We start from the raw sequence: 57671 nt of genomic DNA, 5'->3' as shown, positions 1-57671 counted from the left end.
TCAATCCTTGTACTAACCTTTCAATACCTTCTTTGACTGTATCTTTTTGCAAAGCACCGTAAGCAACCCGCAGATAACAACCATTTTCCATGCCAAAAGTTGTCCCCGGAATTACAGCCACTTTATATTCTTGAATTAGTTGTTTGACTAATGCAAAAGCATCTATCTGAGTATGCACTTTTAGAAAAACATAGAAAGCACCATCGGCGGGAGTAATATTACATAAGCCTTGCAGTTGCTTGAGGTAGTCGAATACTATTTGTCTGACTTGAGCGATGCCTACGGCAGGCTGCGCCAACGCTCCAATATGATCCTGTAAATACTCTGGTTTTGCTTGTAATGCTCCCAAAGCTGCATACTGAGAAACCACAGGCGGACAAATCAAAATTGTGTCTTGGACTTTTTTAATGGCGACAAGCAGATGTTTGGGAATTACCATATAACCAATTCGCCAACTGGCAAACCCATAAGCTTTAGAAAGACTATAAAGGGAAATTGTATACTCACTACTCCCTGCAAATGAGGCTGGAGAAACGTGTTTTACACCATCGTAAGTAAAGTATTCATAAGCCTCATCACTAATGTGATAGATGCCATAATTAGCGCAAATTTGATTTACATTACGTAACAAATCTTCGCAATAGACAACACCTGTAGGATTATTGGGGGAAATTGTGACCACCGCGCGAGTTTTTGGGGTAATAGCTTGAGCGATCGCCTCTGGACACAGTTGGTAATTTTCATCGGTTTCTACCAACACTGCACGACAACCAGCCATGGTGATCGCCATCTCGTGGTTGAAGTAGTAAGGCGTATTCAGAATAATCTCATCACCAGGAGAAGTAATCGCCAAAATAGCGTTCATAAACGCCATATTGCTTCCCGCCGTCACCACAATACAGTTATCTGTCGTGATTTCAATGTTGTTGAATGTAGACAATTTTTCTGTCAGCGCATTCAACAAAGGAGGAATACCCTCCACAGCTTTATATAAATTATTAGCAGGGTCAGCCAAAAATCTCGGCAAAAGCTCAATAGCTTCTGGTGGCGGACTATAAGAAACCACACCCTGTCCCAAAGAAATAGTCCCAGGTGAATTTTGAATTAATTCCCCAACTACAGGAATAATCGGTGATTGTACCGCCTGCATCCGAGAAGTGAAGTTAGTCATCAGCCATAGGTATTGCTTAATATCTAACTTTTAATATATTTGAACAGAGAGACGATCTGTTTATGGCGTTTGTGTCCTTGAAGCCACTGTTGACAAGCTTCGGTGACGAGCCGCTTCTCTTCTTCTGTCAATACCTCCTCCAGTTTCCCAGAGGCTAAAATCGTCGCCACTCTTGCAGCTTTTTCATATCTCACTCCATACTTGACTAACTGTGTATGAAACAGCTTCTCCTTTTCTTCCTGGGACATAAAAAACTTGCCTTGCATGAGCGTGAAGACTCTAAAGAGCTAATTTTGCAAATTTAGGTAGAAATCGGCTGATAACTTTTATTTTTGCAAATATTAAGATTATTTAACTTCCCTCAAAAGATATATGAGTACATATACTTAATGTTTTCTTTATAATTGAAATTTTGATAGTCACGAATCAGGGGTAGTACCTTCTTCAAAAGGACGAATAATGGCTGGTGCTGGTGTAACTTCTGGTTGAAAGATAGCCTGTAAAGCTTGTTCCAAAGTCTGTGCCATGACAATGCGGTTTTCGTAAGCTACGACTACCCGCACTAGAGTTGGTAAGCTATTTTGTGTTGCTTCCAGGTAAATTGGTTCCACGTAGAGCAGAGATTGTTCGATGGGAATTACTAACAAATTTCCTTGAATTGCCCTCGAACCCTGACGATTCCATAAGGAAATTTGCTGGGAAATCACTGGATCTTGGTTAATACGTGCTTCTATTTGCTCTGTTCCGTATACAAGGCGTTCCTTAGGAAAATTATACAGTAACAATTTACCGTAGTTCTCACCATCCGATCGCGCTGCTAACCAAGCAATCAAGTTAGTCCGTTGTTTGGGAGTGTAGGGTAACAGGAGGATAAATTCTTCAAAAGGAACCGTAGGTAAACTAGTAATCAAATAATAAGGTTCTACTGGACGGCTTTCACTGCCATAAATTTCATTGGGAATTTGCCATTGGTCTTCCCGGTTGTAAAATACTTGGGTATCAGTCATGTGATAGGTCATTAACCGCTCAGATTGAATGGCAAAGTAATCTAAGGGATAGCGGATATGGCTGCGGAGAGTAACTGGCATATCGCTGAGTGGCTGAAACATACCCGGAAATATAGCTGACCAAGTAGCAATAATGGGATCTGTGGGATCGGCAATGTAAAATTTAACACTGCCATTGTAAGCATCAATAACTATTTTGACAGAGTTACGAATGTAATTGATGCCGTTATTATCGGGGTCAGAGTAAGGATAGCGATCGCTCGTTGTATAAGCATCAACCATCCAATACAAGTAGTTATCTCGTCCAGAAAAGGCAGGACTACCATCAGCAGAAACTAAATAGGGGTCACTGTCAAATTTTAAAAAAGGTGCGATCGCCTGAATCCTGCTTTTGACATTGCGACGAAATAATACTTTTGTCTCTGGTAGAAAATCCCGTGTAAACAACATTTGCCAATCTTTTAAATACATGGCAAATAGTCCCTTTCGCCAACCAGAACCTATGACTATACCACCAAGACCACTATAGGAATTGTAAGCATTATCGCTACCACTGGGATAGTCCAACTCCCTCACCCTTGTACCAGTCATTACATAGGTATTAGTGATTTCACCGTAATAAATCCGGGGTTGCCCAATGGGAATACTGTCACGAACCGCTTCACTGGAAGTAGAGAGTGCGCCCTCATTACTACCAGCAATATCTTTTACAAAGTATTCTGGTAGTCCACCAGGCCCAACCGTATTGACCGGACTCATGGTAAACCCGTAACCGTGGGTATAAATTAAATGCTGGTTGATCCATGTTTGCGCCTGCTCTGGGACTGCACTGTAATCTAGTTCCCTGGCTGCAATTAATACCTGTCGCCGTTCCGTTGCTGCAATTTCTGCTGGTGCTGGCGACTGGTTAGCACTGGCTGGTCTATTTGCGGCTGCTTCCGCTTCTAAGGTGTAGCGGTCGATATCTGCGTCGGGAAAGCGATAGTAAGGGCGGAATTGTTGCAGTTGGCGGTTAGTTTCTAATAATGGTCGTTGATCCCACAGACGAATGTTGCGAATCGTTAAATCATTAGCTTGGATAGCGGCTGTAGTTAAATCTCCTTGGGGGTTGAAAGTTCTGGCATCAATTGTTTCTAAACCAAATGCTTGCCTAGTCAAGGCAATTGTACGTTGAATGTATGTTTGTTCCCGTTGTAATTCGTTAGGCTGGACAATCAAATACTGGACTATTGTAGGTAAGACAGAGCCTGCTGCCACAACCACAAACAAATAAGCACCCAATCCGTAAAAGACAAATTGGCGATACTGAGACTTAGCGCGCCAAAAAATTGTCCGCCACAACAGATAAAATGCGATCGCTAATCCGAGAACACATAAGATGTTATAGATTGGTAACTGTACGACCACATCTGTGTAACTAGCGCCATAACTCACCCCACGAGGCGAATAAACCAACTCATAACGACTCAGCTAATAGCTAAAAGCCACCATCAACATTAATAAACCACCCATACCGTAGAGATGGCGTTGCTGCTGGGGTGAAAAACCAGGGAAAATTCCTTGACTGAGACTGTCGGCTGAGAGGAGATAAGTCAGAGTCACAGCAATAAAGCCGTACAAAAACATCCCCATCAACCAGAGTTCTAACAGTTCCCACAATGGCAGGGAAAATATATAAAAGCTGATATCTTTCCCAAATAAAGGCTCAGTGCTGTTGAAGGGTGTAGGAAAGAAATACTGTAAAACCTTTGCCCAGTTGTAAAACAGAATTGTCCCAAACACAACACTGAGAACAACAGCGATCGCCCTGAGGAAAAATTGTGAGTAAATAAGAATAGCGATCGCTATTCCGACAATCAAACCTAGATATAAAACTTGGGAAAAAACTTGCCTGCCCAGTTCCCAGATAGTTTCTAAGCGAAATGGGGTAATTATCGGTAAACTATTTTTGTTAAAAGCCGGATACCAGTAAGCCAGAGCTATCTTTCCATAGTGAACTAAAATTAACCCTGCCAATAAACTGAAGACAAAAGCCAAGGGTAGCAGCCAACGCAATCTGAAAGGTTTTAAGTGTCCAGCATCATTAATCTTAGGCGCATTCAGCCGAGAATATTGAGGACTGAGAAAGTTTTTCAGTCCCACACTCAACTCTGCTTCTTCTCGCCTAACCTCCGCAATCTTCAAAGACCGGGGATACTTTAGCCGTTGCGCCAAAGCTAAATTTCCCCACAGATAAACAGCAGTTACACCCGCAGCAACCACCCATAAAACCCCTCGACTCACCAGCCGTAGGAGAAATACTTGCAGATAACCAACTTCTCGAAACCAAAAAACTTCTGCTCCCAAGCGGGAACTCAAATCCAAGAGTAGCCAAAGTCCTACAAAGACTATTGAGAGTCGAAAGCACCATTTCCAAAACATTCTTGGGCAGCTAAATTAATTACTCTGGGCATAGGTAATCAGGAATTTTTCCTTTACCTTCTTCTTTATTATGAATTTCCCTGGTAATTATGCTGCTGGCTTAAATGAATCTTTAGCTTATACTGGCTTGAAAAAGAGAGCGGGGGCAGGGGGCAGGGAGCAGAGGGGAACAAAGAAGAATAACCAATGACCATTAACTATGCTCAGTAGCGTTGACCGTTTATTATTTGTACGACGAGTCCCGATTTTTAAAGAATTGCGGGATGACTTTATTGTGCGGCTAACCTCAGTGATGCACGAATTGCAATTTCCCGCCAATCATACAATTTTTAGACAAGGGGAAGAGGGGCGATCGCTATATATTATTGTGTCTGGTAGAGTCAAAGTTCATATTGGCGATAAACAACTAGCAGAAGTAGACCAGGGAAAATACTTTGGGGAAATGGCAGTATTTGATACTCAACCCCGTTCCGCCTCTGTAACGACCATAGAACCCTGCGAATTTTTGGAATTAACCCAAGAGCAACTATATGATGCCATTGAAGAGACTCCCGAAATCGCTGTGAATATTATCCGTGAACTATCTCGCCTGATTCGCGGACTGAACGAAAACGTTAATATGTCTAAATTTAGTTCTTGAAGAGAAACATTGCAAAAGTAGAAAGTAAAAAGCCAAATTCCTCAACTCAATGTGAATTATGAAAATATTACAGTCAAGAAAAATAGTGTGGTGGACATTTCATGCTATTGTCTGACTTGTTTTATTTATAGGAAATTTCATATAAAATGGATGATGAGGATATTACGGAAATTCCTTTACGACCTCTCGTTTGGATGGGAGACTCTCTCAAAAATATCCGATCATTTCCTGAAGAGGTGCGTGCATCAGTAGGTTATGCTCTGCAATTGGTGCAAGCAGGAGAAACACCAATGGATGCCAAGCCTTTTAAAGGGGTTGGAAGTGGCGTGTATGAAATCGTCAAACGATACGATACAGATACTTACAGAGCAGTCTATGCAGTAAAGATTGGGGAGAAAATTTATGTCCTGCACGCTTTTCAAAAGAAATCAAAGCAGGGGATTAAAACTCCACTAGCTGATGTTGATCTGATCAAACAACGCTATAAAGACGCAGTGGCAAGAGAGAAGCAAGAATGACACAGGAACCAGTTTTTGAAGAAAGTAGTGGTAACGTATTCGCTGACCTCGGTTTGTCGAATGCTTCGGAACTTTTTACGCGGGGCAAAATAGGGATTCAGGTACTTCACCTCTTGAAACAACGCAATCTGAAACAGCGTGAAATTAGTGAACTTCTTGGCATTCCCCAGTCAGAAGTATCTCATCTAATGAAAGGAGAGTTTCAACGGTTCAGCGAGGGCAAACTTCTCATTTTCCTCAAGCGACTCGATACGGAAATCACATTACATCTTCGCCCTCGTCATGCACCAGACCAAGCGGCTGAAATCGTGATATCCCTATGAGTCAGGATAAAAGCCAATAAACTTGATTCAGAACTTTGCCATCCAGTACAGTAAATGAATTAAGGCTTTCTGAATTTTGAATATTGAATTAGTATCATCTTGCGTTTAGAAAAAGTTACAGAACAACACGCCGCAATCCTCTACCAGTACATCAGTGATCCACGGATGTATGAATATCTAGAGGAGCAAATTCCCACCCAGGTAGAAGTGCAGCACAATTTCCGGTTTGCTGCCTTAGAAAAATCGCCCGATAATGAAACCATGATTTGGCTGAAATGGGCGGCTGTAAACCCCCAAAATCAGTATGTAGGTCTTGTAGAAATAGGAATTTTTGATGATCTATATGCAGAAATTGGCTTTATGACCTTCGTAGATTTCCAGAGACAAGGATATGCTACCCTTTATTGTTTAGAGGCGATCGCTCAAACCCAAAAACGCTTTTCCCTTCCCTCACTACACGCATCAGTCAACGAATATAATATCGCCTCCCGTAAAGTCCTAGAAAAGCTTGGTTTTGAGTTGCAGAAAGTGAATAAAAACGCAGAGTTGCTCAAAGGAAAGCCAACTGATGAACTCATTTACTACCTAAACTTTTCTGTTTAGATACCCGGCTTTTTCAAAAAGTCGGGTATTTAGCAACCTATAAACAAAAAAAGATACCACAAAGCTCAAAGGCTTGTGGCTAGTCTAGAAATTCAAATTATATTACCAATACCAATTCGCCAACGCCCCAGGTAGCATTGGAAGTTACGAATTGGTACACTATCTTACCTCCTGGGAGTATTTAAACCACGGCGCTCAAGCATTTGCCGCACCTCTGGACTGGGGGAATAGTTATAACCGTAAGAAGAGTTTTGAGAGTCATCCATAACTTGAGGTGTCAGAAGTACAATTACCTCTCTACGCTCATTGGTTCTGTTTGTCTTTCTAAACAAAGAACCAATAAGCGGAATATCACCCAAGATAGGAATCTTAGATACACTTGTTCTGTCTTGGTCTTGAATGATGCCTGAAAGAATTAGCGTTTGGCCATCTCTGAGACGAATCATACCTGAATTAAGGGAGCGCTCAGACACCAAAAATATGGTTTGGCTATTACCTGAAACATTAATTACAGCTGAAGATTGGGGAGCTTTGACAACAGGAGCAACTGACAAGGAAACAAAACCATTGTCATCAATCCGATCAATTTTGACTGCTAAGGTTAAACCTACATCTGTTTTCTCTGCTGTCACAGTTTGTGTAGAAGCACCATCACCACGAGTTGTTTCGCTCGTTATGTTTCCCACCACTTCCTGCGTCAGTTTAACATTAGCTGTTTGACCTTCTTGCACAATTAAGGTTGGGTCAGTCAATATCTTCGCATTACCATTTGTAACTTGCGCTTGCAAGTTAGCGAGAAGACGTTTTGGGTACTGGAATAGGCTAGGTAGCGCAGCAGTTATAGATCCACGAGTTCCTTCGGTAACTGTTGTTGTTTCGGTTACTGCTCCTGTTGTTGGATCAGTAGTAGTAGTTCTTCTGATAATGTTTGGTGTTCCTTGAGTAACGGCGGTAATTCCAGTTTCAAATGGATCTCCTGAAATCCCTGCTCTTCTCTGTACAAAGTTTAGATCCTGACCCTGTGTCTCAGTAATAGAGCCTCCACCTGGATTGTTGATAGTGATATTTCTAGTGTCTACTCCCGTATCTGGAACCGGTCCAACAGATTGAGTCAAATCGAGGAAAGTATTACCACTACTATAAGGATTAGTCGTCACGGTTGGGTTGAGACTATTACGCACATTCCCAGCACTAGGTGGATTAAGACCACCAATATTTAGTGATGCCGCACCTCCATCGCTACTGAAGTAATTATTCCCAATGCCAAAAGAAAGGCTGGCATTATTGTCTTGGGTGTTACTCAGATTAACATCAATAATTTTGACGTTAACTACCACTTGACGACGGCGAATATCAAGCTGAGTGAGTTGATTCATTGCCATTTCAACTAGCTTGGGAGGGCCAATTAAGGTGAGAGAATTTGTCCGCTCGTCTCCCAATGCTTGTAAACCTCTCAGTAATGGATTAGAGTCTTGAAAATTAATTCTTTGTGTTTCGACTCTAGTTTCTGTGGTTGTTTGGGTTTGGGTGATAGGGGCAACTCCAGTCCCTACCGGTACAGCATTGACATTGGTAACTTGACGTTCACGGCTAACGGCAGTTTCAGCCCCTAAGCCAACCAAGAAATTTAAAGCAACTCCTACATTTACCTGATTGAGTCGCAGGTTACGCATCACCACATCACGGGTGGAGTTAGGTAATTTCGGCCCGACAAAAATTGTCCTATTACTGCGGTTAGCCTCTAAACCACTCAGACGCAAGACATAGTTAAACACATCTTGCACTGGCTCATTTTCTATATCTAGCGAGATTGTTTGCGAGATACCTTGACCTCCAGCCGCAGGTGTCCCACCAACTCCATCACTTATATAAGCCAAGTTTAAGTTAGCAGCACGAGCCAGCAATGATAAAACTTCTCTAACCGGTGCATCGCGCAACACCAGACGAGGTACACGTTCCTGAGTACCTAAATCTATAGTACTGGGAGAAGCATCAGTCGCAGAAATAGCAATATCCCCAACAGGAGGTGCAACGGCTCTAGGTAAGAACGGCGGCGCTTGACTTAATGGCTGTCCGGGGCCAGCAGGCTGGGCTGGTTTGCCATCAATTGTCACTTGTGGATTAGGTACAAGCACATTGGGGACTACACCTGTTTGTGCTGGGGTAGAAGCTGGTGGTGTTGTAGAAACTGGTGGTCTGGGGGTGACTGGTGCTGATGCTGTAGTGCCTGTTGATGGCGTTAAGCTGAGGGTGATGCCATCTTGTTGACGGATGACAGGTTGGCTAGTCGGTGCGTCGCTATCACCAGTGACGATGACGCGGATGCTATTAGCATCTAGTTGCACAACCTCAACGGAAGCAATTCCCGCAGCAGGCTTATCTTGCCGAAAGTTATTACCTTGTGGAAGTCTTAGTTGCGTATTAATAATATCTGCAACTAAAGCCTTGCCTCTTTTTGTTGTAAAAACTTGTGGACGAGAACCGGCAGAAGTTTTTAAAACAACGCTAAGTCCACCATTGCCTGGATTTAGCTTGACTTCTGTAATTTGTGTGGTTTGCGCCGACACGGGCTGTGCTGCCAAAAATACGAAAGCAGCAGCACCTAAAACTAAACCATTACCATGAACGTGTTTCACAGTTCATTCCTCACCTAATAAAGTCTTGTAACTAAAAATATCGAAGTAAAAACTGCTGAGTAGAGAGTATTGAATAAGATTTCTCCCCCTGCTCCCTGCCCCCTGCTCCCTACTTCTTAGGCGCAGCCTGAGCAGCCGCCGCGTCCTCAGGACTTAAGGGCATTAATGCTTGCAGTTGAAAAGATGTGGTGATTGGTGCTGGGCCTAACCTGCGTATGGGTTTGCCTGACCTATCAGTAGCCTGTACGTTAGCTAATGTTGATTGATAGTCTTTAACTATTAATAAAGGCTGTAAACGTTCTATATTACGAATAATCGATTGTGTTTGTTCATAAGTGCCGATAATTTCGATATTAACGCTAGAGCGTTTCAGCTTGCCGTCAACTGCTGGTCCTAGCGACCCATCAGTAACAGGCTCTGGTTTTTGGATAGCTGGCACAAATTTTTGTAGTTTAGCTCTCACCGCATTGAGAGGAGTTTTAGCATTCCCGCCTTCTACTAAACGATTCAGATCCAACAACATGGTATCTAAGGTTTTTTCATCAGCAAATAAAGCTAAAACCTGTTGTCTTTGCTGTTTGGCTTGGGCTAGTTCTTCCATAACTTGGCCCTTTTGTTTAACAGTGGCTTTTTTTTGCAATACTTGACCTTCTAATTCGGCACTTTGAGCTTGCTTCTGCTGATAGATATCCCAAGCTGGCATAACCATATTGAGGAGCATATACAAAGCGCCTGCTAGACCCAGTACACCTACGAGAATGCCAATGATTTTAGGTGTGAAACTAATACCAAAGACAACGGGATAATTTGATGCGGCTGCATCTACATCAGCAGCCTGTTCGGCAAAATTTAAATCTTCACTCAGCGTCATCTCGTAATGACTCCTGTTTGTTGCATAGCTCGAATCCGAGTCACCAGTCCGACAGTGCCTTTTTGTTCTAACTCCCGAATTAATTCAGAAGCTGGAACATCACTGAGGCTGGATTGAATAGTGTATTTAACTACTTGGGGTGGTTTAATTCCCGCACTGTTACCACTACCAGCTTGTACTGGCGCATCTGCTAGGCTGGCTGTAATAATTTTGGTGTCAGCAGACTTCAAAAAACGGGATTGTTGTAAGAGTAATAAGAAGTCATTGACATCATTAAAGGAACGAGCCAAGCCAGTAATTTCTATCCCACCAGCTGGATTACCAGGGGGCTGTCCTGCGGCTGGGGGTGTAGGTGGCGTTTGTCTAACAATTTCAATCTGCACACTTGCGGGAATGCGATCGCGCAAATCTTCTAACATTGCTGACCAAGGACGAATCTGGTCAAACACCATCACCAAACTCTGGGTGTCGGCTTTGACAGCACTAGTCTGTTCCTTGATTTTGGTAATGCTGGCGATTTCTGCATCCAGCTTCTTACTCTCTTCATCTAGTAAGGCGATCGCCTGCTCTAATTCCGCAGTTTTCGCCTGTAAAAATAACAACCCACCACCGACAAATATGGGGAAACAAAGACCTACGCCAACTCCCAAATACATTGGTATTAAGCTCCCAGATGGCAATTTAATACCCTGTTTTTTCTCGGACTTGTTATTAGACTGGTAAGCTGGGCGGTCTTTGAGAAAGTTAATATCTAATCCATACATTCTCTTATACCAATTCTCCAAAATAGGGAAACAGACTTAAAACCGGAAATCCCGATAAAAACTGACTTTTCTATAGGAATCCGATATAATTTTGAATTGGTATCATACCTCCCTCATTCCTAAACCAAGAACTATTCCTAAACCAGAACGTTGTGTAGAGGGATATTTTTCTTCATCAACTTGCAAGGACAAAGACCCTATAGGATCTATTTGACTGGTAGGAATACTTAAACGTTGAGTAAAAAACTCATGAAGTTGTTCTAGTCCACCACCAGGCCCACCCAATAAAATCTGGGCTATTTCTACGTTTTCACTCTGATTTAAGTAAAAATCAATAGAACGGCGCAGCTCATCTGTTAGTTCTCCCAAGATTCGCAATACGCCTGCCATACCAGGGTCAGTTTCCGTCATCCCCGTTTTATCGCTATCTACAGAATTTACAGGAATCACCAATCCCTGTAACATTTCCATATCTCTAGAAGTGGGCAAACTCATAGCTCTAGCAAATGCCATTTGCATTTGATAAGTTCCAATGGGAACAGTGCGGGAAAATTGTGGTACGCCGTTAATGATGATTGCAATTTCCGTACTGTCGAACTCTATATCAACTAGTACTGTTGCTTCTTCTGGCCCAAATTGCCGCAGTTGATCACGAATTGTCCGAATTAGTGCAAAACTGTTAATTTCTAAAACACCAATTTGTAAGCCTGCCTGCTCAAAAGTACTAATATATGTATCTGTTACCTCCTTGCGGGTAGCAACTAACAGAACCCGTACCTTTTCAATGCCATCCTCATCTACAAAGTACCCAAGTTTCTGATAATCTACATCAGCTTCCTCACGAGGATAGGGTAAATACAACCCGGCTTCGTGGTTTAACACCATATCCCGTAATTCTTTGTCATCCAACTCTGACGGTACAGGTATGATACGGACAATCGAGTCTCGTCCAGGTACACCAGTAGCCACACGAGATACTTTGATTTTGCTTTCAGCTAGCGCCTGCTGAATTAATTGAGCCATTGCTGGGGGATCGGTAATTTGACCATCAGCGACAATCCCCTCTGGAACTGGAACTGATGTTAAAGATTCAAGTTTCAAGCCTTGGCGCTGCTTGCGTATTTGAACTACATTCACCCGTTCTGGTGCAATTTCTACACCTACCCCTCTATGAGATTTGCCAAACAGACTACTGAAACTTTTCACCACATTTATGCCCGCCAAACTGCTAAAGTGAAAATTTAAAATTGACTTAAGTGGTCATTAGTTGTGAGTTTTTTGAGTATATATATTCCTTGAGGGCTAATGCCTAAGTTGATATGGTTTACTAATGACTAATGACTAACGACTTAATGACTCCGCAAAGCGGTTTAATTTAGCCTATAATCTCGACAATTCTGCATAAGCTTTCGTCCCTAATCAAGCGTAAAAATACTGGTAAGATGATTCAATTGCAAAAATTTCAAAAATTTATTGCTTGTGCAATGCTGGGTTTAATCACCAGTTGGATGGTCAGTTGCAGCACAGGAAACGTTAATACAAACACACAGCAAACTGCTTCGGGAACAGCAAATATTGAGTTTTGGACTATGCAACTCCAACCTCAATTTACTAACTACTTCCAAAGTCTGATTGCGAATTTTGAAACCCAAAATCCGGGTATAAAGGTGAACTGGGTAGATGTACCCTGGGCGGCAATGGAGAACAAAATTTTAACAGCTGTCTCCGCAAAAACGCCACCTGATGTTGTTAACCTCAATCCAGATTTTGCTTCTCAACTAGCAGGACGAAATGCCTGGTTAGATTTAGATACAAAAGTCCCGCAGGAAGCTCGTTCCTCCTATCTTCCGAACATTTGGAAAGCCAGTACTCTTAATGGCAAAAGTTTTGGCGTTCCTTGGTACCTCACAACGAGGCTAACCATTTATAACACTGATTTATTAAAACAGGCAGGTATCAGTAAACCACCTGCTACTTACGCAGAATTAGCACAAGCGGCGCAACAAATTAAAGATAAGACAGGGAAATACGCGTTTTTTGTCACGTTTGTACCGCAAGATTCCGGTGAAGTCTTACAGTCTTTTGTACAGATGGGAGCAACCCTAGTAGATACTGAAGGCAAAGCGGCTTTTAATTCACCCCAAGGAAAAGCTGCGTTTCAGTATTGGGTAGACCTTTACAAAAAAGGTTTATTACCTAAAGAAGCACTGACTCAAGGACATCGCCACGCAATTGATCTGTATCAATCTGGAGAAACAGCCTTTCTAGCTTCTGGGCCTGAATTTCTGAAAACGATCGCCACCAATGCGCCAAAAGTTGCTCAAGCTTCGGCGATTGCTCCTCAACTTACTGGCGACACGGGTAAGAAAAATGTAGCTGTGATGAATATCGTTGTTCCCCGCGATACAAAACAACCAGATGCGGCGGTGAAATTTGCTTTATTTGTCACCAATGACGAAAATCAATTAGCTTTTGCTAAAGCTGCAAATGTTTTACCATCAACAACCAAAGCGCTAGCTGATAGTTATTTTAAAGATATTCCGGCTGATGCTTCTACAGTAGAAAAAGCGCGAGTTGTCAGCGCACAACAACTACAACAAGCAGAAATTCTCACCCCTGCTTTAAAGGATATTAAGAAGCTACAAAAAGCGATTTATGACAACTTACAAGCTGCAATGTTGGGAGAAAAAACGGTAGATAAAGCTGTAGAAGATGCGGCACAGGAGTGGAATAGTCGATAGGTAATTGGTAATTGGATAATTTACTGTGATCTAGCCTTTAGAAGCTAAAAAATGACCAATTAAATATAAGGAACCACATAACACTACTAAGTTATCTGTTGAGTTGAATGCGGTTTCTATGGCTAATGGTAAATTTGAAAAAGTTTGACAAGTGCTTAATTTTGGACAAACATCACTAGCTAACTTGGATAAAACCTCTGGGTTAGCTGAATTATTATCTGGTACTGGAACTAAATATAATTGGTCGTTTGGTCTTAATAAAGCTTGAAAAATATCGGCGTGGTCTTTCGTAGATAACATTCCCATAACCCAAGTTACTGATTGATTATTTAGGGTATCTACATAGTTTCTGAGTACGTGAGCCGCCGCCGGATTATGAGCGCCATCAATTAATAATTTGTGGTTTTGCCAAGTAATCCATTGCATTCGCCCTGGCCATTTAGTTTTTGCCATGCCATTAATAATTTCTGCTTCAGAAATCTGCCAGCCTTTTTGTTGCAAAATTTCTAAAGCTGCTAGTGCCAAAGCAGAATTATTGAGTTGAATTTGTCCTTGTAAAGGTAGAGGATATTTAATTGTTTTTGTGTTTTGAATACTTTGATATTCTGCTAATTGGGGAGAGATTTGACGAGCAGGTTGAGGCAGAATTAAAGGACATTGTAATTCTTGAGCGCGCGATCGCACCACTTTTTCTGCATCCGATGGCAAAGTCCCAACCACAACCGGACAACCCGGTTTGAGAATCCCCGCTTTTTCCCCAGCAATATCAGCGACAGTCGGCCCCAATTGTTGCCAATGTTCCCGACTGATAGAAGTTATCACTGTCACCAAAGGATCAGCAATTACATTAGTAGCATCCAACCGTCCACCCAATCCTACTTCTACCACTGCCACATCGATTGTTTGCTGGGCAAAATATAACCAAGCGGCGGCGGTAATTACTTCAAATAAAGTCGGGTATTCATCATCAAAACAAATAGCTGCTTGGACTGTTAAAACTAATTGACACAATTCATCATGAGAAATCTGCTGTTCATTCAGGCAAATACGCTCTGGCCAATCGACTAAATGCGGCGAAGTGTAGCGCCCTGTACGATAACCAGCCTCAGTCAACACCGAGGAAAGATAAGCACAAACAGAACCTTTACCATTTGTGCCAGCTACATGAATTATGGGAACTCGCTCATGGGGATTGCCAAGGTTGTCCAGCAATTTGATAATCCGCGAAAGTCCGAGGTTAACGCCGAAATGGTGAAATGGTTGCAGTAGGGAATTGATATTCACGGAATGGGTAATTGGTAATGGGTAATTGGTAGTAAGGTTTTTGTTGATTTATTTCCTCATCTCCCCAACCCCAGATTAAAACCGACTGTCTCAGTAAAGAGAACAGTCGGTGCAAAGTTAAAATTTTTAACCGAGATTTAAGCTTCTCTGTTCAAAAAGTTTTGAACTTGTCTGATGGCAGCAGCACCAATATTAAAAGCAGCCCAGCCAGCAGCAACGGCAATTGGCGCTAAAACGATCGCTACACGAAAATCAATATCCATATCTAAACCCCTCTATCACGTAGAAATTAAATTTTTGTCAACTGTCCTCATTTTTATTTTTAGCTGAAGTGGGCAATTTTTCTACATAAATTTGTAAAGAAAGGTTAAATTTGTTCGTGGTCAGTTGTCAGTTATCCGTTGTCAGTTGTCCGTTGACATAGTTATTCTTCTTTGCTCCCCCTGCCCCCCTGCTTCCCATGCTTCCCCTGCTTCCCCTGCTTCACTCTTGCGGGTAAAAGCCAATATCACTACCCTTACCAGCATGGACTAATGCTAACTTTTTGTAACGTTCGGCGTGTTGAATCAGGTCTGCGGCTTCTTCTGGGGTGATGGGACGTAAAACTTTACCGGGAACTCCTACAACTAGAGATAACGGGGGTATATTTTTAGTTACTATCGATCCAGCACCTATGATGCTACCAGCACCTACGCGGACTCCATCTAAAATTACTGCGCCAATGCCAATCAAACTGCCACGTTCAATGTGGGCAGAATGAATGACCGCGCGATGTCCGACGGTCACATGGTCTTCTAGTACTGTTGGCAAACCAGGATCACCGTGTAAAATGGCTCCATCTTGAATATTTGTGCATTCACCAATTTCAATGCTTTCCACATCTGCCCTCACTACTGCTCCGTACCAAATGCTTGCTCCTGCTGCTATTTTGACTGAACCCATAACAACAGCATTGGCGGCGATGAAGGCGGCTTGAGAAAAATCGGGAGAAGGCCAGTAAGAAGTGGTAGACACGATAGAATATGAATATGGTACCCAGGAACACTGGAATAACTCCATCCTTGGAGGCTGGTTGCAAAACCAGAATATCACAGAGTCTCACCTCCAAATTGAGGAAGACAACGGTGAAAATTGTTCTGGCTGCGATACCGTATACTTGCAGCAACGAACAATTCCCCCAGTATGGTGGAGCCGAAGTGTAAAATCCAACCCACTGGTGCTGGTGAATACGAAATTATGTTTGTACGCACTTCATGATGAATCCAGCCTTGCAGTACCCTATATTTGGCCCTGATATTCAGTGTCCCCATTGTCGCCAAACCATTCCGGCGCTGACACTGACTGATACCTATTTGTGTCCTCGTCATGGCGCTTTTGAAGCTAATCCCAAAAACGGAGAGCTAGTTCATCTACAGTCTGGTCGCCATTGGCGGAGATGGAACAACGAATGGTATCGACAGCATACTCATCCCGATGGTATTCGGTTTGAAATCCACGAAGCTTTAGATAAGCTATATACCCAAGGCTACAGAGCTACAAGGGTAGTTATCGCCAAGCGTTATCAGGAATTGATGAGTGGTTATTTAGAACGCAGCACACCTTGGCGTTCTGGACAGCCGGAAACCTCATCGGCGAGACTATACGGCTTACCTGTGGAATTTAGTCCCGACTCAACAGATGATCCTTGTTGGGAAGTGATTAATTTTGATTTGGATAAAGAACCGGGTGTTCCTGTGCGCTACCCTTATTTCCGATTATTTGAATAAGAGTCAGTAGTCAGTGGTCAGTGGTCAGTGGTCAGTAGTTATCCACAACTGACTACTGACCACTACAAGCGAAAACTTTATAGGAAAAAGCTATGTACCCTACGGGAAGGCTATGCCAACAAAACCTCACCCCTGGTGGGCGGATGGCTGCACTCACCGCCCACGAGAATGGCTCCCCCTTGTGGGTGAATGTATTGAATTTTGAATTTTGAATTTTGAATTGATTCATGCACCACGCCTCTATTCGGACTGCGAATATCCATCGCGCGATCGCCTTTTATGAAATACTAGGATTTACGGTCTGTGAACGCTTCACTACAGGCTATACCCTTGCTTGCTGGATGGAAGGACTGGGCGGCAGAATTGAACTGATCCAAATTCCTGAACCAAAACCAGCCCCAGATGCTTTTGCAGATGAGCATTATGTGGGTTATTATCATTTGTCATTTGATTTAACTGAGACGACTCCAGATTTACCTAGTTGGTTGACAAATTTACAAGAACGTGTTTTACAGGTAACAGAACTATCACCATTGAAGATACTTTTAGAACCGACACAACAGCAAATAGGCGATCGCATTTTTGAAGTGGCCTTTATCGCTGACACTGATGGATTGCCACTGGAATTTATTCGAGTTTTAGCGAAACTTAACTGAGTTTATAGCGTACTTTTATATACAAAGTTATGTGGTTTACATAAGATACGCATAAAAGGATTAAACTAGTTTTGTACATAAAAATATATAAACTCAACGCATCTACCAAATAAATGTCTGCATTATCTATCTGGTATCGGTACCGTTTTTATGTGTTATTGTTGAGTGTTTCCTTGGTTACAGTGTTATTTTTCAGTAATAAACCTGCTGAAAGTCAATACAAAACTACATTGAGTCGAGTCAATTCCCAAGCAACATTAGTGGCGAACAATCCCCATCAATTCCGAGTAACAGAAAACGTCCACAAAACCGTTTTGGACAATGGTTTGACCGTATTCATCAAGGAAGTACCGACTGTACCAATTGTAAGTGTACAGGTATGGTACAAGTTTGGCTCACGCCATGAAGAATCAGGTGTCAACGGCATTGCCCATCAGTTAGAACACATGATGTTTAAAGGCACAAAAAGCCGGCCAATTCAATTTGGACGTTTATTTAGTGCTTTAGGTAGTGACTCCAACGCCTTTACTAGTTATGACCAAACAGCATATTACGGCACAGTAGAACGGGATAAGCTCAAAGTGCTGCTGGTCTTGGAAGCAGACAGAATGCAAAACGCTCTCATTGATGCTGACAAATTAGCCAGTGAAAAGCGCGTAGTCATTTCGGAATTGCAGGGTTATGAAAATAGCCCAGAATACCGCCTCAATCGCGCGGTCATGCAGGCAGTGTTTCCCAATCATCCTTATGGCTTACCTGTAGGTGGTACTAAGGCAGATGTAGAAAAATTTCCAGTTGAGAAAGTACAAGAATACTATCAAGACTTTTACAGTCCCGAAAATGCCGTGTTAGTAATTGTCGGCGATTGCCAAGCAAAAGAAACCTTGGCAACAGTAAAAGAGATATTTGGCGGTATTCCTCAGCGTCAACAGCCAACAGCCAACAGTCAACAGTCAATAATCAATAGTCAACAGCCAACAGCCAACAGTCCCATAGTTCTAAGAGAACCAGGTGCGGCGGGACTGTTACAAGTGATTTACCCCCTACCGCCAGCGAGTCACCCGGATATGCCAGCCCTAGAGGTGGTAGATTATATCTTGACTGAAGGGCGCAATTCTCGACTATATAAAGCATTGATAGAATCGGGTTTAGCCAGTGAAGTAGAAGCTTCTATTGGTGGTTTGCAGCAGGCTGGTTGGTATGAATTGTTGGTGACGGCAGATCCAGACCAAGATATAGGTAAAATTGACTCCGTATTGAATAAAGCGATCGCTAATCTTGCCCGCACAGATGTAAAAGCAGAAGAATTAGCTAGAGCCAAAAGACAGTTAGAAGCTGCCATCATTTTGAGTAACCGGACTATCACTGATCAAGCCATGCAGTTAGGCAATGATGAGACAACTGTTGGTAATTATCGCTTTACAGATTATTATTTATCGGCAATTAGGCAAGTAACTTCAGCAGATGTAGTACGGGTAGTTAATAAGTATTTACCAAAATCTCACCGGAAAGTAGGTATTTTTCAACCAACCATATCTACCAGCACCAAAGAAGTTGGCAACAAAAAGTCAACACAACGCACACAAGAAAATCTCGCTGGCGACTCATCTGTAACGTCATCCGAGGTGATGAAGTATCTACCATCTCTAGATATCACAACAGATAATATTCCACAGAAATCTCAAACACGTTTACCACAGCAGTTTACTTTAGCTAATGGTTTACAAGTATTTTTACTACCTGATAAAAGTACACCTACCGTCACCTTGAGTGGTTATGTTAAAGCAGGTACGGAATTTGATCCAGATGGACAAGCAGGTTTAGCCTCATTAGTAGCAGATAGCTTAATGAGTGGGACGAAAACTAAAAATGCTTCGACTTTAGCTCAAGTTTTAGATGATAGGGGTGTGACTTTAGATTTTGCCGCGTACCGCAACGGTATGCGTATCCAAGCCGATAGTTTAGCTGAAGATTTTCCGGTGCTGATTCGGACATTAGCCGACGGACTAAAAAATAGTACATTTCCCAAAAAAGAACTGGACTTAAATCTGCAACAAGCTGTAACTTCTCTGAAAATGGAATTAGATGATCCGGGAGAAGTTGCTAGAAGAATTTTTCTGCAATCGGTCTATCCTAAGAAACATCCCCTACATACCTTTCCGACAGTGGAAAGTCTGCGGAAGATTCGCCGTCAGGATGTGATTGCCTTTAGTCAGAAATATTATCGTCCAGATACTACTGTGTTGGTGCTAATGGGGGATTTTGAACCTCAGCAAGTGCGATCGCTCATTCAAGCAGAATTTGGTGATTGGCAAGCTAGTGGAGAACCCCCAAGTATAAACTATCCCCAGGTTGGACTACCAAAAACTACCACGCGAGAGAATCCAGTATTACCTGGTAAGACCCAAGCTATTACTTACCTTGGTTATGCAGGTATTAAGCGTCAAGATCCGAGATTTTATGCGGCGCTAGTGTTAAACCAAATTTTGGGCGGGGATACCTTATCTAGTAGATTAGGGGCCCAAGTGCGCGATCGCCAAGGTTTAACTTATGGCATTTATAGCGACTTCCAAGCCGAAAAAGATTTTGGGACATTCTGGATTGAAATGCAAACCAGTCCTGAAGATGCGAATAAAGCGATCGCTAGCACCCAGCAAGTACTTGAGCAAATTCACCAACAAGGTGTGACAGCATCAGAAGTAGAGACAGCTAAACGTACCTTGATTGGTAACTATAACGTTTCTTTGGCAGACCCAGAAGAGTTAACCAATAAAATTCTGATGAATCAAGTTTATGGACTAGAACCGGGCGAACTACATTTTTATAATCAAAAAATTCAGCAGGTTACCTTAACTGAAGTTAATCAAGCAGCTAGTGAATTACTCCACCCAGATCAAGTAGTAGTAGTAACGGCTGGGCCTTCTATGGTAGCAAGACAAAATGTAAGGTAAATAGTGCTAACTGTTGACGGTTGACCTTTGTAGGGGTGGATTTTTTAAAATACTGCCCCTGCGGACTAATAATTAGGAATACTTTGGTAATGACTGACTTATTCCCGGAAATTCGCAAAATTTTATACGCTATGATTTCACTTTTATCACCAATAGTTCGTCAGATATGCGTGGTTTTTACCCTGCTGCTATGTTTTACTTTTACTAATACTAATTCTGTATTGGCGGCAAAAGAATCTAGTGATTTACTTAAACAACCCGTTTCGGAAATTACAGTTTCTTTGGGTAATTCTGCTAACGAACTCAAGTTTGAACCAAATAACTTGGAATTAGTCGCTGGTAAACGTTATCTACTACACCTCAACAACCCCAGCCAATTGAAACATTATTTTACTGCCAAAGACTTTGCCGATGGGATTTGGACGCAAAAAGTGGAAGCAGGCAAAGTGGAAATTAAAGGGGCGATTCATGAACTGGAACTTAAGCCTGGTGCTGAAGCTGAATGGGTTCTCGTAGCCATCAAACCAGGAAAATATGGCTTACGCTGTCCCATACCAGGACATACTGAAGCAGGGATGACGGGAGAAATCGTGATCAATCCCTAGTCAATAGTCAACAGTCAAGCATTCTCTATATACGTATCTAGCCGCGAAAAATAAGTTAACTTAGGTATAGATATTATTTCTCAATTGTCCAGAAACAACCTGCAACCTTAGCGGCACGGCGCAAGTAATAATTGATTTCCCATGAATATTCTCACCAACTTGCTTTCTCAAACACCTAAGCCATCACCTGCCAAAAAACAACGCCGGGGTATTGAAATTAAATCACCCCGCGAAATTGATATTATGCGAGAGTCGGCGAAAATTGTCGCCACCGTACTTAAAGAGATTTCCGGGCTGGTAAAACCAGGAATGACTACGGCTGACTTGGATGCCTATGCTGAAAAGCGTATCCGCGAAATGGGTGCAACACCAAGTTTTAAGGGTTATCACGGCTTTACTGGTTCTATCTGCTCTAGTATTAATAACGAAGTTGTACATGGTATTCCCAGTCACAAAAAAGTAATTCGGACTGGAGATGTATTAAAAGTAGACACAGGTGCTTATTTTCAAGGCTTTCATGGTGATTCCTGTATTACGATCGCTGTTGGTGAAGTAACTCCAGATGCCGCTAAACTGATTCGCGTAGCTGAAGAGGCGTTATATAAGGGCATTGAACAAGTTAAAGCAGGTGCATATCTCCTTGATTTAGCTGGGGCAATTGAGGATCATGTAAAAGTTAATGGCTTTACTGTAGTAGAAGAATTTACGGGACACGGTGTAGGACGGAACCTACATGAAGAACCTTCTGTATTTAACTATCGCACTAGAGAAATGCCCAATGTGAAACTGCGTGCAGGAATGACATTGGCAATTGAACCCATTTTAAATGCAGGTTCTAAACACACCCGGACTTTATCCGATCGCTGGACGGCTGTAACGGTAGATAATTCTCTATCTGCACAATTTGAACATACAGTTTTAGTCACAGAAACCGGTTACGAAATTTTAACTGATCGCACCAAAGTTTAAAAAAGAATAGGACACACAAACCACTTGTAGAGACGCGATTCATCGCGTCTTCCTCAGCCAATGATTAATTTGTCAATAGTCCATAGTCCATAGTCAAAATCAAGGTTTTTGGACTGTGGACTATTAACCACCGAAGAGTTTTTTAGTTCAGCGCGTAAGTCCTAAATTTACCTGACTCACAGCTGAAACTACACCTTGGGCTTCTAATACAGCCGCCACCTGTAAAATCAAAGCTTCATTGTATGGGGCGGCGATTAACTGCACACCCAAAGGTAAAGCGTTTGGACACTGAATTGGTACTGATAAAACTGGTAAGCCAATAAAAGATAAGGGTTGAGTGAACAATCCTAAATGGGGACGCACTAGAATTTCCTCCCCATCTAAAATCATTGTCTGTTGACCTATTAGCGGTGCTGTAATAGGTGTGGTAGGGGCGAGAATTACATCGACATTTTGAAAAACTTCACGGATGCGATCGCGGTACCATTGCCGAAAGCGTTGTGCTTGTATATACCAATTACTAGGAATTAATGCCCCTGCCAAAAAGCGATCGCGTGTTGCTGGGTCAAAGTCCTGGGGACGTGTTCTTAATTTATCTAAATGTAAATTTGCGCCTTCACTGGCGGTAATTACAAATGCGGCTGCCCTGGCGCGGTGGGCTTCTGGTAAAGTAACGTAATTGGTTACGTTTAAAGCATTGGCTACTTCCTGCACGGCTGCTAATGCTGCCGATGTTGCCCCTTTTTGGAAATAATCGTCAGCGATCGCTATTCTGATATGAGAGATATCTTGATTTAGTTGGGGTAAAGTGGGGTTTGCAGGTCGTTGAGTGCAGATAGGATCGCGATCGTCTTCTCCTTGCAGAATATCAAATATTGTTGCGATATCCCCAACCGAACGGGCAAAGGGGCCGATGTGGTCAAAACTACTAGAAAATAAAGCTACCCCAGCACGGGACAAACGCCCATAAGTCGGCTTGAAACCAAACACACCACACAACGCCGCCGGGACACGAATGGAACCGTTAGTATCAGAACCCAAGCTGAAAGTAACCAACCCAGCCGCCACCGCCGCCGCCGAACCACCAGAGGAACCCCCAGCCACTCGCTGTAAATCTTGGGGGTTATGGGTAGCACCATAATGAGAATTTTCTGTAACAAATCCGTAGGCGTATTCATCCATATTTAAAGCGCCTACCAATACCGCACCAGCTTGTTTCAGCTTGGCTACTGCCGTTGCATCTCGGCTAGCTGGAGGATTTTCGGCATTGATTTTCGCCCCCGCCAGAGTCGTCAAACCAGCGATATCAAATAAGTTTTTCACAGCAAAAGGCACACCAGCCAGTAACCCAGGAGAATTACCTGCGGCCATCTCCTTATCAATACGTGCTGCATCCGCCAAAGCCGTTTCCCTAGTTACAGCTGTAAAACAATTCAGTTCTACATCCTGTGCTGCTATCCGCGCTAAAGCAGCTTGCGTCACCTCTACGGCGGTAACTTTGCCCTCACGTATAGCTTTAGCGGTGGAGACAGCATCATTCATGGTTCAAAGACAGGGGCGGGTTCTATTGCTTCTGGTAGTGGAAATGAGTTAACAAGTTGAGCGATCGCTTTTATTCTCTCAAAATTTGCCACCACCCCATCCCGGTACTCATCTTTTATCGGCAAATCCAACAGCAAAGCCGTTTGTTCAACATACACACCCAACGCTTGATCTTTCATCTCCATACTTATCTACCCTAAACTTACAACCTCTGGCGGCACCTCAAACAACCCATCTTCCCCAGGCTCAAAATCAATCACCTGATACACAGCATCAAGATTTAATTCGCCATAAATATGCGGAAATAAATCACCATCAGCCGCTTCATAGCGAATTTCTGGTTTAACTTGATCAGAGTCGATAAAAAGTAACACTAATTCCGTTTGGTGGTGAAAAAATCTATTGGCAACCTTGAGGATTTGTATGGATTTAGAAGAGTGAATAAACCCTTCTGTATCCAGTGAATCAGCATGGTAGCTGCCGACATTTTTTGCTTGTTCCCATTGTTGACGTTTGGTGATATGGAGAATAGTATTCATATTTAGTTTATTAAATTCTTGAATATTGAGTAGGGTGGGCATTGCCCACCAATTATCTCATTATGTAGTAACCAAACTCATTCTCCAATTTTTTCCAAATTTTTATCAAAATCAGGTATTTGTATTCTCTCCCCAGAACATGAACAATACCAATTGCTACAATAAATACCTCTTCTCACAAATTTATGGAAACTAGAATAATCCCATAAGTGAGGACAAGAAACTAAACCATGCTTAACTGGATTGTAATGGATATAGTTCAAATGCTTTTCAAAATCAGCTTCATCACGTATGTTATGTTCCCAAAAACGACGTTGCCATACATTACTTTCCCGATGTTTACGGCGTGAATTAGATAAATTTTTAGGTAATATTGTTTTACTATCTATTGAACGAGTAAATAAAACTTTTAATCTGCCAATTCGTTGGGAATAATTTTTGTCGTCAGTAGGTAAAGTCCAGAGAAAATGGATATGATCTGGCAAAACAACTGCGCCCTCTATTTCAAAAGGCATTTCCGAACGTACTTTTGCTAGAGCAGAACGCAAGTGAGAGATATTTTCTATATTGGAAAATATTGGGTAGCGTTCGTATGTTACCAATGTTAAAAAGAAAGTCCCACCTGGCAAATATGCACGACGATATTCAGGCATTTCGGTGAGTTAAGTTATAGGTTTTGGAACAATTTTTAGTGTGTATTTTTACATAATATTTTTGGTGGGCATTGCCCACCCTACTGAGATTGAATTATTTGGCGAAGGTCATCCAAAGGTGATTCATTTGTAATATTTTCATCCAATAAAAATTCAGTATTTACGTTATATCCGGTTTTTTATAATCAGAAATAACAAATATATTTATGTTGATTTGTCCTGTTTTCCAGCTTTTATTACCTACTTTAAGAACTTGACACTGTATGCTCAATTTATATTCTATTTCTTTAATAGGAATATACTGATTATCTCCAAGAGAGATATTTCTCAATAAATCACGGACATAACCATCAAATTTTTGAGTTGCCTGATTGTAAGTTCCTTTATCCCACTTACTTCTGATTTGTCCTACAATTAATTCTTTTAGTCTACTTACCTTGAACGCATCATATCCAATTAGGATAACATCATCACTATCTAGCAAAATTTTTCTATTATCCATACTAATTTATCCAGGTTATTTAAACTTATAGGACTACTATTTGATTCGTGAATTATACGTAGGGTGAGCATTGCCCATCAAAAACAGGATATGGTGTGCAATGCCCACCCTACAAATACTTACGTTTGTTCAATATTCAAGTATGATTCCTATAGCAATATCTATTGTTAATGAAGCTCTATGTTAATTTTAATCTCTCGCTTGTAAGAAATATCTAGTAAGAATACGGAAATAATAGTCCCATCATTTTTTATCTCACGCAGAGACGCAGAGGCACAGAGAAAACTTTGCGCCTACTTGCGAGAATGACTTCGTTTAATGCGCGAACTTAAAAGTTATTTGGAATACAAACATCAGGCGCACACAAACCATTAAATTGCATCGTCGTCACTTCCAAAGTACGCAAATCTACACGGCGAATTACATGATTATTCGTATCACTAATATACAGATATGAATCTATCGCACTCAATCCTGAAGGTTCAAAAAAGCGAGTGTTTTTACCTTGACCATTTTGTAACCCAGCCAAACCATCTCCCAGGACAGTTTGACAATTACCAGTATGAGGACTAACTGATTTAATTTTGTGGTTGTATGTATCTGCTACCCACAAATAATTTTGGAAATATTCCACCCCTAAACAATGCTGTAAACGGACATCTTCACCTTGTCCATCGACATCACCAAAACCGAATAAACCACCACTACCGCAAACGGTTCTGACTTCCTGAGGTTCCACTAGTCCCACACCACGAATGGAACTGATCTCGCTATCAGCAATGTATAATTCTTGTTCGTTATTAGTGATTCCACTAGGTTGGGCAAAAGCTGATTCTGTAAGGGAAGCATCAAGACAAGCTTCTACACCAGTACCAGCATAAGTTTTGATCACACCGCTTGCTAAATCCATTTGCCAAATTTGATGGACTCCCGCCATTGCAATGTATAAGCTGTTTTCAATGTTCACCAAATCCCAAGGGGAGTTTAAAGCAGTTTCTAAACCAACACCCCCATGCGGTTGAATATTACGGCTTTGTTCACCTGTTCCCGCAATGGTTTCTACCGTTTGCTGATTGATATCAACCCGCCGCAAAGCATGATTTTCCGTGTCAGCGAGGTAGAGAATTTGATTTTCCATATCGAACGCCATTCCCTGGGGTGCAGAAAATTGTGCTTCCTGAAAATTACCATCAGTTAAGCCTGACTTTCCATTACCGATTAAATGCAGAATTTCGCCGTTGAAGTCACTCACAACTATGCGGTGATGTCCAGAGTCAGCGACGAATAACCCGGATGGGGTGGCTAGGACTTTACCTGGAAAGGCTAGAGGTGTAATTAATGGTTGACGCTGTTTTTCTAAAGTCAGACTGAGTTGTTGAAAATTAATTGCGCCTTGATGTTCCTGAATGACTTGTGTAATTAATTGGTCTAACTTATCTCGATTTCCTTCACCGGAAACGTAGCCAATTACATAACCTTTGGGGTCGATAACCATTAAAGTAGGCCAAGCACGTACAGCATACTCTTGCCATACACGAAAATCTTTGTCTACTAATACTGGGTGTTCGATATCGTAACGCAATATAGCCTGGCGGATGTTTTCGGTTTCCTGTTCGTTGTCGAATTTGGCAGAATGGACACCAATAACTGTCAGGCTATCTTTATATTTTTGTTCCAGATATTTCAAGTCTGGCAGAACGTGGAGACAGTTTATACAACAGTAAGTCCAAAAATCTAAAATTACAACTCTACCATTGAGTTGCTTAATAGACAAAGGTTGTTCAGTATTCAACCAAGGATAATTTTGCGGTAATTCTGGCGCTCTTACACGGGGGATCATAAATATAGTTGGATTTACGAAGACATTAATGGTAGAGAGAAAGAATAATTAGAGAATAGAGAAGGTGATAAAGTTTTTAGGTGCCAGTACAAGCTATGCAACAACAACGAATTGTTTCCCTATACTTCCTTTAATCTTTACTTATAATAACCAATATTTGGTTATTTAAAATACAATATTTTTTAATTGAATATCTGTAAATATTATGGTGTCTAATATGCGTATTGGTCATTTTTTTTGTAACAAATAGGATACAAAAAATGATTTTATTGTAGATGAAGATGAAATCTTCATCAGATAAGTGCAACTATTTTTTCATTTGATGAACATCAGGAAGTTTTGTCAACAATTAACACAATCTTTAATCTTAAATCAAGAGTTTATTCAAGCAAATAACCGATATTTTAGAGATTGATTATCATAGAATAAATAACTTTCAGATTAAGTTGATGTTAACAACAATATCTGAACCTTAGCAAACAGGTAATTTTAACATGGTCTCCCGCAAAATCCTAGTTGTTGAGGATGAAGCAGTCCTGGCGTTAAATATTAAAAATAGTTTACAAGCATTAGGATATAATGTTTTGGGGATTACAAATTCGCCTGAAGAAGCAATTAAAAAATTAACAGAGAATCACCTGGATTTAGTATTATTTGATATCTGTTTATCTAGAGAAATTAACGGGATACAAGTAGCAAATATTATTCAAGGTAATTTTCGCATACCAGTATTATATGTAGCCGAGTATTCACAATATTTAGACTTGCAAAATAAACAACTAGATGAGTCTTTTGCTTATCTGTTAAAGCCATTTGCAGAAAAAGATTTACATCTTGCTGTAGAAATGGCTTTAAAGCAGTATCAAATTCACGAAAAATTACAGGAAGAAACAGAAAAAAAAGCGGACATTATTAATAGTATGGGCTGTGGGGTAATTGTTACCATTACTAATGGTCAGATTCAAATGATGAATCCAATGGCGGAAAAACTTACGGGTTGGATGCAGCATGAAGCTTTTGGGAGAGATTTAGCAGAGGTTGTGAATCTAGTTGATAAGGATATGGACGAGGTAATTGATAATTTGGCTACACAGGCCATGCAGACTGGTGAGATTGTCAATTTACCGGAGAACTGTACACTCATTTCTAAGGATGGTAAAGAAATACCGATAGGAGATAAGATTGCACCTATCCGAGATAATACGGGTAATATTACTGGGGCAGTATTAGTTTTTCAAGACATCACTCAACGCAAACAGTCGGAAGTGCAATTACTCCGCAATGCTTTTTATGATGGACTAACGACGCTACCCAATCGAATTTTATTTTTAGACCGTCTCAAACAAGCAATTGAACGTAGCAAACGCCGTAGTGATTATCGTTTTGCTGTGTTGTTTTTAGATTTAGATGGTTTTAAGGGAATTAACGATCGCTTTGGACACGGAATAGGAGATGATTTTTTAGTAGCGATCGCTCACAGATTAGAATCCTGTGTACGTAGTGGAGATACTGTAGGGCGATTTGGTGGTGATGAATTTGCCGTGTTGTTAGAAGATATTCGAGACGTTAACGACGCTATCAACGTAGCCAAACGCATCCAAGATACCTTAGGCTTACCCATGAACCTGAATGGACATCAAATATTTACCACAGCCAGCATCGGTATTACTCTTAATGCTGGTAGTTATGACGAACCAGAAAACCTATTAAGAGATGCAGACCAGGCTATGTTCCGTGCTAAACAGCAAGGTAAAGCCAGATATGGTGTATTTAATAAAGCCGCAAATTGTTAATTAACAGCACAATTTATAAATGTATCTACCGCTTAAAAACTATTAATATTTTTATTTTTTCACTAAGTTTATTTAAGTCATATTTTCTTAAATATCGATATTAAACTGTAAACTATTAATCCCAGGTACTGTAAATATTTGTAAAAGTTATCACTACGCACCCTTTCTCTTCTTTGTGTCTCTGGGTGAAACAAATTATATATATGGAAAAAACTGAAAAACAAAAAATGTTGGCAGGTGAATTATACCTAGCAGATGATCCAGAATTAGCAGCCGAGAGTAAACGAGCCAGTCGGTTGTTGCGAATGTATAACGCCACAACCGAAGAACAACCAGAACAACGCAGGCAAATTTTACAAGAATTATTTGCCCAGGTAGGTGAAAAAATCACTATCGTACCACCGCTTCATTGTGACTACGGTAGCAACATCTATGCAGGCAACGGAGTATATATGAACTACGGTTGCGTAATTTTAGACTGCAACAAAGTAGAAATCGGCGAAAATGTTTTGTTAGCTCCCCACGTACAGATTTATACTGCTTACCATCCCACCGAACCGGAAATTCGTCTATCTGGAAGAGAATTGGCTGCCCCAATTAAAATTGGTAATAACGTCTGGATTGGTGGTGGTGCAATTATTTGTCCAGGGGTAACAATTGGGGACAATACCACGATTGGTGCTGGGAGCGTAGTTGTCAAAGACATCCCTGCTAACGTTGTAGCCGTTGGGAATCCTTGCCGAATAATTCGCAATTTAGCCTAAAATTTGTATCCCCTAGCTAACCAATATAACCAATCAGCGATCGCTTCTTGAGTGTCGTCATCCACATCAATAGCCTCTATATCCGAAAGCTTGGCAGTATATACATCATCATCCTTACCGCCGATATCAGCAACTTCTACATACATATCCTTCAAACACTCATCATCTGGAGCCATACCCAATACCTCAACGGTTTTCTCTTCAATGGTCGAGGTTTTGCGAGACTTCTTCTTCCACTTACCCATAAAGGGAAACTCCAAAGTATCGTCCAGGTAGTAGTACCAACCCATTGCTCTTTCTTCTTTATCTTCAGCATCAACAATAATCTCTGTTTCGATGCGATGCTCTCTGGTTTCGTCGCGTTCTACACTGGCCATAAAATAAAGACCCTGCTTAATATACAGTTTGATATGGTAGCCTGTTGAGAAATATCTGTCGATAAGTTAAGGGGTCTGTAGGTATTTGAATTTGCTATCGGCGGAGTTAGCGGTTGCTAGCTCCCTGGCTTCTCCAACAAGTCGGGGATGTGACCACTCAGAACCCTAACCCTTCTCTCTTACTAAATCGGTAGATTCAAACATCAAAATAGACTTCCAATAATACATAGCAGGAATTTAAAAAACTTCCTTGCTCTAGAAATAATTTATAACTTGTGTCAGATGAATTAATAGTTTTTTATCGTTAACTTGAAGCTGTGGTGAGAGCTTTCATTAAATTTCACTGCTAATTCAGACTGTAAGTACAACCAATAAAGTACTGCAAGTGTGAATAATATTGACACCAAATTAATGGAGTATGATGATGGCAAATTTATTTTCTAAGGTAATCACTCATATCAAGTTTCTATTTCCAGAGTTTCAAGTAAAGCGTTTTTTTGCGATCGCCTTAGTTGGCTTTTTAGTACTAACCACCAGCCTAAACTCTACAATTGACTCTGGACGTAGCAGTGATGCCGTAACTAGAAGGCTTGACAGAGTTGTACATCAAGATGATGCTGATAGACCCAAAACCACTGGAGAATGGAATAGAGAAGCGCGTCAAACAGAGGACAATCCTGGTGAAAGAGCGAAAAGAATTGCCAAAGAATCTGGAGAAGCGGTAAAACAATTCGGTTCTGTCTATCCAGACACAGCTAAGAGAAGCGCTAACGACCTACAAGATAATAACCGATAAGCGAATACCTCTAATACAACCTCAAGGGACACAATGTTTGTGTCCTTTTATCATTGGTATATTGATTAATTATTCCGACTTAACTGCGCTACAAAGATTTAGAATTTCTGAATAATACCTAAATCATCTAAAATCTGTGGAGCTAATTCTTTAACTTCTCCTACTTCAGTATTTTTAAAAAGTGCTGTGAACGCACCAGCACCTAATCTATCTTGTGGGAACAACCGATAACAAGGAATATTTGTTAAGTGAGACTGATACTCTTGTAAATGGTTAATCTCCACTGCTTGAAAGTGGGGAAATCGTGACAAAAACCATTCACACACCTGCTCATTCTCTTCAGGGGAATAAGTACAAGTCATATAAGCCAGATAACCTTGTGGGGCAACAATTTGTGCAGAATTAGCGATGATTCTCTTTTGGCGATTTGCACTCTTGTTAATAGCAGTAGGATGAAAACATCCTGGGGCTTTCTCTCCTTTTGCTAAGAGAGATTGTCCAGTACAGGGGGCATCAACTATGACTAAATTACTAGATAAAGGAATATTTTCTGCAAAAATACTAGAATCTCTATTAAATATAATAGAAGGGCTAATCTGACAACGCTTTAAATTAGAAATTAACATTCCTAAACGTTTACCAATAACCTCATTACAAATGATTAATTCTGGGTGTAAAGCTTGCCAAGCAAAAACGCTTTTACCACCAGGAGCAGCGCACATATCAAAAACTAAGCTTACTGATTGAGGGATTGTTAATAAAATAGACGCAGCAAATACAGATGAAAAATCTAAACAATAGAAATATCCTTGATGATGTAAGGTATGCTGTCCGGGTTTTTCTCCCAGGTGCAGACGGTCAACAAATTTTGGTTGCCAACTTAATGGAGATTCTACGGAAAAAGGTGAATTATCAGGCTGATTTTGACACCACAGAATACAGGGATTAAAAGGCTGAGGAGCAACTAACGCATCGATAAATTTTTCTTGTTTATCAGGATTTTCAAACAAACGTCTTGCGAGTTTAAGCAGTAAGTTCGATGGTTTTTCCATTAGTAAAACGGTAACAGGAGAACAACGCTTAGAAGTGGCTTGGCTTCATAATACTAGGGAATGGGGAATGGTAAGAGTAGCGAGAGAAGAGAACTTTTGACTAATAACTCCATGCGTAAATCCGAAATGATTGGCAAATTACCCTAGCGCAGTGGAGAGGGTTATGATTTTTGACAATTTTCAGCGAAAATTGCGACGAGATGCGGAATCGTGGCGTGATGAAGGAATAATTAGTGCTTCGCAATATCAACAAATTGCCGATCGCTATAAATTTAAGAATCTAGAGATTGCTGCACGCGATCGCTTTATGATGATAGCGATCGCTATTGGCGGTGTCTTGTTGGTTGTGGGTGTCTTTACCTTCGCGGCCGCTAACTGGTTTTCTTGGTCACGAGAAGTCAAATTCATCTTGATGATGAGTTTATTTTTCTTTGTGAGTATCACGGGTTTTTATACCTGGAGAGAGCCGACACTGAAGAACAAAGAAGGAAAAAAGCCCCAGCAGAGTAAGCGCTTCTTAGGCGAAGCGTTATTAATTTTTGCGGCTTTTATCCTGGGTGCAAACCTCATCCTCATGGCGCAGATTTTTAATATCACTGGTTCTACTCCGGAACTATTTATCGCCTGGGGATTTGGTGTTTCCTTCATGGCTTACAGCCTCTCCCTTAATTCCTTGGGAATTATGGCCATCGTCCTAGTACAGATTGGCTACTGGGCTGGACTAGGAGATTTATGGTACTCTTCAGGGGAATGGGGTTGGGCGCGGCTAGCAGTCCGCCATATGCCACTGATATCATGGCTATTGTTTGTCCCCCTCGCTTACTTTTGCCGTTCGCGGTGGATTTTCTTCTTAGCAGCCGTCTTCTTTGCTAGTTCCCTGCAATTCAACCTCAACCCTCTACCATTACTGAACTTTTCTGATGTAGCTCCTTGGGTGGCATCTTTCGCATTAGCACTGCCTCCTGCCATATTCTGGAGTTATGATGATCTGCTATTTCCCACCATCAATTATCGACTATTTCAGCCCCTAGCGCGTAACTTAGCCTTAATCGCTTTTGGCTTAGTCTTTTATGCCCTTTCCTTTCGTTGGCAATGGCAAGGATTGTCTTACAATTCCTTTGGGTCAACGAGTAACAGCAACTTCTCTTCTGTCTCTGTCATTGATTTGGGGATTCTCAGTGGTCTTGCAGTATTGCAATGGTTATTCTTATTACGTCAAAGAAGTAACCCTCCCCGCCGGGAAGTTGTTTTTAATACTACTTGGATTGCCACTTTCTTGGGCTTTATCGTCGTAGTACCATTCTGGCATCAAGCCATTAATCGCATTGGCGACCTCGGTAGTTTTATTTTCAACGTGCTTTTAGCCGTGCTGTCCTGGGGATTCATTCAGGAGGGGCTGAAGTTAAGTGATCGGCGCTCCTTTTGGGGCGGTATGCTATTGTTAACTTTACTAGTAATTAGTCGGATGTTAGAGTACGACACCGATTTACTGTTTAGGTCAATGGTTTTCTTGATGTGCGGTTCCATCTTAATCAGTACCGGAATGTGGTTTGAAAATCGCCTCACCGGTTCTTCTAACAAGAAGTCAAATTGATGGAATGGCCAGGAAATGAGGGAGCAAAAATTCTTAAATTTTGAATTTTGAATTTTGAATTTTGAATTTTGAATTTTGAATTGACTACTCCCCACTCTGCGTAAGTCCTATGTCCGCTTTCCCAAAACCCCATTAGTTTTAGGACTAGGCTTATGGCAAGTGAATCCTCCGAATCTGGCAAAAGTAAAACTTTGTCTCCCGAAGCAGAATTTTCTAAAAAACTGACTTTTAGGGATTATTTGGCTGCTACTGAACAAAAAAACAACCAGCCTTTACCTTTTTGGCGGTTATTGTTGCCCTTAATTTTGCAAACAGGGCTAATTTTGTCAGTACCGACTCAAGCAATGTACACCAACCTCACGGGTAGAGAGGTAATATTACAAACTTTACCTGCTGACCCTGATAATGTGTTGCGAGGCTACACACTGAATTTAGATTACAACATATCTCGGATTTCCAGCTTACGCCGGCTTCCTGGTTGGGAGGAGTTATTGAGAAGAAATCGTGGGAGGAGTAGACAACTAGTTGAGGGAACTAATTTATATGTGATTTTGCAGGAGCAACAATCTTTTGGTCGAGGTACTCCTAGAGCTTGGCGACCTGTGCGCGTGAGCAGCAATTTACCTATGTCCCTCCGAGATAATCAAGTAGCGTTGAGAGGGGTTTACCAGAATGGCTTTATTAACTATGGTGTGGAATCATACAATGTGCCAGACGAACAGCGCCAGCAGTTAAATAACGACATTTTCCGTGCTGCTCGTCAAACTAGAAACGGACAGTTGCGACCACTAGCTGTAAAAGTCAAGGTAGACCCCCAGGGTAATGCTGTACCTATGAGTCTATGGGTGCGCGATCGCAATTATCGTTTTTAGTCTTCGTGATGACGCACATTCCATGCTACACCGAAAGCTGCTCCGGCTCCGGCTAATAAGCCTGTACTCATGCCTTCTACCGTTTTTTGGATTGGGCTTTGAGTCAGGCACTCATTTGTAACCTTATCAGCTTGCAAGCAAAAAGTACTCTGGGCCCAACTAGTGGTTCCCCCTAAAATTACACCCGTCACACTACAAGAAGCCACGAGCAGCAAGAGGCGTTTGGTTTTCCTATCCATAGATGGATGTGTCAAAGGTTAAATATATTAAACATTCCTCAATTACTTTACACATCCATAATGTTTCTGTCAGCTGATTTGGAAAATTTATTGGGGAGTACCTAAACTCAAACTTAAGTCCAAGTTTAGGATTTACAAAGAATTTTGACCCTAAGCGTAGCCAAGGTGTTGAATATTGAATTGATTAGTCAGTCCCTAACGTAAAACTTGCTCTAAGGCTGGAATCAATTGGTCAACGCTTTCTTTGCGGCTATTGAAACCCATTAGTCCCACACGCCAGACTTTACCGGCTAATTCACCTAAACCACCGCCTACTTCAATGTTATGTTCATTGAGTAACCGACGGGCGACTGCTTTACCATCCACTCCGTCCGGAATACAGACTGTGGTCAGGGTTGGTAGTCTGTATTCCTTCTCAACGTGCAGACTTAAGCCTATATCTTCTAATCTTTCCCACAAATACTCTACGTTCTTTTGATGGCGTTGCCAGCAGTTTGCTAGTCCTTCCTGAGCAATTAAACGTAACGCTTCCCGTAAAGCATAATACAAATTAATCGGGGCTGTATGGTGATAAACCCGTTCACTACCCCAATACTTACCCAACAAGTTCATATCTAAATACCAGTTCGCCACTTTAGTGCGTCGCCGTTGCAACTTTTCGATAGCACGGGAACTCATGGTAAAAGGCGAAGCGCCAGGAGAACAACCTAAACCTTTCTGACTGCAACTGTAGGCTAAATCCACTCCCCAAGCATCCAAAAAGATAGGGACACCACCCAAGCTAGTAACTGTATCTACTAATAGCAGAGTGCCAAATTCTCGGCACAACTCACCCACACCTTCCAAGGGTTGACGTGCGCCTGTGGAAGTTTCCGCATGAACTAAAGCCAAAATTGCCGGACGATGGGTTTCTAAAGCTGTGCGGAGTTCTTCCAGTGAGAAAACTTCTCCCCAAGGTTTGGAAATTGTGCGGACATCTGCGCCATAGCGTCCAGCCATATCCACCAGACGATTACCAAAATAACCAGCAACACCAATTAACACTACATCACCTGGTTCTACAGCATTAGCGATGGTTGCTTCCATTGCAGCTGTCCCTGTACCACTCACAGCAATTGTGAGGGGATTTTCCGTTTGCCATACGTAGCGCAGCAAAGATTGAATTTCATCCATCAGTGCGAGGAAAGCTGGGTCAAGATGTCCTACTGGTGAAACATTCATTGCTTGCAGGACTGAGGGATGGGCGTTTGATGGCCCAGGACCCAACAGCAAACGGGAGGGAACTTCTAGAGGTTCTAGTTGTAAACGTTGATTGTCATTGATTGAGATTATCTGCGCCATAATGATCGCCTATATACCACTTACCGCATCATAAAGCGATCGCATCACCCATGTTTTATTAAGTCTAGAGAATTATTTTCCTCCGTCGCCTAAAGATGTAGTCTGAAGTTGAGTATAGGCATAGCATAATACTTTTGAATTAATTAGCCCCCAATCCCTTATGGTTTTCACTGGTAAACGCCCAAATAATCTAGGTGTGCGCGACGGCAGATTAGCACCTTGTCCTAACTCGCCCAATTGTGTTTCTAGCCAAAGTACAGATACAGTTCACCAAATCGCCCCGCTAAATTTTATCTCGACACCAGAAGAGGCGATAAACAAGCTCAAAAGTGTAATTCAATCTTTACCTCGCACTAAAATCATTAGCGAAAGTCCCGATTATTTATATGCAGAATTTCAAAGTGCTTTACTGGGATTTGTTGATGATGTCGAGTTTTATTTAGACCGTAATGCTAATGTCATTCAGGTACGCTCTGCTTCCCGCTTAGGTCAAAGTGATTTAGGTGTTAACCGTAAAAGAATTGAAACAATTCGAGCCAAATTTGGCGAAGCTAACTAGTCTATTAGTCATCTGATTAAATATATCCTGGCATTGCTCAGTAGATTGACAATAGCCAGGATTTAGTTTTTTCCGTAATCAGTGACGAAGTCTTGTCCCCGACAAAGAAGAATCTCAGCTATCAAGAAGCTTTTTCTGCGACGTTAACACCCTTGACCTTAGGAGGTACGATAAAACCATAGTAGAAGGCTGCAAGCGATGATAGGGCGTTTAACCAAACGTTATTACCGAACAGAGGCATCAGTCCAAAAAATGTCTTGGCAAAAGGCAATAATCCCATAATTGCCAGCAAGGCATAAGCAACGGCAAACGTTAAATTAAATACCCGCGCACTGCTAGCACTGTAATAGGAAGTGATTCCCAGTAAGCCTACAGTGCAACGGATAAAGTTATGCAGAAAGTTGGTAGGAAATAGACCAAATATATAACCAAATCCGGCTGCATAGGCATTAGGGGATTCATCAAGGGGGATAAAAGATTCACTTGTTCCTGGTATTGAAACCAACGCTGGGGTAAACCCTGCTAAACCTACTAGTAAAAAGATCATACCGATGGTCAAAGCACAGTAACGCTCTACCATATTCGCTGTCTTGATATTGTCCATAGTTGTCTTCATCCTCATCAATGCAAATTTTTTGGCTCACTATCTGCTTACTGATTTAGAGAAAAAGTGATGATAAAAAATCAGTTGTTTAGTCTGAGACATAACACTTACTATTCAACTGTTTTTTTGGATGATTCACTCTATCAAAAGGTAGGATGATCAACCTAATTAGCAATCATCCTAAGGGGAATCATAAATATCCCAATATTCAATTTTATGTTGACGCAATATTGCTTCTGCACTGTGAATTTCTGCTTCTGAGCCATCAACTATGAGTAAATAGTTACTTTGCTGTAGGCGATCGCTATATACTCTAGCTCGTTCTTCTGGTATACCTAAATTAGCCAGCGCATTGACTAGGTTCTGAGTCGCTACTGCGCCTACAGCCACACCGCCAATGCTAGCTACCAACGCCACACCCACAGAACCGGCAGCCAAAACTGTCCCTAAACCTGGGAGCGCTAAACTACTCAAACCGATTAACAATGTACCCCAGCTAGTGGCTGATAAGGTATCACCGATTGCACCCGTTGTATCTACATCTTGATTTCCTAAGCGATCTCTTGTTTGCACTTCCTTGAGGTGTTCTGTTTTTTCTATATCCTTAGCAATAACCGATATTTTTTCTACAGGAAAATTTGCCCCTTTCAAGTCATTAATTGCTTGCTCGACTGCCTGGGAATTAGCAAATAATCCCAAGCCATGTTTAATAGTTTTAGTTTCCATATTTTCTACTTGTGGAATTGAAGAAACAGACAAATAAAATCTTTCTAAATACTCAGACAGAGTAATCTTTCACAACTGTAATTACAACAAGTATTTGTGGCGAGAATCTTCTAACCAAAGATATTATTTATCACAATAACAGTAGACATATTTACAACCTCCGGCTTAATCATGCGGTTGTATATCTGTTGTTATCTACAATTTATGTATCGCAAAAATTATATTTTCTCAGCAATCTTTATTTAACTAGTTACAGATAACAGATACTTGCAGTATCCATTACCTGTGGTTCATAGTCCGAGCAAAATCACTAAAAAAGGTGAACCAAAAAATTCACCTATAGTCTATATTTTAGTCAAACCAACTTTACTGCGGTGATGACCGTTTTTAGCAAAGCGCTCTTGCAGAATTTGTCGATAAACTTCTTCGTAGCCGCCAGTCATCGCTTGCAGGCTAAAACGGTTCTGCACATACTCTCGACAAGTATAGCGGTCTAAATCTGCAACTTTGGCGATCGCACTAACACATTCTTCTACATTACTGCACAGGAAGCCTGTTTTACCGTGGGCAATTACCTCTGTAGTTGAACCAAGATTCATCGCAATCACAGGCGTACCTGATGCCATTGACTCAACCATTACTAATCCAAATGGTTCTCTCCAAGTAATAGGGAATAAGGTGGCGACTGCACCTCCCATCAATACATTTTTTTGTGTGTGGTCTGCTTCACCTAAATATTCAATTTGCTTGCCATCAATTAATGGTTTAATTTCCTTTTCAAAATATTCCACATCAACAACATCTACTTTACCTGCAATTTTTAAATGCCAACCAGCTTTTTTGGCAATTTCTATTGCTAAATGTGTACCTTTTTCGGGAGATATCCGACCTAAAAAAGCTAAATATGGTGGTTCATCCGGTTGGGGATAAAACTTGTAACTACTAACATCAATGCCGTTGTAAACTGTTCCTACATAATTAAGTCCTAATCTCAGATCCCGTTGTGCATCAGAAATACTCACAAAAGGCTCAGTTTTAGCATACCTAAACATTTTTTCGTTATCAGGGGTAAAAATGCCGTGTAGAGTGTGAACAGTGGGGGTTGTGACTAGCTTTGTATAGGGCAGGGATGCACACCCCATGTGTGAATGAATGATATCAAACTCATCTGCACGTTCATATAATGTGCCTAGTTGGAGCATTTCATAAATGCCGTATTCCTTAACACTGGAATCAAGCCTTAGCGCACGGGGATGAACTGATACTAGGTTTGCTAAACTGATAGAATCTCCCGATGCAAACAGTGTAACTTCGTGTCCACGTCGGACTAACTCATCTGTTAGTAACCCCACTACTAACTCAATACCGCCATAAGCAGGCGGGGGTACTCTCTCCCATAATGGGGCTACTTGAGCAATTCGCATCACAAACCTCCTACAAACTAAGATTTGAATTAGGTGTGTTTATTTTTTGTTTCAAGAGTGCCTGATAGACGATTAAATTTGCACTAGAAACTGATTCTTAACACCAATTTTAAAATTAACTGCCTCATAATCTTATGCTTTATATTCTTAATTGCTTGTCTATCTTAGTAGGGAAATCTCCCCATTCCCCAGAGATGATTTTTGTTCTATAATCAATTAATCGGTTGCATTTAATTAATTATCAAATATAATTTATCGGGCTAACTAAACTTAATCACTCTAAATTTTTCAAGTGATTTTTCCAATTTCACTGAGTAAAAACTCTGGAAATTAGCAATTTTATAGTTTTTCCTATTTCCTGCACTAATATTTAAAGTATTTGCTAATATTTACTTGTTTATCCTCTTATTTACTAAACTAAGCTATAGGAATCTAATTTGATTATTGAAAATATCTAAGTATCTGTAGGGTGGGCAATGCCCACCGTATCATGGTTGTGGTGGGCATTGCCCTAAGTCTATTTCAGAAATCAAATACTAGCCCTATAGCAGTTATATATTTTACGCCATGTGCGACTTAATATTCTGTAACAAGATCGTCGAACTGAAGAGGGTCACAATTGTGGCGATTAAGCCAGAAACAGACGGTATGAGCTAAAATCTTGCGATTGAGACGACTGGTAAGATGCCACATATCTCTCGCTCGAATCTTCTCTATATGAAATCTCTCAACTAATTGACCAATTACTGTTTCAATTAGGCGACGAAAGCGTTGCATTAATCGCACTGAAGATCGGCTACGAGAGTCAGACATATTAGAACGCAAAGGGGTTTGTAAAGTAATACCCACTTCTTTAAGTTCTCCTGACAAGAACTGACTTAAATAGCCCTTATCTCCGATTAATAAACCTTTAATTCGCGTGATTAAATCCCAAAGTGCGTCCCGTTCACTGCCATTTGCCGGAGTCAGGGTAAACCCACTAATAACTCCTGTGCCACTAACGATTAAATGCCCATGAAACCCATAGTACGTCTGTTTTTTAGCAGCACAAAAACCATAATCTACAAGGGATTTAAAACTTCGGCAGTTGGGAGCGCGACTGAAGCCACACAAAGGTATTGGTAATCCATCAATCAAATGAAGTTGATCAGAGTATGCTCCTAAATACTGTGCTAATTTTTGTTGTATGAGTTCCTTGTACTGCCAACAATTAGCTGCTTGACGAATAAAAGCATAGCGACTCTTTAACTGAGGAAATAGCCCTAACCAGTGACGGTGAAAGTATTTCCAAATGTCTTTTTCAGCATCTATTCCCAAAAACTCTGCCACTAATTCCATTGTTAAAACTTCACTCTCCCTTAAACTCGGAGCAAAACCTCGTCTCTTGATTGGGTATATCTGGGTGATTTCCATCAGCACGTCGTCAACACAGCAAAATACGGCAATGATAAACTCTTCAATAGAAAACATTTTTCCCGCATTCCATTCACTGGTAACGATTTTCTCGCTCCAGTGCGGATTGTGGGAATTTTCTTTTCAATCGTTCATACACCTCAATTGTGTAACGAAACAATAAGTCGCACATCACGTTAACTCCTTAGTTAGTGCAAACCCTTGAGAGTAACTGCATGGATGAACTTTCAGATTAGCAAATACGCTCAACTAAAGAAGGTGCGCTAGAGCCGTTACCTTGTTGAGGATGGGGAATTTGTTGTGTACCGTGTAGTTGTGGGTCGGGTTGTGGTGGTTGTGGTTCTGGCCCCAAGGGTTGGGGGTTAGCAACATACTCAAATTCGCCTTTACCATCCATTGAGGGGCCTTTTGCCCAGCGACCCTCGGCGCTTTCTGTTCCTTCTGAGTGATTCCAGAACTGATAAGCAAATTCACGCTTTTCTAATTCTAGGGGGAAGGAACTGGGAACAGGAGTACTTTCTAGTCCAGATTGCTCTAAATCTTCAATTGCTGCTAACCACTGGTTTTGGTGCATGGTATCACGAGCAATCATAAAACTGAGGGTATCTTTCACCCCTGGGTCGTTGCTCATTTCATATAATCGCACTGCTTGTAAGCGTCCCTGACTCTCAGCATGAAGATTTGAGCGAAAATCTGCTAGTAAATTACCACTAGAAACAATAAAGCGACCATTCCAAGGAAAACCTACACTATCAGCTGGCAACGCACCTAAACCAGAAACAATAGAGTGCTGGGGATTCATAGCTGCGTTCATAATGACATCCCGTGGGTTAGTCCCACCCATAACAGCACCCACTACTGCATCTCTTACACCTTCTTCCTGCACTTTGATGGGTGCTTTATCTAAAAGATGGGCAATCATTGTTGCCAACATCTCAATATGACCAATTTCTTCAGTACCTGTATCTAGAAGCAAATCTCGATACTTGGCAGACCCGCGACAGTTCCATCCTTGAAACAGATACTGCATCATTACGGTCATTTCTCCAAAAGTCCCACCGATGAGTTCTTGGATTTTATTCGCGTAGACTGCATCTGGTTTTTCGGGTGGTCTGAAATATTGCAATTTCTTAGCGTGATAAAACATTTTGTAGCCCAATTAGTGACAGAAATCAGACACATAAATCAAGTATGTGGCTTATTTCTTCTAAGAAACTAACTAGAACAATGATTTACATCAGCCACGAGTCAGAGAAATCAATTTTCATATCTTAGCCAATCTAAAACTAAAGATATAAATAGGTGGATGGGAAAACTTACCGCCGTTGTCAGGAGGTAAAAGACGGATAGCAGGAAGCATTGCCCCATGAGAGTATGAATAAAAGCCAAACGTCAAGAAAAACTAACCATTATTTACTTTTGTAGACTAATTGCTAAAGAAATCTGATGAAAATGGGAGACTCAAAAAACTCAACTTATAAACAGTTGTATGGGAGTGAACGGATGTCATACTAGACCATATTTCTACCTGACGTAAATTACTTACTGAAGATAATTCTTCTGTAGTCATGTCCAAATTGTGCAGTTAAAGTCAGTATTTTACTCTAGAAAATTAGGGCGAAGTTCTATGAAGCAACCATATCTTTCTCCCGACGATTTGCCCACACATAAAACAACTCTGATCAGTGAATTATTACTTAGTCAACTAGAAGAGACGACCAAGAAAAGCTTTTATTTAGCTTGCAAGCAATCAGTACGTATTTTGTTATCTAGTTGTCATTGGTACTTTAAAGTTAATGGTGGCATTCTGATGTTAGTCATGGTTTGTCATAATATCGAAAGCTACCAAAATATTATGATGATTGTTCCTTACCTAGCTAGTAAGTTAAAACGTTTCGCTAACCAAGCAAAAATTAGCATTAGTTCTCCCGTAAATCAAGGTATACCTTGGGTTATCAGCATTAACCAAATTTTACCTGAAGAAGAATAGAGACGTTACATACAACGTCTGCATATAAGTCATTAGTCATTAGCTCGTTAACTGGTTGTATAAATTGGGATTTGGGCTGTAGACTAATGACTTTGCAATATTACATTCTCTTATGCACCCAACAATTTTTGGTACTCTCTCAGTCGTGTAACGATGATATTCATGAACTCTGTAAAATCAATATTATTACCAGTGTCAATATCTGTTGGGCTGTTGGCTAGGCTGTTGGGTAGAGAGTCTTGATAATATTTGTGGGTAAACTCCATTTGGTAAGCGGTGGATGTTTGATTATTAGATAATACAGATGCAGTATTTGAACTTGTGGTGAAAATATTGCTCTTTTGCAAAGATTGGGAGTTGAGACTAGAAGCACTAATTGATGTGGTATTTAGACTTAAACCACCAAATAAGTCATCTACAACAGAACCAAAGTCAAAGTTAAAATCAGAGTCTGTTTTGGGTGTAGTGTCGTTGCTGGTGTTTCCTGCGGTGCTGGTAATAATATCTCGCACCTGGGCTTCAGTTAAATTGGGGTTAGCACTGAGCATGAGGGCGACTACACCAGCAACGTAAGGAGTTGCCATTGATGTACCACTATAATTGGCATACTGATTATTTGGTACTGAAGAATAAACGCTTTGTCCTGGGGCGGTGACATAAGCCATAGTCGTATTGCCAGAACGGTTGGAGAAATCAGTTAAATTTTTATTAGCATCTACCGCACCAACAGCGATTCCTGTTTGATTGGCGTAACGAGCGGGGTAGTCTGGCGCAGATTCACCATCATTACCTGCGGCCATGACCACGATCGCCCCTTTACTGCTAGCATATTCAATTGCAGACTTGAGTGTACGACTGGACGAATCACCACCCAGACTGAGGTTGATGACTTTTGCCCCATTATCTACAGCATAGTAAATTCCGTTGGCGATCGCACTATAAGAACCAGAACCAGATTCATCCAGCACCTTCACAGCCATAATCTGGGAATTGTAAGCAACACCAGTCACACCAAAGCCATTATTCCCCCCAGCAATAATCCCGGAAACATGGGTTCCATGACCATTATTATCAAGGGTGTTGTTATTGTTGTCGTTAAAATTCCAGCCGTGGACATCATCGACATAGCCATTACCATCGTCATCTATGCCATTACCAGCAATTTCTTTGCTATTAGTCCAGATATTATTACGTAAATCCTCATGGTTAGTGTCTACGCCCGTATCTATCACCGCCACAATTATGCCTTGGCCTGTATGTCCATTTGCCCATACTTCTGGAGCATTAATCATATCTAAGCCCCAATTATTCCCGCCAAGGTTAGCAACATCACTATAAGGATTTTGTCCAGCAGCTTGAGGTACGGCTGCGCCTGCATTGACTAAACCATAACCATTAGTTGAGTTGTAAGTGCTGGTAGCAGTAGCATGATTATTTATATCTGAAGTGTAGCTACTACGAAAACCTAGCTGAGAAGTATAATTATTGTCTGTATTAAAAATATCTGATGAGGAGATATAAGCGGAATTTTGCCTGTCAATTGAAAGGGGATTTTGATCAGTCTGATTTGTGGGCATAGGTATTTGCTCCTCAACTAACTTAAGTGTTTTTTGCGGTTTTAATTCTTAAACCCTTCCAAGCAATATTTACGCTTCTTGTTTGTATGCAATACACTTTCACCCCTCCCCAAACCCATTTTCTACAAGGTGAGAAGTTTTAACCATTACTCCCCTTCCCTCCTAGGGAAGGGGCTGGGGGTTAGGTCAGTATTACACTCAACTGCAAACCGCTATATTTGCACTGAATAACTTTGCCCTCCTAGTCAATAATTACTACGGATGAATTTTAGAAAATGCCTTATTGTTTACCAAAAAAATCCCAGTTATTTTAATTATTTATTTAGAGTTGCTGAAACCTATACTTGTCAGGAAGTTTATTGATTAAATAAAACTCAAAATATTGAATTTTTCATGACAATAGAACAGTCATCAAATATCAAATTATTTGATGTTTGATGATTCGCCCTTACCACTGGGAATCATAAAAAAATGCTGGCGATATCTCTTGTGGAGAGTTGCCATTGCCATTTGACAATTAGATTTATCCAGGTAAATATCCAATGGCTTACCAAAATATCACCGCTTCCCTTTCTGCTGAAGATGTCAAAGAAATTAAAGCTGCATTTGCCACCATTCAGGGAAAGTTGCCGTTTCTCGTTACCTTGAGTGTGGAAGAACGACGCAAGTTATTTAAGATGGGCGATAAAAGCCTAGCTTTTGTCAACACTAGCCTGACTGCTGCCCAGTCTAACCCAGACATTCTACCAGCCAGTTTTGATGTAGAGGAATTTGTGCGGGATTATCAACTAGCCACCACCCTCACCGAACTGTTAATTGGGCTGCGACAACTGACAGAACAGGTAGATGATACCCTATTGGCAGTTGGTAGCGAAGCAATGGGCAGCAGTTTGACTGTATATGATTACGTCAAGACGGCTGCAAAGAAAACACCGGGGTTAAAAACTCTGGCGGAACAGTTAGGGGAACGGTTCAAGGCGATTAAAAATAAGCCTGCAAAAGCGGCTACTGGTTCATAAGTTGTAGATATCGCCACCTAGTTGCACTCAGACCTAACCCCCAACCCCTTCCCTACAAGGGAAGGGGAGCAAGACTCAAAGCCTCTCTCCTTGTAGGAGAGAGGTTTGGAGAGAGGTCAAAGCCTTGCTGCACACAAGCGAGAGCCTTTATAAAATCACGTTGAGGAATATTTAATACTCGTGAGCGAGTATTTACGTCTCGTTAATGAGTCTTTGATACTCGTGAGCGAGTCTTTGATACTGGCGAGAGAGTCTTTAATACTGGCGGGAGAGTCTTTAATACTCGTGAGCGAGTCTTTAATACTGGCGGGAGAGCCTTTAATACTGGCGGGAGAGTCTTTAATACTGGCGGGAGAGTCTTTAATACTCGTGAGTGAGTCTTTAATACTGGCGGGAGAGTATTTGATACTCGTGAGTGAGTCTTTAATACTGGCGGGAGAGTAAAGAGTAGGGTAGTTAGAGGCTACGGTGTATACACAAGTCTAATAACTTAGCACCATAACGTTTTGATCCCCCCTAACCCCCCTTAAAAAAGGGGGGAACAAGAATTAAAGTCCCCCTTTTTAAGGGGAGCCACTGCGTTGGGCGGCTTTGCCGACTTGTAGCAAGTGGCGTGGATTTAGGGGGATCAAACCACATTCTGTACCTAGCACTCAGATATATGTACACCGTAGGCATAATTATTCTAAGTAAGCCTGATATATTACTCATAAGCGCGTGTAATCTGCCACCTTGCCCCCAACATGGTCACAACTCTCCGCCATCATCGCCAGCCTTCTCGCTACATTCTTTATTCTTTAGCCTTCATCCTTTCTTTCCTACTCTGCCTACCTTGGGTGAGTGCAAAGGAACAGCCCAAACCCCAGCCGACAGCGTGGCAGATTAATGGCATAGTAGCTGCCCTTGATGATGGATATAACGAAGTTAAGAGATATGCACTGAGTAAATTAGTTGAGTATGACCTGCAAAAGTTAAAATCTGTTGGTCAGAAGCCGGAAGATATCGCTAAGAAAACTGCCCAAATCCTCAAGGATAAATCCGTTGACAGTAGTGTTCGTTCCGATGCAGCAGTGGCATTGGGAAATCTGGAGGAGGCTGCCAAACCCTACCTCAAAGACATCCTCGACTTCCTCAAAGATAAATCCGTTGACAGTAGTGTTCGTTCTGGTGCAGCAGTGGCATTGGCAAATCTGGGGGAGGCTGCCAAACCCTACCTCAAAGACATCCTCGACTTCCTCAAGGATAAATCCGTTGACAGTAATGTTCGTAGAGGTGCAGCAGTGGCATTGGGAAATCTGGGGGAGGCTGCCAAACCCTACCTCAAAGACATCCTCGACTTCCTCAAGGATAAATCCGTTGACAGTTATGTTCGTAGAGATGCAGCAGTGGCATTGGGAAATCTGGAAGAGGCTGCCAAACCCTACGTCAAAGACATCGCTGATATCCTCAAAGATAAATCCGTTGACAGTAGTGTTCGTTCTGGTGCAGCAGTGGCATTGGGAAATCTGGGGGAGGCTGCCAAACCCTACCTCAAAGACATCCTCGACTTCCTCAAGGATAAATCCGTTGACAGTTATGTTCGTAGAGATGCAGCAGTGGCATTGGGAAATCTGGAGGAGGCTGCCAAACCCTACGTCAAAGACATCGCTGATATCCTCAAAGATAAATCCGTTGACAGTAGTGTTCGTTCCGGTGCAGCAGTGGCATTGGGAAATCTGGAGGAGGCTGCCAAACCCTACGTCAAAGACATCGCTGATATCCTCAAAGATAAATCTGTTGACAGTTATGTTCGTAGAGATGCAGCAGAGGCATTGGGAAATCTGGGGGAGGCTGCCAAACCCTACGTCAAAGACATCGCTGATATCCTCAAAGATAAATCCGTTGACAGTAGTGTTCGTTCTGGTGCAGCAGAGGCATTGGCAAATCTGGGGGAGGCTGCCAAACCCTACCTCAAAGACATCCTCGACTTCCTCAAGGATAAATCCGTTGACACTAATGCTCGTTCTGGTGCAGCAGAGGCATTGGCAAATCTGGGGGAGGCTGCCAAACCCTACCTCAAAGACATCCTCGACTTCCTCAAGGATAAATCCGTTGACAGTTATGTTCGTTACGTTGCAGCAGAGGGATTGGGCAAGATAGAACAACTCAACCTGAATAATATCGTTGTAATTCTCGATAGCATTTATTACGCTGGTCAATCAGAATTTGCACAGTGGAGATTTTTAACCTATTTTCTGGGTGGCGGCACTGAAGAAGTGAAAACGCTGCTAACATGGCTGGGTTTTCCCGACACTAAAACAATTCCTGCTTCATTAAGCCACAATGAAGGTAAGAAAACTCTGACAATTTTCGCCCAAGCCTGGGAACCTAGCCAAGGGTTAACTCGATTACGGGAAGACTTAGCAAAACAAATCGCTCTAGTCGCCAGAAAAACTCCTTGGCAACCACAAGATATTCTCCTATTAGAAACTCACTACCACAACCTGAAAAAAGCCGGATACAGCGAAGCTGATTCACTGCAATCAGTCATAGTCAACCTCAAGGGTTGGCAGTGGTTTTTCAACGCCAGAATCACCATCCTCACACACGCTACTTTCTGGCTTGCCCTCATCTTCGCTTACCCCAAATTTCCCCAAATCCAAGCCATCTTCTTCTGGAACCCTTGGGTACGCCGCATCTTAGGCGTGGGTTACGTCGGCTTTCTCCTCACCTGGTTTCCCCCCTTCCGCCGTAAATTATTTGAACCCTTCAAACCCTCCCTCCTAGCCGATGCCGGCTTAGATAACTTTAATGACAAAGGCTACTTCCCAGAATCCAGAGTCAAAGTTCCCGGTACAGGCGAAATCTCCCCAGTTACCGCCGCCCTCCCCAGCATCAAGGGGCAAATCATCTTAGAAGGGGATTCCGGCTTAGGTAAATCGATGTTTCTCCGCCATCTGTTGCACAACTCCCCGCGCATCGTCGTTTATCTCCCCGCCCAAAAATGCCATAAAGGCGTAATTGAAGCCATCCAAGACAAGCTACACGGCCAAGCCCAAGATGCCGACTTCCTGAAAAACCTGATTTACAGTGGTGCAATAGATATCTGCATCGACGGACTCAACGAAGTCACCGCCGACACCAGAGCCAAAATCTGCCAGTTTGTGGAAAGCTATTTCCGGGGCAACATTATCATGACTACCCAGCCCCTAGAATGGACACCACCCTCAACGGCCAAAACCTACTACCTACAACCCCTAGAACCAAACCAAATTCAAGAGTTCTTGCTCTCCCGTGAACCACGACTGCCCAAGGATGCCAAAATTCAGGGTGCTGATTACGAACAAGCCTGTATTAATTATTTAAAAGAAGTCCTCACAACTCAGCAACCAGAGGAAGAATTAAAAGCAGCCAGGCGTATTCTCTCCAACCCAATGGATTTAACCGTGGTAGCCCTGATGTTATCCCAAGGTCAACATCCCAACTTATTCCGCCTGCAAGAACAGCAATACAATTTAATAGCGGCTGAATACCTGAAGGAATGGAAGCAAGAATTTCCTTTAAAAAAATTCTCCGCCGCCGTCTACCAAATGCGTATCGACGACAAACAAGCCTTACCCGCCGATGAATTTTATCAAGTCGTTATGTCTTTGGAAGATGAGAAATATAAGATGGTAGTCAGCCGTCAATGGCAAGATGATAAAGGGGAAGCCAAGAAAGAATGGTATTTCCGCCACGATAAAATCATGGACTTTTTCCTAGTGCAGAACTTCCTCGGCAATAGCGATGAAGCGGAAACACTACTAGTAGATAGAATGGGCGACCCCCGCTTTCGTGGTGTTTACTTCCTGTTAGCTAGCCTACTTCCAATAGATGCAGCCAAGGAATTGCGGGAGAAGTTGATTCAATACGCCGCAGATACTAAAGACAATACGGTGAGTAATACCTTTGTGCAGTTATTACGGACAAGGTAATTGGGAATTCAATGACAAATGACCCCTCTCCATAGCTTGCTTCTCTTACGATGGTGTAAGCCTACCCACAGGGTACCTCTCCCCAACGCGGGGCTACGCCAAGGGGGTTTCCCCATAAGCAATTGGTTTTAGCGTAGCGGTAGCGATGTGAGGAGCGTCACCCAAAGTATCAGTTGTCAAAACATTTTTGGGTTACGACTAAGTTTTTACGGTACGATGCGATCGCTAAACTCGGAGTTATATGCTTCTTCTCCGTGTTCGCTGATATCCAAACCTTGGTATTCTGCTTCTTCTTTCACCCGTAAGCCAACGGTAGCATCAATAATCTTCAAGATTATCCAAGTACCAACTGCTGCAATTACATAGGCGATGACAATGGCGGCTAGTTCCACACCTAGTTCACCAAAATTACCCTTGAGTACGCCGTTTTTACCACCTGAGTTAACTTCGGCGGTGGCAAAGAAAGCTGTGAGAATTGCGCCAACTGTTCCACCAACACCATGCACCGGGTAGGTATCTAAGGCATCATCAACATTTAGCTTGTGTTTGAAACTTACGGCATAAAAGCAAACAAAAGCTGTGATAAAACCTATCAAAATTGACGCTAGAGGGGTGACAAAGCCGGCGGCTGGGGTTATACCTACTAAACCGGCAACTGCGCCTGTAGCTGCACCTACGGCGGTGGGTTTACCGCGTAATACTCCTTCTAGAATTAGCCACATTAAAGCTCCGGCTGCGGCTGAGGTGTTGGTGGCAACAAAGGCAGTTGTAGCTGGATTAGTGATGAAACTGCCAGAAGTGCTGCTAGCAACTGATAAGGCACTCCCAGCGTTAAAACCGAACCAGCCAAACCATAGCAAGCCAGCACCCAACAAAATAAATGTTACGTTGTGGGGAGGGCTGAGGCGATCGGGATGGGTTTTCCTTGGCCCCAGGACTATTGCGGCGACGAGGGCAGAAACCCCAGAGCTAATATGAACTACTGTACCGCCGGCGAAGTCGAGCGCACCTAAGCCGCCATACAAACCTAAGAATCCACCTTTTGCCCAAACCATGTGGGCTAGAGGCGTGTAAATAAAGGTTGACCACAGTAGCACAAATAGGCAATAGGCACGGAAACTCATTCGTTCGGCGATCGCACCAGAAATTAAAGCTGGGGTGATAATGGCAAACATGGCTTGATATATCATGTATGCCTGATGGGGAATCGTCCCGGCATAGGAAACCACATTCGCAGGCTCGGAACCTTGCAGATAACCTGTGGTTTCTAGCCCCACACCGTTTAACCCAAACCACTGTAAACCACCAATAAATGGCAGCCCTGGGGCAAACGACAGACTATAACCCCATAAAACCCAGGTAACGCCCACAATCGCCATCAATACAAAGCTCATCATCAATGTATTGAGAATATTGCGCGATTCGGACGAAACCACCATAAAAAAATGCTAATCCTGGTGTCATCAGCAAGACTAGGGCTGCTGAAATCAGCATAAATGCCGTATCTCCCGTATCAGCAGGTGGAGTCGTCCCTGGGACTTGCGCCCAAGCATTACCCATGATGGGACTTGTCAGCAGTAGTAGGGTACTCACCCCAATTATCAAAATTTTCTGAAACACGTCTATGTTCCCACTCCCTGATGAAATGTAACCTTGTATACTTAGTTACATTTCATTACTTTTAGCCAAAGATTTTTGTCTTGCAAGCTACTCTGATTTATCTTTCCGCAAATTTTAATCAAAAAATAATTCTTTCTGGAGATGCCGTTAATCAATTACTCTGTATTTTTCAATGATTTACTCATCAATTAAACCCTTCCGTACTTACAGCTAGGGACTAGGAACTGGGTACTAGGTGAAAAGTCTTGTTATGTCTAGGTTGTATCATCTATTGATGTCCTAACACTACTGGCAACAGCTATATAGGAAGCTAAATTAAAAAACCCCGATTTCTTGGAGAAATCGGGGTTATAAATTCTAAATAGAGGATTGATTAGGTAGTTTTGTAATCAACCCCTTTAATAGCCGTCAGATGTCTTGCCTTCTGCAAATCCACCAGGACTAGCTTCTTTCAGGAATCCACTGTAGGCTTCCATACCGTGTTCGCCGATATCCAAGCCTTCCAATTCTTCTTCTCTGGTGACTCTAATACCCAAAGTAGCTTTCAGTACTACCCAGAAAATGCTACTGACGAGTACAGTCATACCACCTACTGCGGCAGCACCTAAGAATTGAGTAATCAGCTGTCCTAAACCGCCACCTGCAAATAAACCCTTGGTTGGGCCAAGTCCCTCACCATACCAAGAGTAAACACCAGGGCCAACCGACCATAAACCAACCGCAAGAGTACCCCAAACACCACAAACAAGGTGAACTGAAGTTGCTCCTACTGGGTCATCAATACCTAGTTTGTCGAAGAAGGTCACAGAGAAAACTACTATGACTCCGGCAATCAAACCGATAATAATAGAACTAGGAATGCTCACATAAGCGCAAGATGCGGTAATACCAACTAAACCAGCCAAAATGCCATTAATAATCATTGACAGGTCTGGTTTACCTAAGTACAGCCAAGCGGTAGCAGTAGCAGCAATACCACCAACGGCACCAGCCATGTTAGTTGTTAAAGCAATGTGAGTAATAGCATTGGGGTCAGCAGCCATGACAGAACCAGGGTTGAAACCAAACCAACCTAACCACAGAATCAAGCAGCCCAAGGTAGCAATACTCATGTTGTGACCAGGTAAAGCCACAATTTGCTTATCTTGATATTTACCAATACGAGGACCCAGAAATGCAGCTCCCATCAAAGCTGCCCAACCGCCAACTGAGTGAACCACTGTAGAACCAGCAAAGTCCCAAAAACCAGCCTTGGCTAACCAACCAGCGCCCCAAATCCAGTGTCCGGTAATCGGGTAGGCGATACCTACAAGTAAAAGGCTGAAAATCAAGAAGTCAACAAACTTGATTCTTTCGGCAACTGCACCAGAGACAATTGTTGCCGCAGTACCAGCAAACACCAACTGGAATAAAAATTTTGCGGCTAAAGGTACGCCAGCCCAACTTAAAGCGCTGAAGACACCTTTATAAGCATCACCTGTTGCCGGGCTGTTATCTACTCCTGAGAGAAACAACCCATTGAAGCCAATGAAATCATTGCCATCACCGAACATTAACCCAAAACCAATTGCCCAAAAGGCAACGGTTGCCAGGGCGAACACGATTAAGTTTTTGGCAAGAACGTTAACAGCATTTTTCTGACGACAGAAGCCGGTTTCTAACATACCAAAACCAGCATTCATAAAGAATACTAAGAAAGCGGCGATCGCTACCCATAGGGTGTCAAGCGCAACTTTTAGTTCTGCTGTTGTCGGCCCTGCGGCTGGGGCTTGAGCAACTGCCACATAACTCCAACCCAAAACAATCAAACAAGCCAGAGGTATACAAGCTTGCCAACTGGGAGAGAGTTTTTTGACTAGATTGAATATCTGGATTTGCGAGTTAGATTGTCTACTTTTAGCGTAATTTCTGGTAGAAAAGCGCCTATTTCTTGTTCTTGATTTCTGTTGGTACATGAGTCCGAATTGCTAACCTTCCAACTATCTTTAACAGCAAAAGAAAGTAATGAGTACTGAGTTCCTAGTTTCTAGACTCTTTCTCATCAGTTCTTGTGTGAGGAGTTTACAAAGAAAGACTACTTAGGTGAAATTAAGTGGTTATTTGCTATTCTTTATTGACATCACAAATTTACAAATGGGAAATTTAATTGACCTAAGTAGGAGTTTAGAAAATTGATGGCACTTTTGTAAATATTATTTTCAGGAATTCTGAAAAATTTATTATAGATTGTTTTTCCAATTATTCATGTCTCCTTCATTGAGTCTTTAATGAACAAAATTTGACGATTTAGAGGAGCGATCGCCTCACATTGTCAATATCTTCTCCAAAAAACTTCTGTAAAGATTGGTCAGATAAAATATTGAACAGATTTGCCATTTTATTCCCCCTCTAAAGTTTTATTTTCAGAAATTTTTGTATGTTCTTGTGGTTTGCTCAACTCTTCAACTGAGTAAACATCAGGCCACACTGAAGCACCATGTTCATAAGTATCAATACCAATACGATCTGCTTCAGCATTAACACGTAAGTGTCCCATAGCTTTGAGGCCACCATACATCAGAAAGGCAAAAGCGACTGTGAAAACCGTAATCGCCACTATCCCCAGCATTTGGATACCCAGCAGATCAAACCCACCACCTAGCAATAGTCCTGCTTTTTGATTGAGAGTGAGTTCCTCTTGTCCTAAAAAGCCTATGGAGAGAGTACCCATCATGCCACTGATACCGTGGACTGAAAATGCTCCCACTGGGTCGTCGATGTGGAGTGACTCAATTAAACTCACTCCTAATACAACCGCAATCCCCCCCGTTAAACCAATTAGTACAGAAGCCCAAGGAGCCACATAAGCACAAGGTGCTGTAATTGCGACTAAACCAGCTAGAGAACCATTGAGACAATAAACTAAATCCCACTTACCTGTACGAACATACAGAAAGATTAATGCTGCTAGTGCGCCAGCACCTGCTGCTAATGTGGTGTTGATAGTTACTAACCCAATCAACCCCGGATTAGCAGTACCAAGGGTTGAACCAGGGTTAAACCCATACCAGCCAAACCAGAGAATCATCGTTCCCAAAGTTGCCAAGGCTAAGTTATGGGCTGGTGGTAGTTTTCCCCAAGGAGGACGGTCGGGACGAGGCCCAAGCAAATATGCCCCAACTAATGCTGTCCAGCCACCTACGGTATGAACAATTGAACCACCTGCGAAATCATGGTAACTGAGTTTGCCTAACCAACCATTGGAGTTCCAAGCCCAATGCACGATAATTGGGTAGCTAATAGCACCCATGATCGCACTATAAATTAAGTCACCTATAAAGTCGGTTCTGCCAGCCATTGAACCAGTAGTAATGGTACTGGCAGTAGCAGCAAAGGCAAACTGGAAAAAGAACAAAGTATAGGTGTTAATAGCAGCTGTAGAACCTGGTGCGCCTAATGGGTAGCTACCATCAGCACCCGGTAACTGGCTGAGAAAGAATGTATCTATACCAAACAAACCACCTGCACTTGTACCAAATGCGATACCAAAACCCACCGCCCACCATGCCAAAACCGTGACAGCAGCGTCAATGAAATTTTCTAGTAGGGTGTTAACTACACTTCTTTGGCGAACTAAACCAGCTTCTAACATGGCGAAGCCGGTTTGCATGAAAAATACTAAAAACCCAGAAAGTAATACCCAAGTAGTATCAATGGAAATTTGCAGTTTGATGGTAGTTTCTGATAAAGATTCTAGGGTAGGAGTATCTACCGCTTGCACAATTGTCGGTGCAAAAACAGCAAATACCATTGAGCCAATCGCTAACACCAATAGGCGTTGCCAGGGTCGAATATGCCTATTCATCAGCTTATTTTTTCCTGTGTTTATAGCCATAATTGATGTTAGTAGTAGCAGACTTACCCTTTGTGCTTAGGTGAACTAAATAACGTAGACAAGATTTGGTCAAAATTTTTATTGAGGTTTCCCGAAAACTACCCCAACTTCTCATCTTAAGAATCAAAATCTGAGGTTTAAGAAATTGCGTGACTAATTTCTGTTATGAAAGTTGCTGTTCGGTTAACTTATCAATAAATTTGATTGATTGTCTATTTACCTAAACATTAATTCTGTATTAGTTAATACATTTTTTTCGTTTAGACAAATTTTATGCGCCATGCCTGGTCAAATTAAATACGGGAATTCTCGGTAAAGTCAACGTTTCACCATAATCAACTCCCATCGGATAGAGAATTATTAAGTTTAAATAAAAAAAATAAGTTTCTGTTAATAACTCCGAGATATATAGGACTTGTATTTGATTGATGAAAAAAGTCGGTACAGATATACCTGCCTTTCTTTTTGTTCCCTGTTCCCTACCTAAGCAAATAATTATGGCTACACCTCCCGTGGATGAAGAAGCGCGCAAAGGCAAAAGCTTTGTTTCTCCTTGTCCCCAGTCCCCTTTGTCCCATCAGTTCCCATTGTCTATTTTCCAGATATTTCCTGTTCCAAATACTGCTTGTAACCTAGTTGTTCTAACTTTGCTTGCTTTGTTATTACTGATTCAGATAGGTTTTGACGGTATGCTTGGACTTTAGTTAATAATTCTGGCTGTTGAGTAGCGAGGATTTGCACAGCTAATAGTCCAGCATTTTTGGCGTTACCGATCGCCACCGTAGCCACAGGAATACCCCCAGGCATTTGTACAATTGAATATAAAGAATCCACACCTTGTAAGTTTCGTGTAGCGACTGGCACACCAATCACTGGTAGAGGAGTTAAAGATGCTACCATGCCGGGAAGATGGGCGGCACCACCAGCACCAGCAATAATCACCTTAATACCCCGATGATGGGCTGTTTGGGCATATTCCACCATCCGTTCTGGGGTGCGATGGGCTGAAACGATCGCCACTTCATTTTCTACACCAAATTCCTCACAAATAGCGATCGCCTCTTTCATTGTGGGCAAATCTGAATCGCTGCCCATAATAATGCCAACCAAGGGAGCCATAATAATTCAAAATTCAAAATTCAAAATTTTTACCCACATATAAAGGTGTAGGTGCAATTATCATCTCACATAGAGTTACTATTCAACGAATGAGGGGATAGGGAGGTAACTTATGAGCAATTACCAATTAACAATTACCGATTACCAATTACCGACTACCATACACAAGCCTACAGATATTATTAATGCTAAAGTCCCTGGCTACCAAGATTTACAGATGCTTGTGGTGAATCAGGGGGGCATAATTGAACAAATATTGCCGATGGGGACTGGATTTAACAGAGTTGCGTCACCAGACTTACAAATAATAGATGTGGCTGGAGATTGGATTTCTTTGGGTGGCGTTGATTTGCAAATTAACGGTGCTTTGGGCTTGGCTTTTCCTGATTTGGCGGCTGAGAATGCCCACTTTTTGGGGAAAATTTGCCAATTTTTATGGGATGTGGGAGTAGATGGATTTTTACCTACACTGGTGACAACTTCAGTGGAAAATATCCAGCGATCGCTTGCTGTTATTGCTGATTTTATCTCTACCACACAACCTGGTTCCCAGATTTTAGGCGTACATCTAGAAGGCCCCTTCTTAAACTATCAAAAGCGGGGCGCTCACCCAGCCGAGTATTTATTACCTCTGACAATAGAAGAAGTCCAACGGGTTTTGGGAGATTACGCCCATATTGTTAAAGTCATCACCTTAGCGCCAGAGTTAGATCCTACGGGAGAAGTCATCCCATATTTACGTTCTTTAGGAATCACGGTTAGTTTAGGACATTCTCAGGCAACGGCTAACCAAGCCCAAAATGCTTTTGCGTTGGGTGCAACAATGGTAACTCATGCCTTCAATGCCATGCCTCCCTTACATCACCGCGAACCTGGACTCTTGGGGGCAGCTATGACTAATCCTCATGTCATGTGTGGTTTTATTGCCGACGGTCAGCACGTTTCGCCTATCATGTTGCAAATCCTACTCCGTGCCACTCAAGGAATATTTCTCGTTAGTGATGCCCTCGCTCCCTTAGGGCTACCCGATGGTGTGTATCCTTGGGATAGTCGGCAAATAGAAGTTCAAGGGGGTACTGCACGGCTACCAGATGGCACATTATCAGGCACAACCTTACCTTTATTAGTAGGGGTGGAAAACTTGGTGAATTGGGAAATTTGCGATGTGGAAACTGCACTGGTACTTGCTACTGATGCCCCAAGGAAGGCAATTGGTTTGCCAGGAATGAAACCGGGTCAACCTGCCAATTTATTGCGCTGGCATTGGGATAGTCATACAAAAAAACTTACATGGCAGCGATTGTTCAGCTAAAAGAAAGCCAATATTGATTGCGAATTGCTTTTATAAGGAAGCAACGCATTTTACAGAGCGAATTTCCATCACATCAGAGATATAACAAGTACCGCCAAATTTATTGAGCAGGGGTTTGATATTTTCCGCTACTGGTTTGATATACTCTGGCTGACAAAACGCAATAATATAAACGTTGTCGAGCATTGTCATATCTAAATCTTCTGTCGTTCCTCGTAATCCCTTACCAGCAACATTCCGGATGACCGCATGACCATGCACTCCAGATTTGTCTAAACTTTCTAAGATTTTGCTCAATTCAAAGGCATTGGCAATAATTTCTATCTTTTTAACTAGCTGCATATTATTACCTCCAAAATAGGTTAATTCCGTATTGGTATAATGGGATGCCCACAATAATGTTGAACGGAAATGTCACGGCCAAAGCGGTAGAAACATACAGACTGGGGTTGGCTTCTGGAACAGTTAACCGCATAGCTGCTGGGACGGCGATGTAAGAAGCACTAGCGGACAACACAGCAAATAATAGAGAATCGCCCGCCGGCATACCAATGAATTTGGCAATTAGTAAGCCAATGCCTGCATTGAGTATTGGAATTAGTATGGCAAATAAAATCAGGAAAAATCCTGTTTTTTGCAAGTCTTTAATTC

50 protein-coding genes and 2 pseudogenes (2 of these 52 only partly in view) are annotated in these 57671 nt (G+C 41.9%); 20 read left to right on the top strand and 32 right to left on the bottom strand.

Translation table 11 applies throughout. From position 1 onward, the window contains the following. The 3 genes and pseudogenes from ACN222_RS05160 to ACN222_RS05150 all read right to left on the bottom strand — a co-directional run. Positions 1 to 1171, bottom strand: the 5' portion of a protein-coding gene (locus ACN222_RS05160) for a pyridoxal phosphate-dependent aminotransferase (protein ID WP_010995213.1). It extends 26 nt beyond the left edge of the window; 1171 of the gene's 1197 nt are visible here — the first part of the coding sequence; it begins with the start codon at positions 1169 to 1171; the stop codon falls past the left edge of the window. A 23-nt stretch (positions 1172 to 1194) separates the two neighbouring features. After that, on the bottom strand, positions 1195 to 1419 hold the full coding sequence (locus ACN222_RS05155; protein ID WP_044522780.1) for a hypothetical protein: 225 nt from the start codon (positions 1417 to 1419) through the stop codon (positions 1195 to 1197). Positions 1420 to 1590: 171 nt separating this feature from the next. Further along, positions 1591 to 4599, bottom strand: a pseudogene (locus ACN222_RS05150) (UPF0182 family protein). A 199-nt stretch (positions 4600 to 4798) separates the two neighbouring features. Here ACN222_RS05150 and ACN222_RS05145 point away from each other — a divergent pair. The 4 genes from ACN222_RS05145 to ACN222_RS05130 all read left to right on the top strand — a co-directional run bounded on the left by ACN222_RS05145 (position 4799) and on the right by ACN222_RS05130 (position 6683). Further along, on the top strand, positions 4799 to 5239 hold the full coding sequence (locus tag ACN222_RS05145; protein ID WP_010995209.1) for a cyclic nucleotide-binding domain-containing protein: 441 nt from the start codon (positions 4799 to 4801) through the stop codon (positions 5237 to 5239). 146 nt (positions 5240 to 5385) lie between these two features. Further along, positions 5386 to 5757, top strand: coding sequence for a type II toxin-antitoxin system RelE/ParE family toxin (locus tag ACN222_RS05140; RefSeq protein ID WP_010995208.1), 372 nt, complete (start codon positions 5386 to 5388; stop codon positions 5755 to 5757). Beyond that, a complete protein-coding gene (locus tag ACN222_RS05135; RefSeq protein ID WP_010995207.1) occupies positions 5754 to 6080 on the top strand; it encodes a helix-turn-helix domain-containing protein in 327 nt (108 codons plus the stop codon). The genes ACN222_RS05140 and ACN222_RS05135 overlap by 4 nt, the downstream gene beginning before the upstream one ends. Positions 6081 to 6179: 99 nt before the next feature. Then, entirely contained in the window at positions 6180 to 6683 is a 504-nt protein-coding gene (locus ACN222_RS05130) for a GNAT family N-acetyltransferase (RefSeq protein WP_199315774.1), read from the top strand. A 164-nt stretch (positions 6684 to 6847) separates the two neighbouring features. On the opposite strand, the gene ACN222_RS05125 is transcribed toward ACN222_RS05130, so the two are convergent. The 4 genes from ACN222_RS05125 to pilM form a co-directional block, all read right to left on the bottom strand. Continuing rightward, complete coding sequence (locus ACN222_RS05125) at positions 6848 to 9319, bottom strand: AMIN domain-containing protein (RefSeq protein ID WP_010995205.1); 2472 nt, start codon at positions 9317 to 9319, stop codon at positions 6848 to 6850. A gap of 109 nt (positions 9320 to 9428) precedes the next feature. Continuing rightward, positions 9429 to 10190, bottom strand: a complete 762-nt coding sequence (locus tag ACN222_RS05120) for a hypothetical protein (protein ID WP_010995204.1) — start codon at positions 10188 to 10190, stop codon at positions 9429 to 9431. Next, positions 10187 to 10954, bottom strand: a complete 768-nt coding sequence (locus ACN222_RS05115) for a PilN domain-containing protein (protein WP_010995203.1) — start codon at positions 10952 to 10954, stop codon at positions 10187 to 10189. Before ACN222_RS05115 ends, ACN222_RS05120 begins: the two co-directional genes overlap by 4 nt. Before the next feature lie 102 nt (positions 10955 to 11056). After that, on the bottom strand, positions 11057 to 12163 hold the full coding sequence (pilM, locus tag ACN222_RS05110; protein ID WP_010995202.1) for a type IV pilus assembly protein PilM: 1107 nt from the start codon (positions 12161 to 12163) through the stop codon (positions 11057 to 11059). A 233-nt stretch (positions 12164 to 12396) separates the two neighbouring features. On the opposite strand from pilM, the gene ACN222_RS05105 reads away from it, so the two are divergent. Next, positions 12397 to 13695 (top strand): ABC transporter substrate-binding protein, encoded by a 1299-nt coding sequence (locus tag ACN222_RS05105; RefSeq protein WP_096637242.1) that lies wholly within the window; start codon positions 12397 to 12399, stop codon positions 13693 to 13695. A gap of 30 nt (positions 13696 to 13725) precedes the next feature. On the opposite strand, the gene ACN222_RS05100 is transcribed toward ACN222_RS05105, so the two are convergent. The 3 genes from ACN222_RS05100 to ACN222_RS05090 form a co-directional block, all read right to left on the bottom strand. Continuing rightward, positions 13726 to 14979: a bifunctional folylpolyglutamate synthase/dihydrofolate synthase gene (locus ACN222_RS05100; RefSeq protein WP_010995200.1), complete on the bottom strand. Its 1254-nt coding sequence runs from the start codon at positions 14977 to 14979 to the stop codon at positions 13726 to 13728. Positions 14980 to 15116: 137 nt separating this feature from the next. Next, positions 15117 to 15242 (bottom strand): photosystem II protein Y, encoded by a 126-nt coding sequence (locus ACN222_RS05095; protein WP_010995199.1) that lies wholly within the window; start codon positions 15240 to 15242, stop codon positions 15117 to 15119. A 220-nt stretch (positions 15243 to 15462) separates the two neighbouring features. Then, the gene (locus ACN222_RS05090) at positions 15463 to 15993 is read right to left on the bottom strand and encodes a gamma carbonic anhydrase family protein (protein WP_044520801.1); all 531 of its coding nucleotides are present in this window, start codon (positions 15991 to 15993) and stop codon (positions 15463 to 15465) included. A 239-nt stretch (positions 15994 to 16232) separates the two neighbouring features. Here ACN222_RS05090 and ACN222_RS05085 point away from each other — a divergent pair, with 239 nt between their 5' ends. The 5 genes from ACN222_RS05085 to map all read left to right on the top strand — a co-directional run bounded on the left by ACN222_RS05085 (position 16233) and on the right by map (position 21926). After that, a complete protein-coding gene (locus ACN222_RS05085; protein ID WP_010995197.1) occupies positions 16233 to 16745 on the top strand; it encodes a TIGR02652 family protein in 513 nt (170 codons plus the stop codon). Between the two features lie 227 nt (positions 16746 to 16972). Beyond that, the gene (locus tag ACN222_RS05080) at positions 16973 to 17401 is read left to right on the top strand and encodes a VOC family protein (protein WP_010995196.1); all 429 of its coding nucleotides are present in this window, start codon (positions 16973 to 16975) and stop codon (positions 17399 to 17401) included. A gap of 113 nt (positions 17402 to 17514) precedes the next feature. Further along, positions 17515 to 20352, top strand: a complete 2838-nt coding sequence (locus ACN222_RS05075; protein WP_010995195.1) for a M16 family metallopeptidase — start codon at positions 17515 to 17517, stop codon at positions 20350 to 20352. 131 nt (positions 20353 to 20483) lie between these two features. Continuing rightward, on the top strand, positions 20484 to 20957 hold the full coding sequence (locus tag ACN222_RS05070; RefSeq protein ID WP_044522778.1) for a plastocyanin/azurin family copper-binding protein: 474 nt from the start codon (positions 20484 to 20486) through the stop codon (positions 20955 to 20957). A 141-nt stretch (positions 20958 to 21098) separates the two neighbouring features. Further along, the gene (map, locus tag ACN222_RS05065; protein ID WP_010995193.1) at positions 21099 to 21926 is read left to right on the top strand and encodes a type I methionyl aminopeptidase; all 828 of its coding nucleotides are present in this window, start codon (positions 21099 to 21101) and stop codon (positions 21924 to 21926) included. 147 nt (positions 21927 to 22073) lie between these two features. On the opposite strand, the gene ACN222_RS05060 is transcribed toward map, so the two are convergent. The 6 genes from ACN222_RS05060 to ACN222_RS05035 all read right to left on the bottom strand — a co-directional run bounded on the left by ACN222_RS05060 (position 22074) and on the right by ACN222_RS05035 (position 27002). Then, the gene (locus ACN222_RS05060; RefSeq protein WP_010995192.1) at positions 22074 to 23468 is read right to left on the bottom strand and encodes an Asp-tRNA(Asn)/Glu-tRNA(Gln) amidotransferase GatCAB subunit A; all 1395 of its coding nucleotides are present in this window, start codon (positions 23466 to 23468) and stop codon (positions 22074 to 22076) included. Further along, positions 23465 to 23653, bottom strand: a complete 189-nt coding sequence (locus ACN222_RS05055; RefSeq protein WP_010995191.1) for a DUF4089 domain-containing protein — start codon at positions 23651 to 23653, stop codon at positions 23465 to 23467. Before ACN222_RS05055 ends, ACN222_RS05060 begins: the two co-directional genes overlap by 4 nt. Positions 23654 to 23659: 6 nt before the next feature. Then, on the bottom strand, positions 23660 to 24007 hold the full coding sequence (locus ACN222_RS05050; RefSeq protein ID WP_044522777.1) for a DUF952 domain-containing protein: 348 nt from the start codon (positions 24005 to 24007) through the stop codon (positions 23660 to 23662). 77 nt (positions 24008 to 24084) lie between these two features. Beyond that, positions 24085 to 24660: an REP-associated tyrosine transposase gene (locus ACN222_RS05045; RefSeq protein WP_010995189.1), complete on the bottom strand. Its 576-nt coding sequence runs from the start codon at positions 24658 to 24660 to the stop codon at positions 24085 to 24087. Between the two features lie 160 nt (positions 24661 to 24820). Beyond that, entirely contained in the window at positions 24821 to 25162 is a 342-nt protein-coding gene (locus ACN222_RS05040) for a KGK domain-containing protein (protein ID WP_010995188.1), read from the bottom strand. Positions 25163 to 25490: 328 nt separating this feature from the next. Further along, positions 25491 to 27002, bottom strand: a complete 1512-nt coding sequence (locus ACN222_RS05035; RefSeq protein WP_010995187.1) for a thioredoxin-like domain-containing protein — start codon at positions 27000 to 27002, stop codon at positions 25491 to 25493. A 494-nt stretch (positions 27003 to 27496) separates the two neighbouring features. Between ACN222_RS05035 and ACN222_RS05030 the strand changes: the two genes are divergently transcribed. Both ACN222_RS05030 and ACN222_RS05025 read left to right on the top strand, forming a co-directional pair. Beyond that, on the top strand, positions 27497 to 28795 hold the full coding sequence (locus ACN222_RS05030; RefSeq protein ID WP_010995186.1) for a diguanylate cyclase domain-containing protein: 1299 nt from the start codon (positions 27497 to 27499) through the stop codon (positions 28793 to 28795). Between the two features lie 203 nt (positions 28796 to 28998). After that, positions 28999 to 29559, top strand: a complete 561-nt coding sequence (locus tag ACN222_RS05025) for a sugar O-acetyltransferase (protein WP_096637241.1) — start codon at positions 28999 to 29001, stop codon at positions 29557 to 29559. On the opposite strand, the gene ACN222_RS05020 is transcribed toward ACN222_RS05025, so the two are convergent. Beyond that, positions 29556 to 29936: a calcium-binding protein gene (locus ACN222_RS05020; RefSeq protein ID WP_010995184.1), complete on the bottom strand. Its 381-nt coding sequence runs from the start codon at positions 29934 to 29936 to the stop codon at positions 29556 to 29558. The genes ACN222_RS05025 and ACN222_RS05020 overlap by 4 nt on opposite strands. Before the next feature lie 424 nt (positions 29937 to 30360). Here ACN222_RS05020 and ACN222_RS05015 point away from each other — a divergent pair, with 424 nt between their 5' ends. Beyond that, positions 30361 to 30732, top strand: a complete 372-nt coding sequence (locus tag ACN222_RS05015; protein WP_044520798.1) for a hypothetical protein — start codon at positions 30361 to 30363, stop codon at positions 30730 to 30732. A gap of 98 nt (positions 30733 to 30830) precedes the next feature. Here ACN222_RS05015 and ACN222_RS05010 read toward each other — a convergent pair whose 3' ends face one another. Beyond that, positions 30831 to 31784 carry an RsmB/NOP family class I SAM-dependent RNA methyltransferase gene (locus tag ACN222_RS05010; RefSeq protein ID WP_010995182.1) on the bottom strand — a complete coding sequence of 318 codons (954 nt, stop codon included), beginning with the start codon at positions 31782 to 31784 and terminating at the stop codon, positions 30831 to 30833. 163 nt (positions 31785 to 31947) lie between these two features. Between ACN222_RS05010 and ACN222_RS05005 the strand changes: the two genes are divergently transcribed. Both ACN222_RS05005 and ACN222_RS05000 read left to right on the top strand, forming a co-directional pair. Further along, positions 31948 to 33378, top strand: a complete 1431-nt coding sequence (locus ACN222_RS05005; RefSeq protein WP_190449680.1) for a DUF2157 domain-containing protein — start codon at positions 31948 to 31950, stop codon at positions 33376 to 33378. Positions 33379 to 33530: 152 nt separating this feature from the next. Further along, on the top strand, positions 33531 to 34250 hold the full coding sequence (locus tag ACN222_RS05000) for a GDYXXLXY domain-containing protein (RefSeq protein WP_010995180.1): 720 nt from the start codon (positions 33531 to 33533) through the stop codon (positions 34248 to 34250). Here ACN222_RS05000 and ACN222_RS04995 read toward each other — a convergent pair. Then, the gene (locus ACN222_RS04995; RefSeq protein ID WP_010995179.1) at positions 34247 to 34489 is read right to left on the bottom strand and encodes a hypothetical protein; all 243 of its coding nucleotides are present in this window, start codon (positions 34487 to 34489) and stop codon (positions 34247 to 34249) included. The genes ACN222_RS05000 and ACN222_RS04995 overlap by 4 nt on opposite strands. A gap of 195 nt (positions 34490 to 34684) precedes the next feature. Then, entirely contained in the window at positions 34685 to 35830 is a 1146-nt protein-coding gene (locus tag ACN222_RS04990; RefSeq protein ID WP_010995178.1) for an alanine--glyoxylate aminotransferase family protein, read from the bottom strand. A 160-nt stretch (positions 35831 to 35990) separates the two neighbouring features. On the opposite strand from ACN222_RS04990, the gene ACN222_RS04985 reads away from it, so the two are divergent. Then, positions 35991 to 36389: a DUF1499 domain-containing protein gene (locus ACN222_RS04985; protein WP_010995177.1), complete on the top strand. Its 399-nt coding sequence runs from the start codon at positions 35991 to 35993 to the stop codon at positions 36387 to 36389. Between the two features lie 121 nt (positions 36390 to 36510). Here the strand turns inward: ACN222_RS04985 and ACN222_RS04980 are convergent, their stop codons facing one another. The 5 genes from ACN222_RS04980 to ACN222_RS04960 form a co-directional block, all read right to left on the bottom strand. Continuing rightward, complete coding sequence (locus tag ACN222_RS04980; RefSeq protein ID WP_044522773.1) at positions 36511 to 36993, bottom strand: DUF4383 domain-containing protein; 483 nt, start codon at positions 36991 to 36993, stop codon at positions 36511 to 36513. Between the two features lie 180 nt (positions 36994 to 37173). Next, on the bottom strand, positions 37174 to 37719 hold the full coding sequence (locus tag ACN222_RS04975) for a general stress protein (protein ID WP_010995175.1): 546 nt from the start codon (positions 37717 to 37719) through the stop codon (positions 37174 to 37176). 344 nt (positions 37720 to 38063) lie between these two features. Next, complete coding sequence (locus tag ACN222_RS04970) at positions 38064 to 39143, bottom strand: glycosyltransferase family 4 protein (protein ID WP_044520797.1); 1080 nt, start codon at positions 39141 to 39143, stop codon at positions 38064 to 38066. A gap of 576 nt (positions 39144 to 39719) precedes the next feature. Then, a complete protein-coding gene (locus tag ACN222_RS04965; protein WP_010995173.1) occupies positions 39720 to 40613 on the bottom strand; it encodes an IS982-like element ISNsp1 family transposase in 894 nt (297 codons plus the stop codon). Positions 40614 to 40788: 175 nt separating this feature from the next. Continuing rightward, positions 40789 to 41703, bottom strand: coding sequence for a manganese catalase family protein (locus ACN222_RS04960; protein WP_010995172.1), 915 nt, complete (start codon positions 41701 to 41703; stop codon positions 40789 to 40791). A gap of 480 nt (positions 41704 to 42183) precedes the next feature. Here ACN222_RS04960 and ACN222_RS04955 point away from each other — a divergent pair, with 480 nt between their 5' ends. Continuing rightward, positions 42184 to 42546, top strand: a complete 363-nt coding sequence (locus ACN222_RS04955) for a hypothetical protein (RefSeq protein ID WP_044520795.1) — start codon at positions 42184 to 42186, stop codon at positions 42544 to 42546. 110 nt (positions 42547 to 42656) lie between these two features. Here the strand turns inward: ACN222_RS04955 and ACN222_RS04950 are convergent, their stop codons facing one another. Further along, positions 42657 to 44123: a S8 family peptidase gene (locus ACN222_RS04950; protein WP_010995170.1), complete on the bottom strand. Its 1467-nt coding sequence runs from the start codon at positions 44121 to 44123 to the stop codon at positions 42657 to 42659. 542 nt (positions 44124 to 44665) lie between these two features. On the opposite strand from ACN222_RS04950, the gene ACN222_RS04945 reads away from it, so the two are divergent. Beyond that, the gene (locus ACN222_RS04945) at positions 44666 to 45142 is read left to right on the top strand and encodes a hypothetical protein (RefSeq protein ID WP_010995169.1); all 477 of its coding nucleotides are present in this window, start codon (positions 44666 to 44668) and stop codon (positions 45140 to 45142) included. 743 nt (positions 45143 to 45885) lie between these two features. Next, positions 45886 to 49095 (top strand): HEAT repeat domain-containing protein, encoded by a 3210-nt coding sequence (locus tag ACN222_RS04940; protein WP_010995167.1) that lies wholly within the window; start codon positions 45886 to 45888, stop codon positions 49093 to 49095. A gap of 206 nt (positions 49096 to 49301) precedes the next feature. On the opposite strand, the pseudogene ACN222_RS04935 reads toward ACN222_RS04940, so the two are convergent. From ACN222_RS04935 to purE, 4 genes and pseudogenes are all read right to left on the bottom strand, one after another. Then, a pseudogene (locus ACN222_RS04935) lies at positions 49302 to 50655 on the bottom strand (ammonium transporter). 458 nt (positions 50656 to 51113) lie between these two features. After that, the gene (locus tag ACN222_RS04930; RefSeq protein WP_010995165.1) at positions 51114 to 52670 is read right to left on the bottom strand and encodes an ammonium transporter; all 1557 of its coding nucleotides are present in this window, start codon (positions 52668 to 52670) and stop codon (positions 51114 to 51116) included. A 422-nt stretch (positions 52671 to 53092) separates the two neighbouring features. Next, entirely contained in the window at positions 53093 to 54559 is a 1467-nt protein-coding gene (locus tag ACN222_RS04925) for an ammonium transporter (RefSeq protein WP_044520794.1), read from the bottom strand. A 621-nt stretch (positions 54560 to 55180) separates the two neighbouring features. Further along, a complete protein-coding gene (purE, locus tag ACN222_RS04920; RefSeq protein WP_010995163.1) occupies positions 55181 to 55708 on the bottom strand; it encodes a 5-(carboxyamino)imidazole ribonucleotide mutase in 528 nt (175 codons plus the stop codon). A 112-nt stretch (positions 55709 to 55820) separates the two neighbouring features. Between purE and nagA the strand changes: the two genes are divergently transcribed. After that, positions 55821 to 57020: an N-acetylglucosamine-6-phosphate deacetylase gene (gene nagA / locus ACN222_RS04915; protein ID WP_010995162.1), complete on the top strand. Its 1200-nt coding sequence runs from the start codon at positions 55821 to 55823 to the stop codon at positions 57018 to 57020. 30 nt (positions 57021 to 57050) lie between these two features. On the opposite strand, the gene ACN222_RS04910 is transcribed toward nagA, so the two are convergent. Continuing rightward, a complete protein-coding gene (locus tag ACN222_RS04910) occupies positions 57051 to 57362 on the bottom strand; it encodes a P-II family nitrogen regulator (RefSeq protein WP_010995161.1) in 312 nt (103 codons plus the stop codon). Positions 57363 to 57366: 4 nt separating this feature from the next. Further along, positions 57367 to 57671 carry the 3' end of a sodium-dependent bicarbonate transport family permease gene (locus ACN222_RS04905; protein ID WP_010995160.1) on the bottom strand. It continues 664 nt past the right edge of the window, so only the last 305 of its 969 coding nucleotides appear in the window; the start codon falls outside the window, past its right edge — the gene reads right to left on this strand; it ends in the stop codon at positions 57367 to 57369.

Origin of the sequence: Anabaena sp. FACHB-595 (assembly GCF_048568275.1) — a bacterium.
GTDB lineage: Bacteria > Cyanobacteriota > Cyanobacteriia > Cyanobacteriales > Nostocaceae > Trichormus.
This window is presented reverse-complemented; position numbering and strand designations above follow the sequence as displayed.

What these genes read in the sequence shown, in the direction of transcription:
- ACN222_RS05155 (WP_044522780.1), bottom strand. Translation starts at nt 1,419, where the DNA reads ATGTCCCAGGAAGAAAAGGAGAAGCTGTTTCATACACAGTTAGTCAAG.
- ACN222_RS05145 (WP_010995209.1), top strand. Translation starts at nt 4,799, where the DNA reads ATGCTCAGTAGCGTTGACCGTTTATTATTTGTACGACGAGTCCCGATT.
- ACN222_RS05140 (WP_010995208.1), top strand. Translation starts at nt 5,386, where the DNA reads ATGGATGATGAGGATATTACGGAAATTCCTTTACGACCTCTCGTTTGG.
- ACN222_RS05135 (WP_010995207.1), top strand. Translation starts at nt 5,754, where the DNA reads ATGACACAGGAACCAGTTTTTGAAGAAAGTAGTGGTAACGTATTCGCT.
- ACN222_RS05120 (WP_010995204.1), bottom strand. Translation starts at nt 10,190, where the DNA reads ATGACGCTGAGTGAAGATTTAAATTTTGCCGAACAGGCTGCTGATGTA.
- ACN222_RS05115 (WP_010995203.1), bottom strand. Translation starts at nt 10,954, where the DNA reads ATGTATGGATTAGATATTAACTTTCTCAAAGACCGCCCAGCTTACCAG.
- ACN222_RS05105 (WP_096637242.1), top strand. Translation starts at nt 12,397, where the DNA reads ATGATTCAATTGCAAAAATTTCAAAAATTTATTGCTTGTGCAATGCTG.
- ACN222_RS05095 (WP_010995199.1), bottom strand. Translation starts at nt 15,242, where the DNA reads ATGGATATTGATTTTCGTGTAGCGATCGTTTTAGCGCCAATTGCCGTT.
- ACN222_RS05085 (WP_010995197.1), top strand. Translation starts at nt 16,233, where the DNA reads ATGATGAATCCAGCCTTGCAGTACCCTATATTTGGCCCTGATATTCAG.
- ACN222_RS05080 (WP_010995196.1), top strand. Translation starts at nt 16,973, where the DNA reads ATGCACCACGCCTCTATTCGGACTGCGAATATCCATCGCGCGATCGCC.
- ACN222_RS05075 (WP_010995195.1), top strand. Translation starts at nt 17,515, where the DNA reads ATGTCTGCATTATCTATCTGGTATCGGTACCGTTTTTATGTGTTATTG.
- ACN222_RS05070 (WP_044522778.1), top strand. Translation starts at nt 20,484, where the DNA reads ATGATTTCACTTTTATCACCAATAGTTCGTCAGATATGCGTGGTTTTT.
- map (WP_010995193.1), top strand. Translation starts at nt 21,099, where the DNA reads ATGAATATTCTCACCAACTTGCTTTCTCAAACACCTAAGCCATCACCT.
- ACN222_RS05060 (WP_010995192.1), bottom strand. Translation starts at nt 23,468, where the DNA reads ATGAATGATGCTGTCTCCACCGCTAAAGCTATACGTGAGGGCAAAGTT.
- ACN222_RS05055 (WP_010995191.1), bottom strand. Translation starts at nt 23,653, where the DNA reads ATGGAGATGAAAGATCAAGCGTTGGGTGTGTATGTTGAACAAACGGCT.
- ACN222_RS05050 (WP_044522777.1), bottom strand. Translation starts at nt 24,007, where the DNA reads ATGAATACTATTCTCCATATCACCAAACGTCAACAATGGGAACAAGCA.
- ACN222_RS05045 (WP_010995189.1), bottom strand. Translation starts at nt 24,660, where the DNA reads ATGCCTGAATATCGTCGTGCATATTTGCCAGGTGGGACTTTCTTTTTA.
- ACN222_RS05040 (WP_010995188.1), bottom strand. Translation starts at nt 25,162, where the DNA reads ATGGATAATAGAAAAATTTTGCTAGATAGTGATGATGTTATCCTAATT.
- ACN222_RS05035 (WP_010995187.1), bottom strand. Translation starts at nt 27,002, where the DNA reads ATGATCCCCCGTGTAAGAGCGCCAGAATTACCGCAAAATTATCCTTGG.
- ACN222_RS05030 (WP_010995186.1), top strand. Translation starts at nt 27,497, where the DNA reads ATGGTCTCCCGCAAAATCCTAGTTGTTGAGGATGAAGCAGTCCTGGCG.
- ACN222_RS05025 (WP_096637241.1), top strand. Translation starts at nt 28,999, where the DNA reads ATGGAAAAAACTGAAAAACAAAAAATGTTGGCAGGTGAATTATACCTA.
- ACN222_RS05020 (WP_010995184.1), bottom strand. Translation starts at nt 29,936, where the DNA reads ATGGCCAGTGTAGAACGCGACGAAACCAGAGAGCATCGCATCGAAACA.
- ACN222_RS05015 (WP_044520798.1), top strand. Translation starts at nt 30,361, where the DNA reads ATGGCAAATTTATTTTCTAAGGTAATCACTCATATCAAGTTTCTATTT.
- ACN222_RS05010 (WP_010995182.1), bottom strand. Translation starts at nt 31,784, where the DNA reads ATGGAAAAACCATCGAACTTACTGCTTAAACTCGCAAGACGTTTGTTT.
- ACN222_RS05005 (WP_190449680.1), top strand. Translation starts at nt 31,948, where the DNA reads ATGATTTTTGACAATTTTCAGCGAAAATTGCGACGAGATGCGGAATCG.
- ACN222_RS05000 (WP_010995180.1), top strand. Translation starts at nt 33,531, where the DNA reads ATGGCAAGTGAATCCTCCGAATCTGGCAAAAGTAAAACTTTGTCTCCC.
- ACN222_RS04995 (WP_010995179.1), bottom strand. Translation starts at nt 34,489, where the DNA reads ATGGATAGGAAAACCAAACGCCTCTTGCTGCTCGTGGCTTCTTGTAGT.
- ACN222_RS04990 (WP_010995178.1), bottom strand. Translation starts at nt 35,830, where the DNA reads ATGGCGCAGATAATCTCAATCAATGACAATCAACGTTTACAACTAGAA.
- ACN222_RS04985 (WP_010995177.1), top strand. Translation starts at nt 35,991, where the DNA reads ATGGTTTTCACTGGTAAACGCCCAAATAATCTAGGTGTGCGCGACGGC.
- ACN222_RS04980 (WP_044522773.1), bottom strand. Translation starts at nt 36,993, where the DNA reads ATGGACAATATCAAGACAGCGAATATGGTAGAGCGTTACTGTGCTTTG.
- ACN222_RS04975 (WP_010995175.1), bottom strand. Translation starts at nt 37,719, where the DNA reads ATGGAAACTAAAACTATTAAACATGGCTTGGGATTATTTGCTAATTCC.
- ACN222_RS04970 (WP_044520797.1), bottom strand. Translation starts at nt 39,143, where the DNA reads ATGCGAATTGCTCAAGTAGCCCCATTATGGGAGAGAGTACCCCCGCCT.
- ACN222_RS04965 (WP_010995173.1), bottom strand. Translation starts at nt 40,613, where the DNA reads ATGTTTTCTATTGAAGAGTTTATCATTGCCGTATTTTGCTGTGTTGAC.
- ACN222_RS04960 (WP_010995172.1), bottom strand. Translation starts at nt 41,703, where the DNA reads ATGTTTTATCACGCTAAGAAATTGCAATATTTCAGACCACCCGAAAAA.
- ACN222_RS04955 (WP_044520795.1), top strand. Translation starts at nt 42,184, where the DNA reads ATGAAGCAACCATATCTTTCTCCCGACGATTTGCCCACACATAAAACA.
- ACN222_RS04950 (WP_010995170.1), bottom strand. Translation starts at nt 44,123, where the DNA reads ATGCCCACAAATCAGACTGATCAAAATCCCCTTTCAATTGACAGGCAA.
- ACN222_RS04945 (WP_010995169.1), top strand. Translation starts at nt 44,666, where the DNA reads ATGGCTTACCAAAATATCACCGCTTCCCTTTCTGCTGAAGATGTCAAA.
- ACN222_RS04940 (WP_010995167.1), top strand. Translation starts at nt 45,886, where the DNA reads ATGGTCACAACTCTCCGCCATCATCGCCAGCCTTCTCGCTACATTCTT.
- ACN222_RS04930 (WP_010995165.1), bottom strand. Translation starts at nt 52,670, where the DNA reads ATGTACCAACAGAAATCAAGAACAAGAAATAGGCGCTTTTCTACCAGA.
- ACN222_RS04925 (WP_044520794.1), bottom strand. Translation starts at nt 54,559, where the DNA reads ATGAATAGGCATATTCGACCCTGGCAACGCCTATTGGTGTTAGCGATT.
- purE (WP_010995163.1), bottom strand. Translation starts at nt 55,708, where the DNA reads ATGGCTCCCTTGGTTGGCATTATTATGGGCAGCGATTCAGATTTGCCC.
- nagA (WP_010995162.1), top strand. Translation starts at nt 55,821, where the DNA reads ATGAGCAATTACCAATTAACAATTACCGATTACCAATTACCGACTACC.
- ACN222_RS04910 (WP_010995161.1), bottom strand. Translation starts at nt 57,362, where the DNA reads ATGCAGCTAGTTAAAAAGATAGAAATTATTGCCAATGCCTTTGAATTG.